This window comes from Vibrio sp. 10N.286.49.C3, assembly GCF_041469545.1.
Lineage (GTDB): Bacteria > Pseudomonadota > Gammaproteobacteria > Enterobacterales > Vibrionaceae > Vibrio > Vibrio tasmaniensis_A.
The window spans coordinates 1-45,895 of record NZ_JBFRKT010000043.1; the positions used below are offsets into that span (position 1 = coordinate 1).

Below are 45,895 nucleotides of genomic sequence, written 5' to 3' on the forward strand. Positions count from 1 at the left end.
GATTGGTTGTATTGCTTCCAGTTGGTTGTTTTGTAACGAGGTTTAGGCATAAGGCTACGAGAGAGAGTGGTGGTAGCTGATCAGATCGTAGGTTCTTGATTTAGTTCCACTGAATTACGCAACAAAGCCTACAATCTACACTTTACGCGTGTATGCTTGATGGTACTATATGCCCAGTTTTCATAAACATACATAAGAAAATGCAATTAAAAATAAATAAAATCTCAATTCAACGACTTTTTGGCTTCTTAAATTATGACCTTCAGTTTGCCGATTCAGAGCAACTAATCATTACTGGTCCAAACGGTTACGGTAAAACGATGATTCTTAAGCTGATTCATCATGCGATATCTAATAATTACTCAGAGTTAGCTAAGATAAAATTTGGTTCTTTTGATATTTTCACTAACTTGGGTCATATCCGTTACTTAAATAGTAATACTGGTCTTCAAGTTGAGTCGTTTCTAAATGAGACGAAGAAAATAATTACACATACCGAATGCCACATATCTCAAGAGACGATCTTTGATAGCACAAAAGCACATTCTATCCTTATTAACTCAATGCGTCTTAACAATGAGTCTGAATCCAACAAAATCATCACACAGCAATGTTCAGATCTAGCAACTAGAATGCAAGAGACGAAAAACAAAACACAAAAGCTAGATACACTTGTTGACGAGTTGTTTTCGTGTATAACGGGAAAACAAGCATCTACCCGTGAGCAACTGCCTGATATGCTTAAAGAGCGTATAGTTGGCTTACAAGAAAAACTAACCCCTTATGCAAAATTAGGCTTGCTATCAACTTCAAACAAATACCTCAAAATTGAACCACACGAGCTAAGTTGTTTACCTAGCTCTGCGGCAAGCTTGAATGAGAAGTTGAGTGATATATTCTACGAGGTATCATTAAGTGAAGACTTTATTGGCCGCCTAACATTATTCTCAGAGCTGATTGCATCGAAAAAATTTGCCTTTAAAACACTATTCATTAATCCTGAAGTTGGATTTGGGTTCTTTAATCACTCGAAAGATGACATCCCTCTTGAACTCTTATCTTCTGGTGAGAAGAATCAAGTTTCCATCTTCTTTGACCTCATATTCAATGCGGTAAATGGAACGCTGATATTGATCGATGAACCAGAGATCTCATTACATATAACATGGCAAAAAAGTCTTTTAGGCGAATTTGCAAAAATAGCTAGATTTAATAACTACTCACAACTTATTCTCGCGACACACTCTCCCGACATCATCAATGATGACTGGCATATATCCGTAGATCTATATGATAAACACGAGATTGACACAGGTACTAAGTAGTTATGACAAGCTTAATGAACGCCGCAAACTCTCGTGGTGAAAATACAAAGTTTGCTTCTCTCCTACTGCAAGTTCAGACAAGTAGTGTGGGCGATAAAGTGGTTTTTGTTGTAGAGGGTGATACTGATATAACATTATTTAATATGGTATTGAGAAACGATGAATTTTTCTACTGTACTCCTGCAAGTGGCAAAAACGAGGTAATAGCAGCAGTAACCAATTTGAAAACTCGAATCTCTAACGATGTCTATGGTGTGGTTGATGCAGATTTCGATCACCTACTTGATAATACCTATAACGATATTTTCATGACCGATAAACATGATTCTGAAATCATGATGCTTCATAACGAATTCATGACTGATTTCATTACCGAATATAGCAAGACCGACACATTATATCTTATGAATATAGACGCTATAGGTGATGCACTATTAGGCACTTTAATGGATGCTTGTCACAAAATTGGTCTAGTTAAATTTACATGCAAAACTCTCGGCTTAAATGCAAATTTTAAAGGGATGAATTATGCATCCACTGGGTCAGTTTCGATAAATGAATTCGATGTAACAGTGAACATTGACACTTTAATAGACTGCGTTATTAGTCGAAGTCAGCGAGTCGATACCAGCAATCGTGAAGACATTATCTCTAAATATCGAGAGCTATGTGACGTTGACCACTGCAAGTATCAAACAGCGAATGGTCATGACTTTTGTCAGTTGCTATCGAAAGTATTCAGTCAACCTTTTTCTTCGGACCAAAATGTAAATGCCAAGGCAGTTGAGAGGTATCTACGTAGTAAATACACAAGAGATCGCTTCGAACATACCTCGTTATACACACAGATGATATCTCTTGTCACGAGTGAATCAGAGGCTGATCAAGTCGCGTAAACGTCTCATATCAGCTCTATTCATTCGATCTTTTAGTAGTCGAACTTAAATAAGTGCGACTACTCCTATAAGTCGAGCAAGTACTACTTATCATATACACCAGTGCTAATATCTAGTGAACTGTGCCTGTAGATAACAAATGCAATACCTCATCACCAGTTTTAAAAGTACTTAGATTTTATACTCTTATTTTTATTTTCTTACTTCGCTTCATTTTGTAACTTTCCAATGCGCTTTCTAGCCAATTTGGCTGACTTAAACTCTTAGCAAACCACTCAATAAATACTTCAGAATAACGGTGCCTTCTGTCGATCTCGTAGTGGTGATTCGAGCGTTTTGAATTCTGAATTTTGTGCTTTTGAAGCACAGCTTGGAAAGAAAAGCTCGTAATTTTCAGGGACTGTCGAAGATTAATTTCAGCAATCGCTGTCTTTTGATGGTAAGGGTGCGTAATGTCTAAATCTTTTGTTTCTCGAATGATGATAGCGTTTTCGCCAGCATCACTAAGACACAACGACAAATCGCTATCAGACTCTTTCTTAGTCAACGCTAATTTGTAGTCAACATCAATCGAAAACTCATCTGAGTCACACTCACGAGCCATCTGAGTAAATTTACCAAGAAAAGTCTTAACCTGGCTTGCCGTCAAGTCACCATAGTTCTCTTTGATGACAGCCACTTCTGGTTCAACTCCATCAACAATTAAGCTTAATAAGCCGACACTTTGACCAGCCAAAGGACTGTTACCCATTATACGTTTATAACGTTTTTGATAATTCAAAACAGTAGATTGAAACAAACGTGAAAGTTGAGGTTGCAGTTCTGGAATAAGAAGGTGAATCGCTTGGTCTCGTAAGTCGATAAGCGTATCTAGATTTTTTGTGATGTTGTCATCCGACTTCATAAGCTTATTCATTGCGTCGCGAACGCTAATGCTAAAATTACTGTCTTTAAAGATTTCTTTCGCGCCTTTAGATTTTACTAGTTCAGACTTGAGCATAAGTTCCCAAGCATTAACCATCATAATAGTAAAAGCTTCAACTCTATTACCCAGAGTTGGACGATTATAGACTTCAAGGGCTAGCGTAAATGCATCATGACTTCTTTTAATTAATTGGTCTGAAAGTATTTCGTCTGACGATTTCTGTTTAGTATTTAAGCTTTGAGACATAAGACTTAAAAAACCTTCATTTGAAAGCTGACAGATACCTTGGCATTTCCACGTCGAACGTGTAATTTTCGCAAGGTACTCCCCTTTCAACTTTTCATTAAAATACTTATTTACTGAGTTAACGGTGTAACCTGTTGAATCAGCGGCCTCTTTAACACCGAATACTTGGCCTTTTTTATCTAGCTCACGAAGTACTTCTAATAGTTTAAGCTGTCTACTTTGTTTATCTACCACACTGACACCTCATTAAAGACAAAAACATCAATACCAAACACAATAAAGCCCCCTACAGAGCGCCTTATCAATAAATCGTCACACCAAACTCCAGACTAATTGCGCTTTACTTTTCTTGACCTCCTCAGTCCTCCTTCAGGATCGGATTGTGGTAGCTCATCGATTTCATTACTCAACTCTTCAATCATTTCTGAATCAGGGTTTGTCATTGGTGTGTTTTTTTGACGAGGTCCAATTGAGCTCTTAGGTTCCAGACATGCCGGTTGATCACAATAGTAGCAATCAGCTTGTAATTCACATCCACGGTCGCACGATGTTACCGGAGTCAATAATGCGGACAGTACTTTCTCTTTACAACTTGGGTTAGGGCATTCGTACTCATCGTCTCCTTCAGCACTTTTCCCTAAATAATTAAAATTTCTCATTCTTACCTTTCTTTGATTAGTTGATGTTTTTATTTAAAAACGGATTAACTGTCATTTCTTTCACAGTTACGCTGCCACAAGTTTGCAGTTCGCGTGACTTTTCAATATGAGCGTGATCTCGTGATACTTTTAAAATGGTAACCAAAATCATGACTAGCACGCCCATCGATACAATTATTGTCATTTCTATCAATCTCCAAGAACAAAAAAGGCGACCCTGAGGTCGCCTTTGCTTTTCTAAATCACCGCCTTCATGACGGTGGTAATAACTTTCCCGATTACCGCGAACTCGTCGAGTTTCTCCTCATTCACGATAAACGAATCATATTCTTCTTTGTTGTCTGAGATGACGTTATAGCCCTCAGCCATGATGTCGTATTTCAGGCGCTTTATGTAAACGTGCTTACCAATGCGAACAACATAAACACCATGCTTTACTGGGTGATCGAGTTCTCGGGTATCGACTAATACTTCATCTCCGTCGCTCAAAGTGTCTTCCATTGAGTCGCCGTGGCAAATGATGATACGAGCATCTTCTTCTGTCAGGCCGAAACGTTTTAACCATAAGCAAGGTAGGAATTCGGTTCTAAGTTGGTACTCGGTATCGTTTTGAGCACCAAACCCACAAGACGCATAAACGTTGTACACAGGTACAGCGCACATATCGCCTATTTTAGAAGTGGCTTTTACAGACTTAACATTCGAAATCTCTGTGACATCGTCACCGATGACGTGATGAGATTCACTTAACCAATTGTTTCTCATGGTTTTATCATTCCAACAGAAAATGGGCTTAGCAATAGCCTGTCTCCACAAACTCACAACCCAGTCTCCTTAAAGAGACTAAAGCGCACATTAAAGCGTATTACCCTAGTAACGAAGTCATCGCATAACAAACTATAGCCGCAGTTTAAGATCGGTATTGTATATGACTACCTGCGATAAACTGCAAACCGCTAAGAACTATAACACGCCATTACGGTGGTGGATATGATGCTAAGCCTTTGAATATTAGACATGTGTTAGACGCTGCGTTTAATTTTAAATATTTTAGCTCTCTAAGCAATATTTGAGAATTAAGCTCACAGCAATCACAGCCAGAATAAATGCCGCTAAAGTCACACTGAGCACTGTTTCGATTCGTAAAGAAACAGAAGCGAACAGAGTGGTAAACATCTTTCTAAAAATAGCCAGCCTCTGCTGGCTATTTTTTTACACGCTATTCAGAGATTTAAGGTAACATCCCCTCACTATTTCTATCTAAGACACCCTATCAATGGCTCTCAAACCAACAATCTTTAAGTTTCGCATCTCTTTAACCGATATGAATCGCGACTATTACGACTCTTTTAATCTAACGGTTGCACAACACCCTTCTGAAACAGAACAGCGCATGATGGCTCGTATCATTGCTTTCTGTATCAATGCATCTCCTGAACTTGAGTTCACTAAAGGGTTGTCTAGCATTGAAGAACCCGATTTATGGCAGAAGTCGTTAGATGACCAAATCTTAGAGTGGATTGATGTTGGCGAACCCGATCCAGAACGCGTTAAGAAGGCGACTCGCTTATCTAAGTCTGTGAGCGTGTTCAGCTTCAACACTAAGTCGAACGTTTGGTGGGAGCAGAACAAAGGTAAATTTGGTTACCTGAAAGCTCAGATCGTTCGTCTAGACAACGATGGTATTGAGCAGCTAGCAGCGATGACACAACGTACGATGGACCTATCAGTAATGCTGTCGGGTAACTCTGCGTTCGTAAACAGCGACACGCAATCTGCAGAAGTAACGTGGGAAGAGCTACAGAGTAATGACTGAGATCCAAACTCAGACTGAACCTCAGCGCCAAACTAAGCTCGAAGCGTGTTTGCAGCTCGCAGGTCTCGATTCAGTCAAAGCGCTGACGACTGGCTATGAAAAAGAGTTAAAGTCATTTATTGATGAAAACCATGCTCTGTTTAGACACGCTTGCGAGAACAAGCCGGACAACTCTGCACGTCAGACGTTGCTCGGCCTGTTAACCAAGGTACATATCGATGCAAGCTATCGCTTTGAAAGCAATAAAGAAGCGAATGAGGCAATGCAAAATGTATTCGATACTACAGTGGGCACTGAGCACAGCGACAAGTTTCAAAACTCTAACGCTCAGCAGTTACAGTTAATCACTCATTTGTGGTTGTTCGTTCAGGGACGACTAGGAATGGATTACAGCCTTGCTAATGATCACGCAGCAGTAGCCGCTTCGTTGCTATCTCGCGTATCAAAAAACACCGATGATGAGATTCGCGTAGAGTTCATGGCAAGTTTTTATGATGGTTTGAACCTCTATCAAGCTGAGAATAAGCCGTCCAGTTTTGTTCATTACTTTAAACGTTTGTTTAATCTTTCTTAAGCATTCCCACCAGCGACTGACTCTAGATACGCTCTATATTTTTATAGAGCGCACTTATTCTGCTTAGCCGCCAGAGATTCCCTATTACACTCGTTCCTCACTTTAGGGAATGACAAAAATTAACGAGTCTCTCATTCTGCAAGATCAGCAGCGTTTGCCTCTAAAAAGCTGTCGATAGAATACACACTGAACCCTCACACACCGTCATCCCCGAGAAGGAGGAACGACTGAATTGGGGATCTCATACCAAGTCAGAAACTACACAGGTAAACAGATTCCCTACTCGCTCATTCTTCACTCTAGGGAATGACGAAAGTGAATGAGTCGCTCATTCTTCACGCTAGGGAATGACGACATTCGCAGTCATTGCAGTGACTTCATTGCAAGCACAAAAAAGCCCCGCAGAGTGCGAGGCTTAGAATCTTGGTTGTCGATTTTCTAAGGCTAAATCGAGCTTATCAAATAACGAAACGTATTAACGCAGGCCGTGTAAGAACTCATGGCGCGTTGCTGGGTTTGATCTAAAAATACCCCCCAGAGCTGTTGTTGTTGTTTCGCTGGTTGCGTCCATTACACCACGAGATTTCACGCAGTAATGAACCGCATCCATGGTTACAGCAACATCATCCGTTTCTAGTAGCGTTTGCAATGCTACAAGGATTTGCTGTGTCATGCGCTCTTGAACTTGAGGACGTTGAGCAAAGAAACGAACGATTCTGTTGATCTTCGAAAGACCAATGATCTTACCTTGAGGAATGTAAGCGACTGCGGTTTTACCATCAATGGTGACTAAGTGATGCTCACATGTGCTGGTGACGGTAATGTCTTTTACACGAACCATTTCACGAACACCCATCTTGTTTTCGATCACGGTGATTTTAGGGAAATTGGCGTAATCCAAACCAGAGAAAATCTCATCCACATACATTTTTGCAATACGTTGCGGCGTTTCTTCCAGACTGTCATCTGCAAGATCAAGTTCAAGGAGAGTTAGAATCTCACGCATATGGTGTTCGATTCGTTCCTTTTTCTCTTCTCGGCTAACCTGGTTAGGACGCATTGGTGTCTCTAATCCGCGGCTTGCTAGCGCATCTTTAACCAACTTCGCTGATTCGCTAAGACCTGACATTGAACTTCCTCTTTTAATACCCCTTCTGGATGGCAAACAAGGATACTCGGAATTTTGATTAAATACACCCATATTTTAAGGGAGGTCATTATTTACGGGGCTTAAACTATGCTAAAGTGGCTGCAATTTCGTTGGCGAACATCTGTGATTTGATAATTATGGAGCCACTATTGCCAACCACTAAATCAAAATAATAACGACCAAAGGATTTCAATTATGGGCTGTTGCGACGCTCCGGGCTTAATGCCAATTGAAGAAGCACTAGATAAGCTGCTATCACCAATCAAACCAATCCAAACGACTTTATCTCTACCTCTTGCTGAAGCATTAGGTTATGTCCTTGCTGAAGATATTCTTTCCCCTATTTTCGTACCTCCTTTTGATAACTCAGCAATGGATGGCTATGCACTGCGCTTAGCAGACCTAGAGAACGGTAAAGTACTACCATTAGCAGGCAAATCTTTTGCAGGCCAACCGTTCGAAGGTGAATGGCCAAGCAACACCTGTATTCGCATTATGACTGGCGCAAAGATCCCTGAAGGTTGTGACGCCGTAATCATGCAAGAAAATACGGTTGAAACTGATACTGGCATTGAAATTCAACAAGACGACATCAAGCTGAACAATAATATTCGCCCTACTGGTGATGACATCAAACAAGGTGATATCGTTCTTAGCCGCGGTGAACGTTTAACACCTCGTGACATTCCAATGATTGCTTCGCTGGGTGTGAGCCACGTGACAGTGTTACAGAAGCCTAAAGTCGCGTTCTTTTCTACCGGCGATGAGCTAAAGCCACTAGGTCAACCTCTTGAAGACGGTCAGATCTACGACAGCAACCGCTACGGCATTAAACCACTAATTGAAGCGTTTGGTTGTGAAGCTATAGACCTAGGCATCATCCCAGATTGCACTGCAACGCTTAAAGAGACGTTCGAGAAAGCACAGCAAATAGCAGACGTGGTTGTGACTTCTGGCGGCGTAAGCGTTGGCGAAGCTGATTACACGAAAGACATTCTTGAAGAACTGGGGCAAATCGGTTTTTGGAAGCTAGCTATCAAACCCGGTAAACCGTTCGCATTTGGTGAGTTGGATAACGCGTGGTTCTGCGGCCTACCGGGTAACCCAGTATCGGCGATGATGACCATGTATGTTTTGGTTCAACCTATGCTTGCTAAATTGGCTGGTCACACAGCGTGGACAGCTCCGGAATCTATTCCTGCTATCAGCAAGTCTGCATTCAAAAAAGGCCCAGGCCGTACTGATTACCAGCGTGGCATTTACTCGATTGAAAACGGTCAATTTGTGGTAGAAACAACGGGTAACCAAAGCTCTGGCGCTTTCCGCTCAATGAGTTTAGCAAACTGCTTTGTGGTACTAGAGCGCGAACGCGGCCGTGTTGAAGTCGGTGAAACGGTTCAGATCCAACTGTTTAACTCGACGCTTTACTAACGAGGCTTACTGATGGAAATACTGTCTGACGCAGAGATGCTTCGCTACAACCGTCAAATCATTCTTAAGCAGTTTGATTTTGAAGGCCAAGAAGCGCTAAAGCAGAGCTCAATCTTAGTATTAGGGGCTGGAGGCTTAGGTTGTGCCTCTGCTCAATACCTTGCGACTGCGGGGATTGGTAAGCTGACACTGATCGATGATGATATTGTCGAGCTTTCTAACTTACAACGACAAGTCCTTCACACTGATGCTGACATTGGTAAGAAGAAAGTCGATTCTGCAGCTGAGTCGCTTCAGATATTGAACCCTCATCTAACGATTGAAACTGTCGACCACAGGCTTGATGACCAAGCACTTGGCAAGTTGATTGAAACTCACTCGCTTGTTCTCGACGCAAGTGACAACGTAGAAACACGTAATCAGTTGAACCGCTTGTGCTACGCATCGAAAACACCATTAGTTTCTGGTGCTGCTATTCGTATGGAAGGCCAGATCAGCGTATTCACTTATCAAGATACTGACGCGCCGTGTTATCAGTGCTTGAGTGCTCTATTCGGCAACGCTGCACTAAGCTGTGTTGAAGCCGGTGTGATGGCACCGGTAGTTGGCATGGTGGGCGCAGCTCAAGCTTTGGAAGCTATCAAGGTTATTGCTCAGTTTGGACAACCAAAGCAAGGCAAACTTTTAATTCTCGATGCCATGTCCCACAGCTGGCGTGAAATGAATTTAATGAAGATGCCTAATTGCTCGGTGTGTGGGTAGACTAAGTCATATCCCCCTCTAATCGACAACCTAAGCCTTGACTAAAAGTCAGGGCTTTTTTAGGTCTCAACATCAGCTTCTCAAATCGATTTATCAATTTGAAATGATCTATAAAAGATTAGTTTCATTTGAATTCTCATTTTGAGAATATATTGCACATCTCAGTAATTTAGAATATAAACAATAAAAATCAACAGCTTAAAAGTGGCACGTAACTTGTAAAAGTATCTAGACCTTCTATGACAAGGATGTAGATATGAGAATTACAACGTTAAGTTTGCTATTAAGTGCGCCTTTGGTCGCCAACGCAGCGCCATTCGATACCTGTCCGAGCCAGGCTTACCTATTCCAATCGACACCCGTACAAGTTTGGGGCGTGAACCTAGTGACAGGCTCAACCACCCTGTTAGAAGACGATACAGGCATGAATGCCAACATCAATGGTGTTGGTTTCGACTTTCAAGACAGATATATTTATGGCTATGACACTACCAACAAACGCTTGGTGCGCCTTGGACAGGATTTCCAAGCAGAAGTGATCAATACCAGTGGATTACCAACCGATCACACTTTCTATGTCGGCGATGTCTATGACCATGTGTATTACCTTTACCGTACAGGAAAAGGCTTGTTCACCGTTGATCTATCGCCGTTAGACGCCGACCCAAACGCGACTGTTACAGTTAACAAAATAGCTGGTAGCCCGGCAACCGTAAAACTGACTGATTTCGCTTTCCACCCAAGTGATGGTTCTTTATATGGTATCGATAATAACTCCGGAGGCTTATACAGCTTCAATCCTACAACCGGTGCCGAAACTTACATCGGTGATACTGGTGAGTTAGGTACATTCGGAGCGGGTTATTTTGATGTAAACGGCTATTACTACGTATCTCGAAATCAAGACGGGAAAATCTACCGAATCAACCTGTCTCCAGACAACGCGAGCAATATCGCAGCAGGAATTGTTCCAGCCGTTGAATTTGTATCGAACGGCCCTTCTTCTAATCAAAATGATGGCGCTCGTTGTGCGAATGCGCCAGTTGTGGATGAAGATTCCAACATCGACTTTGGTGATGCGCCAGACAGCTACCTAACCCTACTCGCCAGCAATGGTCCTCGACATGAACTTGATGGTGTGACTTGGTTAGGCACTGATGCACCCGATGCCGACCTTGATGGCTACGTAACTCCACAATCGGATGAAAGTGTTGGCATTGATGACGAGTGGGCAAACGGTGGTATCGGTTTTGTTACGGCGCTTGAAGCCGGGCTTGATTCAAAAGTGGTGATTGAAGCTTCAACAACCGGTTACCTTTCGGCGTGGATTGACTGGAACCAAGATGGCAGCTTCGATGGTGCTAACGAGCAAGTATTTACCGACTACCAACTGGATGCTGGTGAAAACGATCTGTTCCTAAATGTCGATATCAACGCACTAACGGGGACTACTTGGGCTCGCTTCAGATTCAGCCAACAAACCAACCTGAGCTACTTTGGTGGTTCGACATCTGGTGAGGTAGTTGATATTCAAGTTGATGTTCTTAACGACGGCGCTACAGCCCGTTACTTCCCAAGTGCTTCTGGTTACGCAACCTTGGCGTATGAAGATAACTGGCCTTATAAAGCTGATTACGACATGAATGATGCTGTGATTATGTATCGCATCACAGAGATCTTAAAAGACGGAAAAGTGGTTAAATCCACCATCGATGGACGTCTTGCTGCAATAGGTGCTTCGTACAGAAATGGTTTTGCGGTTCGACTTCCTAATCTAGACCCAAGCTTAGTGAGTAGCGGAAGTTCTTACATGAAGCACAATGGTGTGTTCACTGATTTAGACTTGGAGCAAGGACGTAGCGAGGCAATCTTTGTTATTGCTAACGACCTTACAGAGAAAATCAGTACTAGTTGTACCTTCTACCGCACCATCAGCTCTTGTAAAGAAGATGAGCAATTCGCTTTCCAAATCGGGATTACTTTAGCTGGCGATGGAGTGAGTACTGACAGTTGGACTGACATGCCTTACGACCCGTTCATCTTCGCAACGCCTGGGTATTATCATGGTGAAAACCTACCTCTACATCCAGGGCGCAGCTGGGAGGTGCATTTGCCAGACCAAGCTCCAACCGAGGCATTTGATACCGCTAATCTCTTTGAAACAGGACTAGGCGTTGATGACAGCAATCCATCAACAGGCAAATATTTCAAAACTGCAGACAACCACCCGTGGGCACTGCTGATTACTTCAGACGCGGAATGGCAATGGCCACTGGAATATGTAGATATCGTCACCGCCTATCCAAACTTTGCGAACTTTGCTGAATCCGGCGGTACTCAATCCACCGATTGGTTCCAAACACCTGCCGCTGACCAATGTTACTTGCCTTAGGAGAATGATTATGAATATGCCAATTAAACAGACAGTAACAAACGGTCGCCGGAACTTTAACAATGCTATCTTATCTAGTCTGTCGAATGCTGCACTTAAGAAAAATACGGCTCAGTCGCAGTCAATACGTATTCCATTACTAATCGCATCACTAACGTTGGTAGGGTGTGGTGGCGGAGGCGGCGATGGAGGAGCATCAACTCCTAACCCATCGCCTTCAACACCAGCGGTGACAGCACCAGTGACATCAACACCAGTGACGTCAACACCTGCGGTGACATCACCAGTGACGTCAACACCAGCGACGTCAACACCAGCGACGTCAACACCAGCGACACAAACACCAGCAGCGTCAGCACCTGTGGTATCAGCGCCCGTTACATCACCATCAGTGGCCTCAACACCAGTCAATGTCGCTATAAATCCTGCACCGACACCAGTTAATGCGGTTATCTCCAACGGCCCGCAAGCGTACAAAATGGATGAGCTCGTAATCCCTGATGGTTTCGATTACAACTCTGTAGATCAATTCGACCTCAGTATTGATATCAGTAACATCTCAACCGATCGTTCGTTTGTATCTGTATATAGCCGATTTACCACAAGAGCAGATTCAACCTACAAGCCGGATTATTCAAGTAAGGTCATTGGCGGCCCTTTAGACAACGGAACATTCACCTCCAACTTTGCGGCGCCTTTAAGCGAAGATACTCTGTTGATCGAAATCTGGTTTTATGACGGTCAAGCACCACTACAACAAGTCGTTGCAAGTGACGGATCACAAATCACTTGGTAAACGTAAAGGAATGAAAAGCGCTGAGTTCAATTTAACAATAGCTAAATTTAGTTGGAGTTAGGCAGCAGTCTCGAAGTCGAAAGTCGAAAGTCGAATAACAATGCATAAAGGTGAGCAATGAGGCTCACCTTTTTATTTGGGCGCAATTTCAATTTTCAGTACTGGTTATGTTCACTTTGTCGAAAGCCTGTCTTATCTTTTAAAGATGACTTTCAAAGGCTTACTTTATGAAACAGTTGAAAATAGGATTCGTTATATTATCGATTGGTATTGGGCTACTTTTATTTCTCACCTATTTCCCGATGACATCTTCTACCGGAGAACGCATTGAAGCCAGAGTCATCTCCAATACGCTCACTCAATCCCTAGACGGACATAGGCGCTACCTCACGGTTGAAACTCAAGACAACGAAATATTTCGCGTTTCCATTCCACCAACAACAGACTGCCCTCTTGATTCTGTGGTCGTGCTTGATACATTAAACAATCAAATAACCGGACAAAGCAGCTATCAGTTCATCCACTGCCGGGCTTCGCCTTAGTCGCCGATATAACAACAAGAATGGATATAAGAAGAATGAATCAGCCACTCATTTCACCAGAACAACTTCAACAACGTTTGCTAGAAGAAGACAACATTGTAATCCTCGACGCTAGCATCGAATTTCAGATCCCAAGTGAGTCAGAAAAGATCAAAGGACAAATGATACCTAGTGCTATTCGTTTCGACTACGACAAAGACTTTTGTAACAAGCACACTCTACTCCCTCACATGTTCCCGACCGAAAAACACTTCAATACACGCGCACAAGAAATTGGTATCAATCAAGACAGTACGATAGTGGTTTACGATAACTCAGGAACTTTTGCCTCGCCTCGCGCATGGTGGATGTTTATGGCAATGGGACATAACAACGTTTATATCTTAGATGGCGGTTTACCAGCATGGGTAGATGCCGGCTACACAACAGATAGCGACTACAAAAAAACAGCCCGAACCGGCAATTTTGACGGGCGCATTCAAGACAACTATTTTGTAAACGCTCAACAGATTGAAAGTTGCTCAACCGGCAAGAGCGCAAACATTGTAGATGCGCGTTCACAAGCTCGCTTCGATTCGGAAGTTCCTGAACCACGCGAAGGCCTGCGCAGCGGTCATATCCCCAATTCAGTTTGCTTACCGTTCGCTCACGTATTAGATGATGGAAAATTGAGAGCTCAAGAGGAATTAGTTGAGATATTTTCAACCTTAGATCTTACCCCTTCTCAACCTACGTTCTTCAGTTGTGGTTCTGGGGTAACAGCTTGCATCCTTTTATTAGCCGCTAAACTGGCTGGTTATTCAAGTGATATGGGCGTTTACGATGGCTCATGGACTGAATGGGGCGCAAATGAAAAACTACCTATTGCCGTAACTAAAAAGTAATTCAGCTTCGCTTAATGATACTGTTAGAATATACTGCGCATGCATACGGAGCTTACTAAAGGTTATGGCTAAAGCCCATGACACTTAAGCATCTTATTGCTCAATCAGCTAGGCACTGAATAACTCAACGTTGATGAATGTGAAGATTTAACTCAAGAATATCTGTTCATAGCCGTTACAGTATTTAATCCGTGATGTTTTGTCTTCGTTGCATGAATCACACTCGCGATATAAACGTTTGTCACTTGCAGTCTGTTAAAAGTAGTAACCAACAAAAGGCATCTCATGGCTCTATTTAAGAAAAATATCTGGTCGCTGTACGCTCTGATCGTACTGCTTACCCTGATACTTTTTAGCGTCTTTGGCATAAACAAGTGGCAATCAAACAGAGATGACTTTAGTAAACAGCAGCATATCCAAGTCGAAATATTCTCTAGCTCAGTAGATTCTCTTTTAACCAGTCAAGAAGCACTGCTTGAAGTGGTTGGGCATCAGCTTGCTCAACAGTCTGACTTTACTCGCACAGCTTCGATTCAAATTCGGCCAATCTTAGATAAACTGCTCGACACTCACCCTGCCATTGCTGCTTTCGGTTTGTTAAACCCTCAAGGAGATTACCTCTCAGTAAGTTCAAATCTAAAGCTGTCTCAGCTAGTTAACTTGCTGGACATCCCGTACACCAGGGACTCGTTTCTAGAGGCTGTGTCTAGTGATAAAATGGTTTTAGGACGCACTTATTTCCATGATTTTCTCAATAGCCTCGTGATCCCAATGAGAAAATCCATTTCTATCGATGGTAGAAGCGTTGATGCTGTCATGACAGCAGGCTTACGCTTAGACAGCTCTGTCTTATTTCAAAACAATGCGCACGCAGGTAGTTACAACACGTTAACTCTACTTAGAACAGACAACTATCGTCAGTTTTTTTCTAGCGACATCGAATCACTAGACGCTTATTTAAAGCCGGTAGAGAACGATGTAATGGCGTACATTACAGAAAGTTTTTCAGAACAAGTAAGTGTCAGCCTCACTGAAGCGAAAGCGGGAAAAGAAACGTACTCTTTCTGTATCGATGACGGTACAACCCCCTCACTCGTTAGCGCTAAGTACATCCCCGACTACAAACTTTGGGTTGTTGGGCAGACAGAGCTGGCATACGTTGATGGCATCTTCGCAAACGAATTTGGCGCTTTCTTCTTCGCCTTTGCTGTTCTTCAGTTTGGTTTTTACTTTTTAGTAAAGTCGATTGCCAAAAACGAGCAAAAAACCCGCAGCCAATTGATCTACCAAGCCAACCACGACCCATTAACCTCTCTGCCTAACCGTTTATATATGCGTAAAAACATTGGCAAGTGGCTCGAAGATCAATCAGAGCCATTCTCACTGCTGTTTATCGACATCGATAACTTCAAATGTGTTAATGATACCCATGGACATGACTTCGGAGACAAAGTACTCAAACAAATAGCATTGCGTTTGATGCGATTCCGCTCTCGAGTCAGCCTGTTGGTGCGAGAATCCAGTGATGAGTTCTTGTTTTTAACACCGCTGAGTAGTGAATCTGAAATTAAGCGACTGTCAGAACGAATTATTGAAGTACTCTCCCAGCCTTATGAAGTGGAAAACGCTCAATTTTTGTTGGGTTGTAGTATAGGTATTGCGCGCTTCCCTGAACACGGAAGTGATTTAGATAGCCTGTTACGCTCTGCCGACATTTCGATGTACAAAGCGAAACAGCAGCAAAACTCATACAGCATTTTCACAACAGAGATGCAAGACGCCCACCTCTACAAAATGAGAGTAGAACAAAGGCTTCGTATCGCTATCGATAAACAAACTTTGTTTATGGTTTTTCAACCATTAGTTCGTGCTGATGAAAGTACCCACAGTGTAGAAGCGCTGGTACGCTGGATAGACGAGGAGCTGGGCTTTGTCCCGCCAGATGTATTTATTCCTATTGCAGAAAGCACAGGTTTAATGCACAAGCTAGGCACCTTTATTATTGAATCCAGTATTATGCAAATCGCTCATTTACACCGGACGACGAACCAAAATATCGGATTGTCGATCAATATATCAGTTCGTCAGTTCTCGCATGCGTCATTCTCCGATCACTTGTTCGCGACGCTAGAAAAGCATCAATTTTCAGCCAGCAGCTTAACACTAGAGATCACCGAAAGCCTGTTTATTGAAGATGTAAACTTAGTGAAACCCATTTTTGAAGCCTTACACGAAAAGAGTATTAAAATATCTTTAGATGACTTCGGTACAGGCTACTCATCACTGAGCATGTTGAAGGCTCTCCCTATTGATGAGCTTAAAATTGATAAAAGCTTCATTGATAGCATTGCTGTCGACCAACAGTCACTCACTATGGTGCAAAACATCATCGCAATCGGTAAGAACTTTGGCATGGTAGTATTGGCTGAAGGCGTAGAAACAAACGAACACTTCGCGATTCTAAAGGCATGTGGATGTGACTTAATGCAGGGCTACTACTTCTCTCGCCCTATTCCTTACGATGAGTTGTACGAGTATCTAACACCAACTCAAGCTACTGCTACAGAACTTCCAGAACCAGCGTTGTAGGTGTTGGGTGCTTTATCTGCTTGACGCATGACGCTATAGATAAAACAAGGGAGCCTAAATTGGCTCCCTTGTTTTATACTCTGTTAGTCGTCTAACTCTGCATGCTTCATCTGCTCATCGAGGTTAAGTACTGTTAATGCGTTACTTACACTGGTTGCAATCACGTCCACCACGCCCGTTCTTAATGCACCTAACAAAGCGAGTGGCTTACTGTTCTCGGCCGCGATGGCGATTACTTCGGCGATTGGGCGAAACTCTTCCAAACCTAAGCCTATAACTCGATCACTCATTACTGTGTTTGCTGCTTTGCCGTGTACATCAAAAAAGTCATAACCCGCGAAGTCACCGACCACACCTTGTAATAAGCGAGACTGAACAACCTCACCCGCAGTAAACCAGCCTAGATCGACCATGTAGCTGTTTTCACTCATATCACCAATACCGACCAAAGCAACGTCGGCCTTTCTGGCTAGATCGAGCGTTTGCTTAACGGTACTGTTTTCCATGAACGCGGTTTTTTGTGCTTTGTTTTCTGCATAAGCGGGCGCGTACAAGGTCTCAGACGAGCCTCCGTACTTTTTGGCTAGCTGCCGACATATATGATCGGCATTAAACATTCCGCCTCTTGGGTGAATGCCGCCAATACCACACACGAATTTACAGTCACGTGGCGTGATTACACCGGTGTGGTGAGCAACAGACGATACGTTTCGCCCCTGCCCAACCGTTACCACCATGCCATTTTTCAATGTACTGGTAAGATAGTTAGACACCAAGCCTGCAACTTGAAGACGTTGCTGCTCTTCATTCGGCTGATCCAAAGCGACAAGCGCACGTTTCACACCAAAGCGTTCAATCAAGCGTTGTTCTATCTTGGCGCTGAATACCGGGTGGTACTTCACAGTGATCTCAACGATACCCTCATCTCGGGCTTGCTTGAGCATTCGACCAACCTTTGCACGGGAGATAGAGTACTTTTTAGAGATCTCTTCTTGCGTGGCACCATCTTGATAATAAGCAACCGCGACTTCAGTGAGGAGATCAGTGCTTTCTTCGGAAACATCTTGGATATTCTTACTCATATACCACGCAACCTATATTTAACAATTATCTTACCTGCTTTGAGAACAAATGCTCGATGCGTCAGCAAGTGATACACAAGTTTACACCGCGAACATATGTAACGGCAAGGTTCATTTGCTCACTACGGTAAACAAGGTTTTGATGTTGATTAATTCCCCTCCCGTTGCTCGTTAAACGTTTGCTTGGATAGCCCATGATTACTAGAGCGAAATATATTTGACTGAAGTCACCATACCGCACTATTTACCGTTGACTTTGATGCTAGATCGGATAAATATGGCTACATCATTTACTCATCGAGCGATCAAATGTTCTGTGCAAATGTTCGTTCGGAGAAAAATATAAATTAATGTAAGTTAAGCTCTCTGGTACAGCCACTGAGAACTTCATTAATTAGCTTGCAAATGCCCACACCTCTCATATTAAAGAGGTGTTATGCGATACATAGGATGATCAAAATGAGCAATAAATTAGAGCAACTTCGTAAACTAACAACTGTTGTAGCTGACACTGGCGATATCGAAGCTATCAGCAAGTACACTCCTGAAGATGCAACAACTAACCCATCTCTAATTCTTAAAGCCGCTCAAATTGCTGAGTACGCACCTCTAATCGATGCTTCTATCGAATACGCTAAAGCGCAAAGCGCAGACAAAGCACAGCAAGTTCAAGACACTTGTGACATGCTTAACGTAAACATCGGTAAAGAAATCCTGAAAGTTGTACCTGGCCGTATCTCTACTGAAGTAGATGCTCGTCTTTCTTACGATATGGAAGGCAGCGTTGCTAAAGCGCGTCAACTTATCAAAATGTACAACGACGCTGGCATCACTAACGACCGCATCCTTATCAAACTTGCTTCAACTTGGGAAGGCATCCGTGCTGCTGAAATCCTTGAGAAAGAAGGCATCAACTGTAACCTAACGCTTCTATTCTCTTTCGCTCAAGCTCGTGCTTGTGCTGAAGCTGGCGTTTTCCTTATCTCTCCTTTCGTTGGTCGCATCATGGACTGGTACAAAGCGAAAGAAGGTCGTGATTTCGAAGCTTCAGAAGATCCAGGCGTAATCTCAGTAACAGACATCTACAACTACTACAAAGAACACGGTTACAAGACTGTTGTTATGGGCGCAAGCTTTCGTAACATCGGCGAGATCCTTGAACTTGCTGGTTGTGACCGTCTAACTATCGCCCCTCAACTTCTAGCAGACTTAGAAGCGGCAGAAGGCGAAGTAGTAGAGAAGCTTATCGACTCGAACGGCACTAAAGAGCGTCCTGCTGCAATGACGCATGCTGAGTTCCTATGGGATCACAACCAAGACCCAATGGCTGTAGAGAAGCTAGCTGAAGGCATCCGCAACTTCGCCGTTGACCAAGGCAAACTAGAAGACATGATCGCAGCTAAGCTGTAATCACTACCGAATAAATAAGAGGAACGAATTTCGTTCCTCTTTTACATCTATCCACGAATTTTTAATTTCGAATCAATTTTGGAAGCAATTATGAACCGCAAACATCTAGCTAACGCGATCCGTGCTCTAAGCATGGACGGCGTACAACAAGCAAACTCTGGTCACCCTGGCGCACCTATGGGCATGGCTGACATCGCTGAAGTACTTTGGCGCTCTCACCTAAACCACAACCCGTCAAACCCTGAGTGGGCTGACCGCGACCGTTTTATCCTGTCTAACGGCCACGGCTCAATGCTGATTTACTCTCTGCTTCACCTAGCAGGTTACGAACTTTCAATTGAAGACCTTAAGAACTTCCGTCAACTGCACTCTAAGACTCCGGGTCACCCAGAATACGGTTACGCACCTGGTATCGAGACGACTACAGGTCCTCTAGGTCAAGGCATCACCAATGCTGTTGGTATGGCGATGGCTGAGAAAGCACTTGCGGCACAGTTCAACAAAGAAGGCCACGACATCGTAGACCACTACACTTATGCATTCATGGGTGATGGCTGTCTGATGGAAGGTATCTCTCACGAAGCATGTTCTCTAGCGGGTACGCTAGGTCTTGGTAAGTTGGTTGCTTTCTGGGATGACAACGGCATCTCTATCGATGGCGAAGTGGAAGGTTGGTTCTCTGACGATACTCCTAAGCGTTTTGAAGCTTACGGCTGGCACGTAATCCCAGCAGTTGATGGTCACGATGCTGACGCTATCAACGCGGCTATCGAAGCAGCTAAAGCGGATCCTCGTCCGACTCTAATCTGTACTAAAACTGTAATCGGCTTTGGTTCTCCAAACAAAGCAGGTACGCACGACTGTCACGGTGCACCACTAGGCGCTGAAGAAATTGCAGCAACTCGTAAACAACTAGGTTGGGAGCACGGTCCTTTTGAAATTCCGTCGGAAGTTTACTCAGAGTGGGATGCGAAAGAAGCAGGCGCAGCTAAGGAAGCAGCGTGGAACGAGAAACTTGCAGCTTATGAAGCAGCATACCCTGAGCTGGCAGCTGAATTCAAACGCCGCGTAAACGGTGATCTTCCTGCTGAATGGGAAGAGAAAGCATCGGCAATCATCGCTGATCTTCAAGCTAACCCAGCAAACATCGCATCACGTAAAGCATCTCAAAATGCTCTAGAAGCGTTCGGTGCTATGCTACCTGAATTCATGGGCGGCTCTGCTGACCTTGCGCCTTCTAACCTGACTATGTGGTCTGGTTCTAAGTCGCTTGAAGCAAATGACTTCTCTGGTAACTACATCCACTACGGTGTACGTGAATTCGGTATGACGGCTATCATGAACGGTATCGCTCTGCACGGTGGTTTCGTACCATACGGCGCAACGTTCCTAATGTTCATGGAATACGCTCGTAACGCAATGCGTATGGCTGCTCTGATGAAAACTCAGAACATCCAAGTTTACACGCACGATTCGATCGGCCTAGGCGAAGATGGTCCAACTCACCAACCAGTTGAGCAGATCGCTTCTCTACGTCTAACTCCAAACATGAGCACATGGCGTCCATGTGACCAAGTTGAGTCTGCTGTTGCTTGGAAACTGGCAATCGAACGTAAAGATGGTCCTTCTGCACTTATCTTCTCTCGTCAGAACCTTGCACAGCAAGACCGTGACGCTGAGCAAGTGGCAAACATCGCTAAGGGTGGTTACATCCTGAAAGATTGTGAAGGCAAACCAGAGCTTATCCTTATCGCAACTGGTTCTGAAGTTGAGCTAGCGGTTAGCGCTGCTGCTGAACTAACAGCTGAAGGCAAAAAAGTACGCGTAGTCTCTATGCCTGCTACTGACGCATTCGACAAGCAAGACGCAGAATACCGCGAGTCTGTACTTCCATCTGACGTTACAGCACGTATCGCAGTAGAAGCTGGTATCGCTGACTTCTGGTACAAATACGTTGGCTTCGGTGGCAAGATCATCGGCATGACAACGTTCGGCGAATCTGCACCAGCAGGCGAGCTATTCAAGATGTTCGGTTTCACTACTGAAAACGTAGTAAACACAGCGAAAGAGCTTCTTGCTTAGTCTTGATTAAATTGCCTCGCCCTTAATTGGGTTGATGCATTATTAGTTCTACAATACCAAACGTATACAGTGAAACTAAAAGGCCTGACTTCGATAGTCAGGCCTTGATTACCGCTTAACAGAAATGTCCAACGTTACAGGATCATTTCACATAGTGGCTTTTTGTTTACCAGAATCTTAACTCTCTACTTATCGCTCCATACTGCCATTTCATTACCACTTGGCTCTCTAAAATGGAAGCGTCGCCCGCCGGGAAAGCTGAATATCTCACGATTTACCTCGCCACCAGCATCAAGCACGTCACGCTCGGTTTGCTCAAGATCTTCGCTATAGAACACCATCAGCGCTGCGCCACTTTCAGCATTCGACGCCAGATCCGCTAAATAGAACCCACCCATTAAGCCTTTACCTTCAAAAGCAGAATACTCAGGACCACAGTCTTCGAAGGTCCAACCAAACACTTGGCTGAAAAACGCCTTAGTTGCGGCGATGTCTCGCGCAGCAAATTCAATGTAGTTAATAGAGCCGTGTTCCATAGCGGGTTCCTTCTGCTGTATACCTTTTTCCTAATGATAATAGCTTACGCCCTAATGAGCATAGAGAGCGTGCTTGAAGATCTAGTCTTAGACAATTACGCCAAGTGACATCACTTTTTACGAACGACAGGGTAATCAGAGCCATGCAGTTCTTGTACAAAACCAGAACCGTCGCCACTGTGCGTGATCCATACTTTCTCTTTCGCTCGCGTCATTGCCACGTAAAATAAACGACGCTCTTCCGCATAAGGGAACGCATCTGATGATTCGGTCAATGCGCCATCAATATGCAGTTGTTTTTTCTTGGTCGGGAACTGTCCTTCGTCAACACAAAGAATAATGACAAAGTCCGCCTCTTTACCTTTACTGCCGTGGCAAGTCATGAACTTGATGTCAATGGAGGTAAAGATCTTCTTCCAGTCTTCCAACAGCTCTGGTTTGTGGTAATGATTTCGCCCAAGCAACATAACTGATTTATTCGCTTTACCTTTTGCTTGCCTGTTTATCTGATCGAGGATCTTCTCAACTTCTTTGCTTGGCGCACTATAAACCGACTTCTGCTTCTGTTGTTTGAAGCTGTTGAGCTCTTTTGGTAGTTGAATCGGGTTTTCCTGCACAAAGCGATTGGCAACCGAACCTAACTGATTGTTAAATCGATAAGTCGTATCTAGATGATGAATTGTCGAGCTCTCAAAACGATCTTTAAAGCCCGTCGTTAGATCAACATCTGCACCCGCGAACTGGTAAATTGACTGCCAGTCATCACCTACGGCAAAAATAGAAGCTTGGTGCTGCGCTTTCGATTGATTGCACAAGGCTTCAACCAAGGCTAAACGATCTGGTGAGATATCTTGATATTCATCGATCATGATGAACTTCCAAGGCGAAATGAATTTCCCCTTCTCGACATACTGTGTCGCTCGGCTGATCATGATTGAGAAGTCGATATGATTCTGTTCTTTCAATTCCTTTTGCCAAGCGGTTACGCATGGCCAACACAGTGAAAGCTCGCTATTGAGGCGCGTATAGTCACGGTGATCAATCAGTTGTTGCTGTACTTCTTTTTTCGTTAAACCCGATGCATTCAACTGTTCAAGTTGCTTTTCAAGCCAACCAATCAATTTAAGATTTGAAACATGACTACCTAGCTCATCATCACCGGTTAAATAAGCAATTGGCCATTTAGACAAGTGCTTTTGCCAACGTTTAAAGTTGGTCGGCGTCATCCAGTGCTTCTTCAACCAATCAATGCACCATGCTTGGCGTTGGTTGTCATCGAGTGCGAGCGGAGAAATAACCACGCGTTCGGGTTCAACTTGATTCAGTATCTTTAGACCCAACTGGTGGAAAGTACTGACTTGCACCTTCTCGGCTGATATGCCAATTTTGCTGTTAAGGCGCTGTTTCATCTCTTCCGCGGCTTCACGACCAAAGGCGAGCAGTAACAACTCTTCAGCTTGAGCTTGGTGGCTTTGCAATAAATACGCGACGCGAGCTGTGAGAACACTGGTTTTACCTGAGCCTGCGCCCGCTAAAATAAGGTTGTGATCATCATTCATCAAGACCGCATATTGCTGCGATAAGTTCAGTGGTGACGATTCACATTGAGCAAACAATACTTCCCAGTTTTGTCTTTCTGTCTCTAACCACTGTTGATTCCTCTCGGCTTGCTTAATTTCCGTTTCAGACAACCATGGCTGCATTCGCGCGATTCGGTTTGGCATGCGCTGCGCTGCTTCCTCTAAAGTCATCGTCATATTTTCCAGACCTGCGTTGACCATGTCGACCCAAGTTTTCACTTTAGAATGCGGTAGGAAAGCAGGAAGTTGCTCAAGACGTGTCAATTCAGCTTCCCATTGAGGAACGTGCTCTGCCAACTGTTCACATTGTCTGTCATGCCACTTCTGATAAGCAGCAACCGATGCGCGCGCAAATTGACGGCATTGTTCCCATGGAAGGCCTTGGACTAACCAGCTTCGCTGTTTGCCATCTTGTTGACTAGCAAAAAACTGCAACGATCCCCAAAACAACCCGCGCTTTATCGCGATCTTGCCACTCCAAATAGTGAAAGGGATACGTTCTTCACTGCCTACTGAAGATAACAGCAGGCGTGAGCCATCAAGCTCAACCTGATGATATTCATTTTGAATAAAAAACTGTGCAGTCTTATTAGCGCTTAGCTGCATTGGAGCGTGCTCTTTAATTGGGAATATTGAATTTATATCATGATGCAGTGAGAATTAATAATGTCTCACTGCTTATCGACGCTTTCATGACCACCTAGGGGCAATTATGGATAAGTATCAAATTCTTGTGCTTGATTTCTGTTAGGATTATGGTTTTAGTGTGTCAAGTGAGCGACTGTGGACTTCTCAGCAAAACTACGCCTTTATTGGGCGAATAAAACCATAAATTACAGCGTATTAATTCTCATCACTCTGCTCGGTGTTGTAGTACCTGCTTGGTATTATGGTCAAAACACACTGATCACACCATTAATTTTAGGGGTTATTGCTGCGGCTCTTGCTGAAAGTGATGATAGCTTTACCGGACGTTTGAAAGCACTCACGCTAACCTTTATCTGTTTTGCCGTTGCAGCCTTCTCTATTGAGATTCTCTTCGATACGCCTTGGCTGTTCGCGATAGGGCTTTTCGTTTCAACCTTCTCTTTTATTATACTTGGGGCAATTGGCCCTAAATATGCCAGTATCGCATTTGGATCATTACTTGTGGCTATCTACGCCATGCTTGGGGCTCACGAGAGCACTAACCTTTGGTTTCAACCTCTACTATTGTTAACGGGCGCAGCTTGGTACTACTTCATGTCGATGATTTGGCAGATCGTATGGCCGATGCAACCAGTGCAGCAAAACCTAGCAACAGTATTCGATCAAATCGGCAATTACATCGGCTCTAAAGCAGAGCTCTTCTATCCAGTTTCAGATTTGATTCCCCAACCACATCGCATTATTGAAGCCAAACTCAATGCTAGCACTGTTAACGCGCTCAACATGTGCAAAGCGACGCTACTCAACCGCTCTAAGCGCGGACACATTGACGGACCGAGTGACCGATTCCTAAACACCTACTTCATCGCGCAAGATATTCATGAACGCGTGAGCTCCAGCCACTACCGTTATCAAGAACTGGCAAAACACTTTGAGCGATCAGACGTTTTATTTCGATTCAAGTACCTGCTCGAAGCCCAAGCTAAAGCTTGTAAAGAAGTGGCAAGCTCACTGAAGGTTGGCGCTGAATACCAACATGGCGAAAAATCTGTTCTGGCACTGGATGAACTGATGTCTTCACTTAATCACCTGCATCAACAGAACAAACCAGAATGGAAGTCATTGCTCAACCAATTAGATTACTTATTTAATAACCTAGCTACCGTAGAAAAACAGCTATCAAATATAAGTAACCCAGATGCAGAAAAACTAGAAGAAGGCGTACTGGACGATACCAACCCTCATACTTTGACGGCGATGTGGCATAAGATCAAAGCCAACTTGAACACCGACTCAATGCTATTTCGTCATGCAATTCGTATGGCGATCACTTTGACGATCGGTTACGGAATTATCCAAGGTTTTGAGATTGAAAGAGGTTATTGGATTTTGCTAACAACACTGTTTGTGTGCCAACCAAACTACAGTGCAACGCGACAAAAGCTGACGGCTCGTGTCATTGGCACCGTCGCAGGCTTGTTGATTGGAGTACCGTTGTTGACCTTTTTCCCATCTCAAGAGAGTCAGCTGGTATTCATTGTGGTCAGTGGCGTGATGTTCTTCGCTTTCCGTATCAATAACTACGGTTTCGCGACCGCCTTTATCACACTGCTTGTGCTCTTTTGCTTCAATCAATTAGGGGAAGGCTACGCAGTTGTATTGCCAAGACTAGCAGATACCTTCATTGGCAGCGCGCTCGCTGTTTTAGCGGTTAGCTATATTTTACCGGACTGGCAATCAAAACGACTTCACAAGGTGATGGCAGATGCGCTTGATTCCAATAAAGATTATCTCGCTCAGATCATTGGCCAATACCGTGTAGGCAAAAAAGACAGCCTTAGCTATCGTATTGCACGCCGCAGTGCACATAACAATGATGCAAATCTGACTGCCGCTGTTAGTAGCATGCTGGTTGAGCCGGGTAAGTATCGTACATCTGAAGATGAGAGCTTCCGATTCCTAACACTCAATCATGCACTACTCAGCTATATCTCTGCTCTGGGAGCTCATAGAACACGTATCGATGACGAAGCAACACACAAACTGGTACTGGACGCACACAGAGTAATACACGAGCATCTCGACGCTCTCAACGACCAGCTGTTTTGTCATCAAGAACAATGCGAAGTAAAAAACGCTTACGATCCTGAACTTGATAAGCGTTTAAGTGAATGGAGAGAAGAGGATGAGAGCTCTGTTAGAATGGTTCTACAACAGCTACATTTGATTTATCGAATGCTTCCAGAACTGCATACCTTAGCCACAAAATTTGCAGTTAAAGTTAAGATTGAAAAGCCGCTTGAAAAAGAAGTTTCAAGATGAAAAACAAAACAACAGTAAAAACAAAAAGATAACGAAACTGCTCATTTTTTTGAACACTCCGTATGTTTGTACATTGCTCTACCAAAAGGCTCATCTAGGTAGAGCAACCACTTGCCTACCCTTTATCTACAAGGGCCGTTCAAATCTTACACGCATGTAAACTTGCTGACTTTGATTGACTCATCCATAACTTTGCCTAACATTCCTCGGACAAAAAACAACCAAAGGGATCTATAGTTGTCTTAGTTTTAGGAAACTTCAAACTTCATTTAATATTCACTTAATCTTGTTTGATTTATTGAATCAGTAAGCTATGCTCTATTGAGCATATGGATTTGAACTAAGGTCTCATTATGAATACACAGCAATTTGAAGTATTTAAGCAGCAAATACAGCTTCTTAGCCCACAGCAATTGAAAGCACTTCAAGGTGAAATCGACGGCAACCTTGAAACAGACCAGCCTTCTCTGCTTACTGATGAAGAGTTAAACGCACTGAATGACCTGTTTAATTAATAGACAGACGTCACTATTTTAGCTTAAGTTCACCGTTTCACCGTAAATTTCACCTGTTCACCATTGCGCTCAAAATATCGTCCGCCTAGACTCATTCAATACGTCAATAAAAGGTTCTGCTATGTCGATATCTGGTATTCAATCTGGTTACGCCATTATTCAGCAGTCAACCAACATGGCTGAAGAAGCCGCAATCGAGCTCAACCAAGCCTCCAAACACTCTCTAGAATCCGATGACGCTTTCCAGACCAGCGATTTCAGCTTTAACCAAATAGAACCTGAACAATCCATTTCGTTTAAAGAAAAAGAACCGGAACCATCTTCATCCTCAACGGATGCACTCATCAAACTGACTCAAAGCGCAAGTTATAACCGTGTTGGTGCGAGTGTGGTTGATCGTCAAAACGAAGCCATTGGTAGCCTTCTCGATATCCATATCTGATTCGAGCTACTATTTATCGATTTGATGGTTACCCTCTTTTTGACTAACAAATGGCTCTAAATCCATACAAACTGTAACTCATTATATCAGGCACTTGTTTCTGGTTTATTACTCGGTAGAATCAGCGCAAATCAATTTTGCTGCACAAACTTTACTTCATACTATTTATGCCAAAACTAAATCTGCATCGCCGTGACTATGTTTCTATTTTAGGAGGCGACATCTCCGCAGACGAATTAGAAAAGAAGCTCCAGCCTCATTTTGATAAGCCAGTGAATAAACTGACTCCGAGCCCTTACCTGACTGAAAAAAACCTTACACGTCGCTGGGCGGCTCTCGATAATGCAGACTCGCAGCAAGAACTGCTCGACCCTCATACTCAAAGCCAGATTCAGGCTTATGAGAAAAACATAGAGCACTTTATTGGCACGGTAAAAGTCCCTGTTGGTATATCTGGCCCTTTAAGAGTCAATGGCCTGTTTGCTAAAGGCGACTACCTAGTCCCACTTGCAACCACTGAAGCGGCGCTTGTCGCGTCGTATAACCGTGGTTCAAAGCTGATCACAGCTTGTGGTGGTGCAAGTGCAATGTTGCTCAATGAAGGCGTAACACGCACTCCTGGTTTCGCATTCCAAGGATTAGTTGAAGCAGGACAGTTTGTGGCATGGGCAGTGACCCAGTATGACCAATTTAAAACCTTAGCTGAATCAACAACGTCGCACGGCAAACTTACCGACATCAATATCAACATCGAAGGTAACCATGTTTACTTGGTGTTTGAATTTCTAACCGGAGACGCTTCTGGTCAGAATATGGTAACTATCGCGACCAACGCTGTATTTGAGTACATCATAGAAAATACGCCGGTTAAGCCCGATCATGCTTTCCTTGATGGCAACTTATCAGGCGATAAGAAAGCCAATACACAAACCTTGCGCAGCGTTCGTGGTAAAAAAGTCACAGCCGAGGTCAATATCTCTGCTGAGCTTGTCGCTAAGTACCTCCACACCACACCAGAGAAGATGGTGCAGTTCGGACAAATGACCACAGTCGGTGGCGCTCTAAGCGGTACGATTGGTATCAATGCTCATTATGCCAATGCACTTGCTGCACTCTACATTGCTTGCGGTCAAGACGCGGCGTGTGTTGCTGAGTCTGCGATTGGTATGACTCGTATGGAGCTCAACAAAGAAGGTGGTTTGTACGCGAGTGTAACGCTGCCTAACTTGATGTTAGGAACAGTCGGTGGCGGTACTGGCCTACCAAGCCAAAAAGCGTGTCTCCATTTACTAGGGCTACACGGCAACGGTAAATCACAAGCCTTAGCTGAGGTTTGTGCGGCTTTATGTTTGGCGGGTGAGCTATCGATTGTAGGCGCATTCTGTGCGGGTCACTTTTCGCGCGCTCATCACAAGTTAGCGCGCTAGTTTCTGTTATAAAACCTTAAACCGACCGTTGTCACGTATTGAGTGAGTTATGTATGGATTACTTACATTTATCGCGAGTGAGCCTTAAACACCTCACTGCTCTTCATATTATGCTGAACACACACAGCGTCACTCAAACGTCAGAGCAACTCTTTGTCAGCCCTTCGAGTGTCAGTAAAACTCTGTCTCAGCTACGTGACATCCTTAACGACGAGCTTTTCTATCGGGACGGCACTAAGCTTATCCCGACTCCCTTTGCCCTAAAAATAGCGCCCACTGTTCACGCGATTCTTTCCAGCATGAACGGGTTACTTCACCAAAAGAGTTTTACTCCTCAAGAGTATCAAGGCAGCTTTTCACTTTCGATGCGTGAAAGTACCTTCGAAGTGTTTGCCTCGAAGATCAGCAAAATCACCACTGAACTTGCACCAAAAGCCAAACTTAATATCTATTCGAAACAGGAGCTTGGATTCGATGCTTTGCTCAGTGGTAAGGTCAACTTGATCCTGTTGCCACACGATATCTCACAACCCCCAACGGATAATAAAGAGCTGGTGTGGGAAACGATTCTTCCTGATGAAATGGTTTGTTTGATGGGCGCTCACCACCCTCTCGCTCAGCAAGAACTAACAGTTGAAGGCTATTTAGACTACAAACACATTGGGATCTTAGATAACGAACTGTCTAAGCCTTACTTTGAGCAAAACTTAGTGCAATGTCATAAGCCTAGAGAGATGGCGATATCGGTAGCGGACTTTGGCGCGGCGGCGGTGTTATGTCACCACACACCTTTCTTGTTCACTTGCTCAAAACAATGGGCTGAGCATGCCAAACAAGCACAAGGTTTGGTAAGTAAGCCGCTTCCTTTTGATTACGGAAAAGTAGCGTATAGTTTGGTATGGAACAAGCCAAACATGAATGATCAGGCGATCAAATGGTTGTGTGACTTGTTTTTAGAAGCCTAGACCTTTGTTAGAAGCAGATTGAACTAACAAGACTGGTTTTATAAAGACTGAAATTTGATAAGAGACTAAGTATATACCTCAGGGGTTTGCATTGCTCTTTGAACAATTGAGTAGAGCTTATCGTGAAAGCTCTGCATTTGTTGTTCGGTGCATTTAGGCCACTCTAAAGCTTCGCCAATTACCCCATGATGTTGAAACGCATTTAACCGAATTCGAACATCACTTGGCAAACCCTTCAAGTAATACCCGACCTGCTCTACCTCGATATCTAGGTCACTTTTATTAGGAATATGCAGTAACCGAACTTCATGTAATTTGCCTTTATCAGCTAAGTAGTTAATGGTTTCAAACACTCGATGGTTCCCTCTACCCACTAACCATTGATGCGTTTCAGATTGCCATGATTTTAGGTCGATCATCGCACCATCAAGGTAAGGTAATACCTTATCCCAACCTTGCTGTGTCAACGAGCCATTACTATCAATAAAGCACGTTAAGTGTACCAATTGCGGATCGCTTTTGATCGCCTGAAATAGCTCGACGATAAACGGCAATTGCATGGTCGCCTCGCCACCCGAAACGGTAATACCGCTCAGGAAGAATTGATTGTGCCTAACCAGTTCAAGCACATCTGATACCGTCATCGTGGTGATTTTGGGGCTAGACTTATGATCACAGATATCGACGCACTGATCGCAGTTGGTACACGCTAACGGATCCCACTTCACTTTGCCTTCAATAAGACTCAGAGCACTGCTCGGGCAGCCACTCACGCACTCTCCACAATGGTTACAGTGGTTGATGGTGTGTGGATTATGACAAGTGATGCAATCGAAATTACACCCCTGTAGGAACAGCACCAAGCGATTTCCTGGTCCATCAACACAAGAAAAGGTCAGCACACGGCTGACCTTCGCTTGTTTTTCTGTCTTATTATTTTTAACCCTAGCCATTTGAGTTGTTAGATCAGAAATTTTCATAATTCACATTGTTCGTATTCGAGAAACACATAACATGCGTACGTTAAAGCTATTCGTATGTCGGCGACATCTCTAAGCTCGCCACACGAGGCTTACGCTCTAGAATGCCCGTATTTTTTGCAGCTTCAGCACCAAGGAAAGTGGTATTGGTGCGTGAACCTTGCTCGTCATATTTGGCAATGTCAGACAGCTTAATCATATAACCTGTCACACGAACCAAATCGTTCGATGCTACGTTAGCGGTGAACTCACGGTAACCCGCTTGAATCGCCCCTTTACACAGGTTGAACATCGCTTCTGGATTGGACTTCACCGTTTCGTCGATGGTCAGAATGTCGCTGATACCCGACGTGTAGAACTTGTGGTGACCAGCCGTCGCACGTACGTAAGACACTGGATCCGGTTCTGTTCCATAAGGGATGCGTACACCCGGCGTCACATCTTCATCGAGGCTGATACCACCTTGAGCGTGTAACAGAGCCTTACCTTCCAGCCCATATTTCACTTCCGAGTTTTCAACAATCTCAGCCAGCTTTTCAGAAATACGATGGCCTAACTGATTTGCTTGTTCATCGTGACCATAGCGCCCTTCTTTGCCCTCTTTTTCCATTAAGATGTTAACCGCCTCAGCCATGCCATAAATACCAAACATTGGCGCAAAGCGATCTTCTTCAATTAAGCCTTCTTTGGTTAAGAAGCCTTCGAAGAAGTTAGACTCTTCATGTAAGAAGCGACTACGTGCATTCATCAATTCGATCATGATGCTGCTGTAGTTAGGTAGTACTTGCTGTAAGAAGTCTACGCTGTCTTCAGATTTCAGAGCCACTTGCTTGAGGTTCATACGTACTAGCGTGTTTGAACCACCCGCCAGAGGCAAAGAGTTGTAGCAACTCACGATGCCAAAACGCTTATCTCCGTACGCAGCGGCGTGTGCAGGATAATTGGCAATGTGCGGCTTGCTGCATTCACAGATATTGCTCGCAGCATGACGAAGCAGGTCATCAGATGTGACTGCAGGGTCGTACATAAAGGTTAAGTTAGGTGCGATCTGCTTGAGTTCAGCATCCACACGTAAAATAGTGCGACATACAATGTTGTCACTAGGGCCAATATTAACGTGCATGAAGGCATCTGGCAGCGTGCGATCCAGCATGATCCAGAACAGCTTCAGCTTTTGGTATACCTGCTCATCCGTCAAACCGCCAACAAAAGGCATCAACACATCGTCCAACTGGCCTAAGTAAACCGGAATTGAAGTCACTGATGGAACGTGATGATAAAGGATGGTGAGCATGTTCAATGCTTCGTCGAAATTAGTAGCCGCGCTAAGCTCTAAATACTTGGAGCCTTGATGTAAGTATTTAGAATAATCAGGAAGCACATAGCGCGGCTTAAATGGGGCGTGACCTTCAAACATGTCACACAGCACACCTTGTTGTAAGGCTTGCTCTACTTCATTGCTTACCGGCATATACGGCAGACTGGCTTCAGCTTCTAAGGCAAGATAGCTCGACTTCTGTTTTGGGGACAGGTTGGCATCTGAAATGATATTGCTAAAGCATTGTTGTTGTTCTGAAAGTGTTGAAGAAGTAGATGACGCAGATTGGTGGCTCATGATTAAACCCTTAATATTCTTATGGGCTTATTTTATATCTCACACTTACATTTCCACTAATGAAATGTATGCAAGCCTACATTTCCAAAATGGAAAACACCATTTGTAACTTAGTAATTTATGAATAGATAGCTTATAAATTTTGTGAATAGACAGTTTTTAAATTGGCCATTTGCCAATTAACGATGGTTGTTTATCGATGATTGTCGTTGGGGAAGGGAAAGAATGAGCAGAAGAGATTAGGCCGCTTAATTGAACCGTTTAGTTTAAAACGCAAGTGCGTATAAATAGAAAACCCACATAACGGATCCAAAGATCGTTGATGTGGGTTTAGTCAATTAAGCGTGAGTGCAGTTATCTGGAGTTATCTATACGTCAACTCCAGATACGTCAACTACAGACAAGTAACCTATAGGTGAGGAACCACTTGTTTACGGCCTACACCCATCAGAACCTTCAAAGTACCTTGTGGGGTGTCGATTGAAAACGGTGTTGAGACTTCAACAATCGAAAAACCTGCTGCGCTCAATACATTCTGGGAGCGCTGTTCGCTGACCCCAAAATCTTCGCTGTCGTTTTCTAAGTACCAATCCCAGTGTACAAAAACCCCATCGTTTTCTAACAGAGTATAAATAAGGCTGACCGTATCTTGTAGGTTCGGAATAAAGCCACATACCGAAGAGGCTACCACTAAGTCAAACTGATTTCTGAATGCTGGGTGTTGGGCTGCAAGTCCGCGCGATAAGATATCAACGACGGGCTCTACATTAGACAGCTCTTTTTTATCTAACTCTTCAATCATCCCTTCTGAGATATCGAGAGCGATGATCTCTTTTGCAAAAGGAGATATTTTCTGGCTGAGTAATCCTGTACCACAACCAAAATCAAGGACACGGGTTCCGTTCAAATCAACGAGCTGTGTTAACTGGTCAAATGCGGACTGTGCGAATACAGCAGTAGCGGGATCGTTATCCCAATCAGGTGCGTACTCGTCCCATTGTTTCGCCATCATGGCCTCCATCTTTACTTCTTGTAGGTTCGGAACGCCCCCAGAATAAACCAAATTAGTCAATTCGTCATAGAGTTATCATGCAAAGATGGACTATTTCTAAGATAGTCAGCACAATATTCAGATAATATGCACCGCCATCCGCTCAATATGGAAATGAAATGAACCTTTCTCAAGTCCAAGCCTTTTGTTCAGTTGCTGATTTAGGGTCCGTCTCTGAAGCTGCTCGACAGCTAGAATGCAACCGAACCAAACTGAGTATGTCGATCAAAGCCTTGGAAAAAGAGTTAGATGTCGAATTGTTCGTACGAAGCGGCAACCACGTTGAACTTTCTGAAGCGGGCAAAGCGATTTACAAAGATTGCGAAGGCATGTTAGTAACGGCAGCGCGTATTAAACAAACCTGCTTACATGTTTCAGGTGAATTCAACGCCGAGATTTGGATCGCACGCGACGATTCCCTACCCGATGAAATGTGGCAAAGTTTATCGCACGCCCTAAACAACAAATACCCTTCCACTTCTTTCAACTTCGTTCTCGCGTCTAGTGGCGACTTAGCTAATCTTGTCGAAACTCAACAAGTTGATTTTGCGTTTGGTGTCGATTACGAGCGTGTCGACGACCCAAGAATTATCTACAACCCACTCGGCAAGATCCGAATGATGTCGGTATGTAAGAAAGGGCATGATTTGAGTGCGATGCGAAGAGTATCGGATGAAGTACTAAGAAATTCGATGCAAGCGACCATGGTTTATCTCAATGAAAAAGATAACCCTGAGCTTGAGCCCTTCTCTCGCCGATACATTGGTTTTTCTAGCTTCGATTTTATGTTGGATACGATTCTACGAGAAGATGCATGGGGCGTAATGCCTGAGCCATTGATACGCCATTTATTGCGTGAACAGGAACTGGCGGTGATCAAGCACACTTATGGCCTAACTCAAGAAGACTACTGTATGTTTACTGCGGCAGGTATGGCGGAGCACCCAGGAATGAATTGGTTAGCGGATCAGATCAGCGATTACTTGTTTGATTTCTAAAGTGTCAGATAATGTTCTATCTCGACACTTAAAGTCATCTAGCAAATAAAAAGCCCTCTCTTTAGAAGACCATCACGTGATCCACTAAATAACGTCCGTCTTCTTCAACCAGTACCATTTCAGCCACAAACTCGCCTTTCGCAATGGTATACGCTTGCTTCCAAACAAAAGCGATAGAATCGGAGCGTCTGAATAGCGCCACAGGTTCACGTTCAGCAAAAAAGCCATTACTGTGCTGATAATGATGACACACCTTTTCCAGATACTCCGGCGTCACAATATCCTTCATGCGCTGCGTAAAATCTCGGCAGTGCTGAGCATGGTCAACCTTGGTCGAGCCGTCCATCAAATTATCCATGATCGGGTTAGCAATCACCCACAACTCACTATCACCAATATCGTCAAACTTCATATTTATCCATTCCTTTGAAACTGCAGCCAAATAACACAATTCGATAAAACGCTTGCAACCAATCTGTTTTATTAATCATAAGCGATCTTATTTTACTTGCACACCATCTCTAGAAAACAGTCATCGTCAACTTTACTGACACCAAAATTCACCACTAAGCCATTGAATAATAACTACTTGAATGTAAAACGGGTTACCGACATATAAACGTCATCAGATAAAGTTTGTAAAGCTAGCTCAATATTAGAACAATGAAGTTATCAAAAACATCTGGAAAATATTATGTGTGACAGGAAAAGCCAAAACGAAAACCGAGTACTCTTGTTCTCAGCCCTTTTAGCATCAGGCTTCGCAATTGGCGGATTGGTGTTGGGTCTTCTCGTTGGCTCTCTAGTCATAGTATTTGACGGTGTCTATTCTCTTATCAGTTTACTGTTAACTTTATTGTCACTAGCTGCTTCGAAATACATTAATCGCCCATCAGACAGGGAGTTTCCGTTCGGTCGAGCAATCATTGAGCCGATCGTAATCGCGATTAAAGCGATTGTGATTCTGCTTGTGGTCGGTTATTCGCTTTATTCTGCGATTGGTGCTCTGATGACAGGTGGTCGTGAAGTCGATGCTTCTATCGCAACTCTGTTTGGTATTTTCAACGTATTGGGTTGTGGTTACGCTTGGTGGTACATCGCTAACAAGAGCAAACGTATTTCTTCAGGTTTGATTCAAGCTGAGTCTAAACAGTGGCAAATGGATACGCTGTTGAGTGTGGCAGTTACGGCAGGTTTCGTTGTTGCTTGGTTGGTGGCTTACTCTCCGTTTGCTGAATACGCGGTATATGCCGATCCAATGATGATGTTGCTGATGTCTTTCTACTTTATCAAAATGCCGTTCGACATGTTACGTGAAGCAATGCGTGAACTGCTAATGATGTCGGCAACCAAAGATATTTGTGACGCGGTAGATAAGAATGTTGTCGCTGTGGACAAAGATGCGGAGCAAGATTTGGAGCTAATGGGTGTGACTAAGGTTGGCCCGGAACTAAGAGTCAATGTTGATATTCATACTAACGACCAAGATGCGATTACGGTTGATGATATTGAACGAACACGCCATCAATTAAAGCGACGCTTATCTAAAATGCCTTATGAGCTTCAATTGAATTTAAATATTACGGCTTAATGGCCTGGTCCCTAGTAACCTTTATACATCACTTTTATATTATAAGTTTTACTTTCAAATTTGTTCGCCCCTTCGTACAATACGAGATTATCTTATTTTAGTGATCGTGACATGACCCCTTCTAAGCACTTTAATTATTTTTTAAGTGAAAAAATAAACGACATAGTTGAAGCTCCTAATGAAGCAAGTATTCTTACGATTGAGGCTAAAATAAGAGAGTTTGCCTCTGAAAATGACCTACCAATCCCAAGCGCCGTTGATTATTTTTGTACAGGATCACGGTTATTAAAATTGGGGCAAGTACATCAAGCCTTTGAACATCTAACTGAAGCACTACATCGAAGTGAAATATCCAATATTCACGACATTAAATTCTGCATAGAATACTCTATTGGCGTTGCTCTCATACGATTAGGCTGTTATTCAAAAGCCATTATTTCTCTAACTAAAGCAAGTGCATCAAAAGCCGTTAACAATGAACGCCTCCTAACTCGAATATATAATAATTTAGGTTACATTTTTTTAGAAACCCAAGATTATTCAAAAGCTCAGTACTATTGCAAGCTCGCATGGGAAATAGAAAAAAATTCTCTTCAAGCTTCATCGAGATCAATATTAAGTAACCTTGCTATCATTGATTCAACGCTAGGTAATAAAGCCGAGGCCGAAAGAAAATTCACTTTATGTCGAGAACTACTCAATAAACACCCTAGTCTTATTGGTACTTACTTTTACCACAGTTGCTATGCAGAACACCTTCAATCTATCAACCAGATTGATGAAGCACTCTCTTCTTTTAAGACTGCAATTGAAATCTGTGAATTACTGGGCGACAATTTTTACTTAATCGAAACTTTAAAAAATTACTGTTCATGTGCAATAGAGCATGAAAGAAACGATATCCTTGAGCCATATTTAAGCCGTGCTATATCTTTAGGAAACAAATATGGCAACGCTACATCACTACAAAAACTCGCCTCATCACTATTTAATTTTAGTCGCCAAGAAGCAACGGAAGCCCAACAATCTAAGATAGTTGAGAAGGCCTTTGAACTTCAGTCAATAGCATTCCAGAACCTTTCCGAGAGTAATAACGAAGCCGTTTTTCAATTGTATCAACTGTACTCAGAACGCCCCGCATTAGAGAAAGCACACTCTTTCACAACAGATTTAGATTTAATTACTTCATTTGGTGAGTATTTAAGTTCACATTCAAACCTCACCGATATGATGCAACGCCTTCACGAAGATCTGAAAAAGGTGATGCCAGTTGAGTCTCTTGGGCTAGCTTTGTATAACGAAAATACACAACAACTGACCTATGAAATTTATTTAGACCTGGGTGTTACACTCGAACCTTTCACTGTCGACTGTACAAAACAAGCGACATTAAGTGCATATTGCATTAATAACAGAATACCTTTCTGTCATGGTGCATTTACAAAAGCAGCACTGAACAAACTATTAAATAAACCACTCGGTGAGCACGCTTTAACTGGTGTAACTAAAGAAGACTACTCGTCTGTTATCATGCTGCCGCTCATTCTTGAGGGTAAGCGCCTTGGTGTTCTTACCGTCCAATCCATTGAGCCCAACGCATACCAAGAACATCACTTATCTTTAATGAAACATTTGGGTTCTTATTTATCCATTGATCTTCAGAATAAGCAGCAAAAGAAACAACTTGAAGAACAAAAAATGACGCTCAAAACACTGATGAATTTAGATCCACTCAGTCAGTTATTTAACCGTTTAACCTTGGCAGAATCCATCACACAGTGGCGTGATACTGTAGAAATAGAACAACCCTACGCGTTACTATTAATTGATATTGACTACTATAAACAATTCAATGATTGCTACGGTCATGTGAAAGGGGATGAGGTTTTGGTTACCATATCAAAACAGCTTAAACATCATTTTTCAGCAGAATCTTTTAAGGTATTCCGATTTGGCGGTGACGAGTTTTTAGTTTTATGTACGGGTGAAACAAAAAACGCGTTGCTAGCAAAAACTTCTCAGCTCTTATCCGGTGTGCATGATTTAAATATCAGCCACAAGAAGTCTAAATGCAGTGATCGCTTAACTCTTTCGGTTGGTGGAGCGATATTCACACACTTTGATATTTTAAATCTAACCAATGAAGAGCTGATCCAAAAAACAGATAAAACACTCTACAAAGTAAAAGACCAAGGAAGAAATGGAATATTGATTGAAGATTAGGAAATTCCCGCACTGATATATAAGCGCAAATTAAGACTGAGAATGAACATTTTTAGAAGCCGACGCCTTAACCGTCGGCTTTTTTTCTCTGGTTACCCACCAGCAAGCCAGTGAACCAACAGTTACCATACATACGCCCTGCCAAAACGTCATGGTCAATGACAAGCCCAAAATCATCGAGGAAAGTAACGTCGCGAAGATTGGCGTAAAGTAAGACATGGTTGCCAAAAACACCATGTTGCCACCTAGAATCGCCGTGTTCCAAAGCGCGTAACCAGCGCCCATACAAGCCCCAGCAAGCACTAAGTCAATCGCAGCACTTGAAGTCATCACCATGCCGGTTTCATCACTCAATGCGTATTTGATCCACAGAGTGATCGCAGTAGCGATAAAGAAAAGCACAATCGCATTCTGCCCTTTAGCAACGCGTTGGGTGTAATTGCAATATACCGCCCAAATAATCGCGCCGAAGAATGCCATCGAATAGGTTTTAGGGTTGGTCGCAATATTAGCCGCGATTTGCTCGACAGAAAGCCCCTGATCGCCGCTGATACTCCAAGCCACGCCAAAAAACGCTAAGACGATACTTGGATAAACCAACCAGTTGATCTTTTTGTCACTCAACAGCACCGCAAACAACACCGTTAGTGCAGGCCATAGGTAGTTGATAACGGCCATTTCTAAGGCTTGATGTCGGCTATTTGCCATTCCTAAAGCCAGAGCCAAGAAGATTTCGTAGCAAACGAATAAGGCACCACCGATCATCAAATACGATTTAGAGAAGCGCGACAGCTTAGGTAACCCCATAACACAGACTAACAACAGTGAGCTCACTGTATAAAGACTGGCAGCACCACCAATTGGGCCCAGTTGTTCTGACACACTACGAGACAATGCAATTAAGCAGCTCCATAGTAAAATGGCAGCAATGCCGTAGCAGCTATGGCGATGAGATTTCAGCACGCCTCTTCCTTCTCTTTATTGTAATTAGGTAATCAAAGCGAGCTTAAGCAAAGGTAGGCTTAAACACCACTATCGATAAGTTGCAGTGAGTAAAAATAAGTAGCCGAGCACATAACTGTACTCGGCTATCAATCATTTACTCAAAATTCTAAAAGCAGTTAGCAATTAGCAATTAGCAATTATGCCAACAAAAGTGCTTGCAGGTCAGCCAGAGACTTGACCTGATAATGAGGGTTAATTCCTGCTGGCGTCGCTTTCTCTTGGCGGTTCAACCAACAGGTCTCAATACCAAAATCCAAGCCACCTAAAATATCAGAGTGTGGGTTGTCCCCGACCATCAATACTCTTTGCTTTGATGGCAATCCAATCAGCTTGTGCGCATGCTCAAAAATTTCCGCGTCTGGTTTAGCGACACCGACTTCCTCAGAAATGATCACATGGTCAAAGTAGTCTGTCATTCCTGTTCGTTCCAAACGGATTGACTGCAGCTCTGTGAAACCATTGGTGATGATGCCCATGTTCACTTTGCCTTTTAACGACTCCATCAACTCTTTTGCACCAGGAAGCAGAGAACAGATGTCTGCCATTGCGGCTAAAAACGCACTGTTTAGTGCTGCCGTGGTTGTCTCTAACTTTGTTGCCCAGCTTTCAAAACGCGCGTGCTTCAGTTGTGCAGCCGTAATACGGCCATCTTGGTAATCGACCCATAACGGCAAATTAACCTCTTGATAAACTGAATAATCCTGTTCGCTAAAGTCCACGCCAAAACGGGAGAACATCAGCTTCATTCCTTGAAAAGCATCAAAGTGGAACAAGGTTTCATCTGCATCAAAGAATATCCAATCGTACTTCATTTTATGTCCTATTATTCGCGCGGTTGAGCAGTGCTTGTATTTATTTTCTCGTTGCCTCAAAGGCCAGATGTGCATTCTACTGTCAATTTTGTGAGCCTGAATATAGTTCTAAGAATTTATAGAAAACAAGCAACAAGTCATGATGTATCGCAAATTTTGCCACATATTAAACCAATACCATACAAGAAATACACTTAAGTACCGGGAGGTACCATGAAGCACTTCTTACCGTCATCCGTCATGCTCACCCCATTCCTTGTTAAGTATTATGATGAACAACCAGAAGACACCTCTGACGCCTTAGATACCGATGAGTCTCAGCAACCTCAAATTGAAGCTAACGATGACTCACGCAAACCATCGACACAAACTGAACTTGAACCGACGTTGAGTGAATAGCCTTTACTTTCATGGTCATGGAACGCAATTCTGTTATTAAATCAATAGTTCGCTTTCCATTACTGACAAAGAACACAGCCAAAAACCATGAAAACGATTGCTATATGAGCCCTATCACAACGACCAACCACAAAGTGGTAGTTCGGAATCAAAGTTGTTCCAGATCAATGGTCGACCACTTGAATGCCGACAACATGTAGGAAATTAAAAATCATAATTAACGGAGTTTTCCAATGTCTACTGCATTTTACATCCCTACAATCAACTTCATGGGTACTGGCTGTCTGAAGGATGCTGCTGATAGCATTCAGTCTCAAGGCTTTAAAAAAGGTCTGATCGTTACTGATAAGATCCTGAACCAAATTGGCGTAGTTAAGCAGGTACAAGACCTTCTTAGCCAGCGTGGCGTAGACGCAGTTGTATTCGACGGCACTCAACCAAACCCAACCATCACTAACGTGAACGATGGTCTTGAGTTACTGACTGACAACGATTGTGATTTCGTTGTTTCACTAGGTGGCGGTTCGCCACATGACTGTGCAAAAGGTATCGCTCTGGTTGCCTCTAATGGCGGCAAAATTGCAGATTACGAAGGCGTAGACCAGTCTGAAAAGCCAATGATGCCATTGATTGCTATCAACACCACAGCAGGTACAGCTTCTGAAATGACGCGTTTCTGCATCATTACTGACGAAGCTCGTCACATTAAAATGGCTATTGTTGATAAGCACACAACACCACTTATCTCAGTAAACGATCCTGAGTTGATGCTTGCTAAACCTGCATCATTAACTGCTGCAACTGGCATGGATGCGTTGACACACGCAATCGAAGCTTACGTTTCTATCGCAGCAACGCCAATCACAGACGCAGTAGCGATTAAAGCAATTGAACTTGTGCAAGCACACCTAAGAACAGCCGTAGCGCACGGTGAAGACATTGAAGCTCGTGAGCAAATGGCTTACGCGCAGTTCATGGCTGGCATGGCATTCAACAACGCTTCTCTTGGCTATGTTCATGCAATGGCGCACCAACTGGGTGGTTTCTACGACCTTCCACACGGTGTATGTAACGCTATCTTGCTACCACACGTTCAACGCTACAACGCGCAAGTTTGTCCAGAGCGTCTACGTGATGTTGCAAAAGCAATGGGTGTGAATGTTGAAGGCATGACAGCAGAGCAAGGCGCAGAAGCAGCTATCAACGCGATTGTTCAACTAGCAAATGACGTGAACATCCCAACAGGTATTGCTCAACTTGGTGCTAAGCTAGAAGACATCCCGACTCTGTCTGACAACGCACTAAAAGACGCTTGTGGTTTCACTAACCCTAAACAAGCGACTCATGAAGAAATCTCAGCGATCTTCGAAGCGGCAATGTAATCTAGCGACAAGTTATTCGAGCTAGAAACATGCGGCTCTTGCTAAAAATAAACAGCTAACACAAACGGGCTCACCTTCTGAGCCCGTTTTTTTATCTGTCCGATACCTTTCAGATCTTTACCCTCATCACTAATCAGTAGTGACTAATCACTCACTGCTCACCACTAAAAAGTCGCATTGTTGCGATCGCTTGGTTATAGTTAAACTATTGATATATAGAATGACAAACAGGTTCCATTGAGTCGTTGGATAGTTAGCACCTCATTATTAGCTTCACTCGTTACCCACTCCGCTCAAGTAGAGGAACAAAATGAGTGCCACAGTCAGCCGCTAGAAGACGCCCCTGTCGAAAAAGCCTATCACTACCTAAACAGTAAATTTTGCCAACCCGCATTATGGTTTGACAGTTTCTTTGTCGATGACCGCATTACCGAAGATGCTCGAGCGGGCACTTCTGTCCGTTGGTACAACGATTTTATTTACTCAGAAGGTGGTGACGTCGACTACTCAACCAAGCTCAACGCACGTTTACATCTTCCCTTTGCGAGTAAGCGCCTAAAATTAATCTACGAATCTGTCAGCGATGAAGAGTTCTTTGATTTCTTTCCACAAGATTCAGAGGAATTAGAGAGCGCACTCGGCCTTCGTTACGATGCTTATGCGAAGGGTTACAGTAGCTTCAATATTAAAGCGACACTGCGTCCGCGTATTGAAGCTCGTTATCGCTTTACCTACCCTCTCACTACCGATGCCGTATTCAGGCTGACCCAACGTGTGTATCAAGAAAAGCAAGAAACTGGCGAGTTCACCGATATCGATTTTGATCTTTCTTTGAGTGATGACTTCTTAGCGCGATGGTCGAACTTTGCAGGTTATAACGACGACCTTAAAGGCTGGGAGTACGGTACGGGGCTAACTTTGTATCACTATCTTTCTCAAGACCAAGCTCTGCAATACAGCGCGACGATTGCAGCAACCAGCGTGCCGTATAACCACTACGAATACTCACAGGTGTCGATAACCTACCGAGAAAACGTTTGGAAAGAATGGCTGTTCTACGAATTGATTCCGCGCTACCAATGGGAACGAGAGCCCTATGAGAAACATACCGAAGAAGCCAACATCACCCTTAGGCTTGAAGTCTTGTTCAACAATGTCTAGTGGAACTAGTATCTAGTGAGTGTTTGTGAGATTGGGGCATCGTTAGATCGAAAACGAGGCACAAAAAAGCACATCATGTGATGTGCTTTTTCAGTTCTATATAAGGCTTAAGCTGTAGTCTTAACCCTTGTAGTTTCTTACTCGTGCCGCCTCTGCTTCACGCTTGTCGACGACCGTTTTACCGATTGGCGCCAATGAGATAACCGCAAGCTTAAGGTGCTGAATCGCAAACGGAATACCGATAATAGTAATGAAACACGCTACTGCTGACATGATGTGACCGATTGCTAGCCAGATTCCAGCAAATAAGAACCAAATGATGTTACCAATCAGACCTAGTGGGCTGGTACCGATGTCAGTTTCATTGGTCAATTCATCACGTGAAATCGCTTCTTGACCAAATGGGAAGAATGAGAAATTACCCATTACAAAACACGCTCTACCCCATGGAATACCAACGATGGTGAGGAATGCGAGCAGTCCGAAGAACCACCATGCCAATCCCATAAATACGCCACCAAACAGAAACCAAATGATGTTTCCTATTGTTCTCATGTTGTCTTCTCCAAATCTTTGAATACTGTTTATTTCATATGCCGAGTAAGGCAATACTTGTTCTAATAGGTTCATTATTATTGAGTCTTTATGAACCGCTTATGAATCGCCTACATTTCCTGTGATTGATACACACCACGAAACGCCAAATCCGCATAGGGATCATCGATTTTATTTGATACCATGTTCGTAGATTTTTAGTATCACAAAGCTAAACAGCTACAACAACTAATTTAAGGCCGAATTTATGAACAACACTGAGCAACCTAAAAAGAAAATGAAAAACTGGGTGCCAATCGTCTTCTTCGGACTTCTCAGCACAGTGCCTGTATTCATGTTTTTAGTCGACGTGTACATCAACCAATACATGTAACAAGACCCCGCCATCCTATCGGCGTAAAAATGAATACAGGAAACATGTCCTGTATTCATCTCAGTTAAATCACTTCTACTGTAATTAATTCAATTCTTCTGCGATCAAATCAACTCTTAGTTAATTAAATCAGCTCTTCGTTAATAAAGTCTAGAATGTCGATCAGCTCATGATCTGGCAAGTTTAGTAAGTTATCACCCACATACCATTCAATCTTACATTGGGTAGGCAGTTCGCTGATCGCTGGGTTTCCTATCCAAATCTTGTGCTTCTTCGCTATATTGTCGCGCAGGATAATGCCATCCTCAAAACCCACCGGTAAATAGAGGTGAAGCATGTTTACTTGGGGTTGCTGCGGGTTCACTTTGAACTGCGGGTAATCTTGTAAGATTTGATAGATTTGCTTGGTACGCTCATACAATGCAGGCATCAACTCAATCCGTTGATCAAACTGCATTGCTGCCGAAACCACGTAAGGCGTGCGATGATAAACATTTCCGCCCTGACGCTTCATCCATGCTGAAGCTTTTGCTACGAAAGCCTTGTCACCTAATAGGAGTGACCCACCAAGACCGTTTATCCCTTTGTAGAGCGAAACATAAGCCGTATCGAACCCTTTCGCGATCTCTCTATATGGCTTTTGATAATACGGGCCGCACTCCCACAAACGAGCACCATCCATATGCAGATGAATCGATTGTTCTTTGCAGTACTGCTTTATCGCTTCAAGCTCTTCCCACTCAGGCAGTTGACCACCAATCTCTCGCATCGGTAGTTCATACAATGCCGCGGCAATCTCATCAGGCCAAGCCTTTAAGTCGTCGACATTCCAAGTGCGAAATACATTACCAACCGGAAGTACATTGAAACGGTTCTGGAGCTGATACCCTTGGCGTTCATGGCGCATAATATGACTGGATTCGTGCATCGCCACCAAAGGATTTCTTTTTTCTTGGCAAGCAATCTCTAACGCTGTCGGTTGATTCATTGTGCCAGTAATCACAAACACGGCGGCTTCATAGCCGAGCAAATCAGCCACTTTGCTTTCAAAACTCTCAATAAAATCGCCATCACCGTAGGTGTCGTGCGCCACATCATGTGTTTCGCACCATTCAGCCATTTGCGCGAAGGTTTGTGCTGGTGTTGGATCGAAGTGACCAGAAAGCAGCAAATTACATTGTTGACGCAAGTCCGTGCTCATAGTTTTTCCTTTATTCATTGTCGTACTATGTAGGGTGATTGAATTATTTACGTTAGCCTTCAACGGTGACATAAAGTGCACCTATTCGCTTTTATTATTAGCGAATAATTAGTTTTACGCAGTCATCGGCTGCGTGTGCCGGAAATACTCAAATTGACGGGTGTTTTATAAAATCAAGTCCCTAAAAACACGCGCATCTAACTAGATAAGTATGGGCTAATTCGTTGTTGTTCAACCATTCTTCTATTATTGTATATCTATAATTCCAATAAATATTATTCGTTAATGGACAAAGAGGGCTATATGTCGAAAAATCGAGTCTTAGTGCTATTCGCCCACCCTTCTCAGCATCGCTCTGAAGCTAACAAACCCTTATTTGAGCAAGCCAAGCGTATTGAAGGCGTCACCTGTGTCGATCTTTATGGGCTTTGTTGCGTAATTCAGTGGAACTAAATCAAGAACCTACGATCTGATCAGCTACCACCACTCTCTCTCGTAGCCTTATGCCTAAACCTCGTTACAAAACAACCAACTGGAAGCAATACAACCAATC

Annotated in this window: 41 protein-coding genes and 1 pseudogene; 26 read left to right on the plus strand and 16 right to left on the minus strand. The window is 43.4% G+C overall.

Features of this window, described 5'->3' with window-relative positions:
* The first annotated feature begins 200 nt into the window (after window positions 1–200).
* Together AB4180_RS16730 and AB4180_RS16735 are read left to right on the plus strand one after the other, a co-directional pair.
* Window positions 201–1,325, plus strand: a complete 1,125-nt coding sequence (locus AB4180_RS16730) for an AAA family ATPase (RefSeq protein WP_157936326.1) — start codon at window positions 201–203, stop codon at window positions 1,323–1,325.
* Between the two features lie 14 nt (window positions 1,326–1,339).
* Window positions 1,340–2,221 (plus strand): DUF4435 domain-containing protein, encoded by an 882-nt coding sequence (locus AB4180_RS16735; RefSeq protein ID WP_157936325.1) that lies wholly within the window; start codon window positions 1,340–1,342, stop codon window positions 2,219–2,221.
* 178 nt (window positions 2,222–2,399) lie between these two features.
* On the opposite strand, the gene AB4180_RS16740 is transcribed toward AB4180_RS16735, so the two are convergent.
* The 4 genes from AB4180_RS16740 to AB4180_RS16755 all read right to left on the minus strand — a co-directional run bounded on the left by AB4180_RS16740 (window position 2,400) and on the right by AB4180_RS16755 (window position 4,873).
* On the minus strand, window positions 2,400–3,626 hold the full coding sequence (locus tag AB4180_RS16740; protein WP_102250433.1) for a DUF3644 domain-containing protein: 1,227 nt from the start codon (window positions 3,624–3,626) through the stop codon (window positions 2,400–2,402).
* A gap of 95 nt (window positions 3,627–3,721) precedes the next feature.
* On the minus strand, window positions 3,722–4,051 hold the full coding sequence (locus tag AB4180_RS16745) for a hypothetical protein (protein WP_102250432.1): 330 nt from the start codon (window positions 4,049–4,051) through the stop codon (window positions 3,722–3,724).
* 16 nt (window positions 4,052–4,067) lie between these two features.
* Window positions 4,068–4,235, minus strand: coding sequence for a hypothetical protein (locus AB4180_RS16750; protein ID WP_157935042.1), 168 nt, complete (start codon window positions 4,233–4,235; stop codon window positions 4,068–4,070).
* A 53-nt stretch (window positions 4,236–4,288) separates the two neighbouring features.
* Window positions 4,289–4,873, minus strand: coding sequence for a helix-turn-helix transcriptional regulator (locus tag AB4180_RS16755; RefSeq protein ID WP_408068885.1), 585 nt, complete (start codon window positions 4,871–4,873; stop codon window positions 4,289–4,291).
* 454 nt (window positions 4,874–5,327) lie between these two features.
* Here AB4180_RS16755 and AB4180_RS16760 point away from each other — a divergent pair, with 454 nt between their 5' ends.
* Entirely contained in the window at window positions 5,328–5,867 is a 540-nt protein-coding gene (locus AB4180_RS16760) for a YaeQ family protein (RefSeq protein ID WP_017101705.1), read from the plus strand.
* Window positions 5,860–6,441: a hypothetical protein gene (locus AB4180_RS16765; RefSeq protein WP_102250430.1), complete on the plus strand. Its 582-nt coding sequence runs from the start codon at window positions 5,860–5,862 to the stop codon at window positions 6,439–6,441. Before AB4180_RS16760 ends, AB4180_RS16765 begins: the two co-directional genes overlap by 8 nt.
* 475 nt (window positions 6,442–6,916) lie before the next feature.
* Here the strand turns inward: AB4180_RS16765 and folE are convergent, their stop codons facing one another.
* Entirely contained in the window at window positions 6,917–7,570 is a 654-nt protein-coding gene (gene folE / locus AB4180_RS16770) for a GTP cyclohydrolase I FolE (protein WP_004731548.1), read from the minus strand.
* A 216-nt stretch (window positions 7,571–7,786) separates the two neighbouring features.
* Between folE and moeA the strand changes: the two genes are divergently transcribed.
* The 7 genes from moeA to AB4180_RS16805 all read left to right on the plus strand — a co-directional run bounded on the left by moeA (window position 7,787) and on the right by AB4180_RS16805 (window position 16,987).
* Window positions 7,787–9,022: a molybdopterin molybdotransferase MoeA gene (moeA, locus tag AB4180_RS16775; RefSeq protein ID WP_102250429.1), complete on the plus strand. Its 1,236-nt coding sequence runs from the start codon at window positions 7,787–7,789 to the stop codon at window positions 9,020–9,022.
* 12 nt (window positions 9,023–9,034) lie between these two features.
* The gene (gene moeB / locus AB4180_RS16780; RefSeq protein ID WP_102250428.1) at window positions 9,035–9,784 is read left to right on the plus strand and encodes a molybdopterin-synthase adenylyltransferase MoeB; all 750 of its coding nucleotides are present in this window, start codon (window positions 9,035–9,037) and stop codon (window positions 9,782–9,784) included.
* 256 nt (window positions 9,785–10,040) lie between these two features.
* A complete protein-coding gene (locus AB4180_RS16785) occupies window positions 10,041–12,176 on the plus strand; it encodes an LruC domain-containing protein (RefSeq protein WP_102250427.1) in 2,136 nt (711 codons plus the stop codon).
* 10 nt (window positions 12,177–12,186) lie between these two features.
* Window positions 12,187–12,972, plus strand: a complete 786-nt coding sequence (locus tag AB4180_RS16790; RefSeq protein WP_241909289.1) for a hypothetical protein — start codon at window positions 12,187–12,189, stop codon at window positions 12,970–12,972.
* A 227-nt stretch (window positions 12,973–13,199) separates the two neighbouring features.
* Window positions 13,200–13,514, plus strand: a complete 315-nt coding sequence (locus tag AB4180_RS16795; protein WP_102250425.1) for a hypothetical protein — start codon at window positions 13,200–13,202, stop codon at window positions 13,512–13,514.
* 35 nt (window positions 13,515–13,549) lie between these two features.
* The gene (locus AB4180_RS16800; protein ID WP_102250424.1) at window positions 13,550–14,398 is read left to right on the plus strand and encodes a sulfurtransferase; all 849 of its coding nucleotides are present in this window, start codon (window positions 13,550–13,552) and stop codon (window positions 14,396–14,398) included.
* 285 nt (window positions 14,399–14,683) lie between these two features.
* Window positions 14,684–16,987, plus strand: a complete 2,304-nt coding sequence (locus AB4180_RS16805) for a bifunctional diguanylate cyclase/phosphodiesterase (RefSeq protein WP_102250423.1) — start codon at window positions 14,684–14,686, stop codon at window positions 16,985–16,987.
* 83 nt (window positions 16,988–17,070) lie between these two features.
* Here the strand turns inward: AB4180_RS16805 and AB4180_RS16810 are convergent, their stop codons facing one another.
* Window positions 17,071–18,069, minus strand: a complete 999-nt coding sequence (locus AB4180_RS16810; protein WP_102250422.1) for a sugar-binding transcriptional regulator — start codon at window positions 18,067–18,069, stop codon at window positions 17,071–17,073.
* A gap of 459 nt (window positions 18,070–18,528) precedes the next feature.
* Between AB4180_RS16810 and tal the strand changes: the two genes are divergently transcribed.
* Both tal and tkt read left to right on the plus strand, forming a co-directional pair.
* Window positions 18,529–19,479, plus strand: a complete 951-nt coding sequence (gene tal / locus AB4180_RS16815) for a transaldolase (protein ID WP_102250421.1) — start codon at window positions 18,529–18,531, stop codon at window positions 19,477–19,479.
* Window positions 19,480–19,569: 90 nt separating this feature from the next.
* On the plus strand, window positions 19,570–21,561 hold the full coding sequence (gene tkt / locus AB4180_RS16820) for a transketolase (RefSeq protein WP_102250420.1): 1,992 nt from the start codon (window positions 19,570–19,572) through the stop codon (window positions 21,559–21,561).
* Between the two features lie 185 nt (window positions 21,562–21,746).
* Here the strand turns inward: tkt and AB4180_RS16825 are convergent, their stop codons facing one another.
* Window positions 21,747–22,097: a VOC family protein gene (locus AB4180_RS16825; RefSeq protein ID WP_102250419.1), complete on the minus strand. Its 351-nt coding sequence runs from the start codon at window positions 22,095–22,097 to the stop codon at window positions 21,747–21,749.
* Window positions 22,098–22,207: 110 nt separating this feature from the next.
* Entirely contained in the window at window positions 22,208–24,283 is a 2,076-nt protein-coding gene (helD, locus tag AB4180_RS16830) for a DNA helicase IV (protein WP_102250418.1), read from the minus strand.
* Between the two features lie 177 nt (window positions 24,284–24,460).
* Between helD and yccS the strand changes: the two genes are divergently transcribed.
* The 5 genes from yccS (at window position 24,461) to AB4180_RS16855 (ending at window position 29,996) form a co-directional block, all read left to right on the plus strand.
* Window positions 24,461–26,647 carry a YccS family putative transporter gene (yccS, locus tag AB4180_RS16835; RefSeq protein ID WP_102250417.1) on the plus strand — a complete coding sequence of 729 codons (2,187 nt, stop codon included), beginning with the start codon at window positions 24,461–24,463 and terminating at the stop codon, window positions 26,645–26,647.
* Between the two features lie 353 nt (window positions 26,648–27,000).
* Window positions 27,001–27,162 carry a hypothetical protein gene (locus AB4180_RS16840; protein ID WP_198592277.1) on the plus strand — a complete coding sequence of 54 codons (162 nt, stop codon included), beginning with the start codon at window positions 27,001–27,003 and terminating at the stop codon, window positions 27,160–27,162.
* Window positions 27,163–27,283: 121 nt separating this feature from the next.
* Window positions 27,284–27,604, plus strand: coding sequence for a hypothetical protein (locus AB4180_RS16845; RefSeq protein ID WP_102250416.1), 321 nt, complete (start codon window positions 27,284–27,286; stop codon window positions 27,602–27,604).
* 167 nt (window positions 27,605–27,771) lie between these two features.
* Complete coding sequence (locus tag AB4180_RS16850; protein WP_102250415.1) at window positions 27,772–29,031, plus strand: hydroxymethylglutaryl-CoA reductase; 1,260 nt, start codon at window positions 27,772–27,774, stop codon at window positions 29,029–29,031.
* A gap of 53 nt (window positions 29,032–29,084) precedes the next feature.
* Window positions 29,085–29,996 carry a LysR family transcriptional regulator gene (locus tag AB4180_RS16855; protein WP_029224004.1) on the plus strand — a complete coding sequence of 304 codons (912 nt, stop codon included), beginning with the start codon at window positions 29,085–29,087 and terminating at the stop codon, window positions 29,994–29,996.
* Between the two features lie 65 nt (window positions 29,997–30,061).
* Here AB4180_RS16855 and AB4180_RS16860 read toward each other — a convergent pair whose 3' ends face one another.
* From AB4180_RS16860 to AB4180_RS16870, 3 genes are all read right to left on the minus strand, one after another.
* The gene (locus AB4180_RS16860; protein ID WP_102250414.1) at window positions 30,062–30,976 is read right to left on the minus strand and encodes a YjjW family glycine radical enzyme activase; all 915 of its coding nucleotides are present in this window, start codon (window positions 30,974–30,976) and stop codon (window positions 30,062–30,064) included.
* Window positions 30,977–31,025: 49 nt separating this feature from the next.
* Window positions 31,026–32,591 (minus strand): YjjI family glycine radical enzyme, encoded by a 1,566-nt coding sequence (locus tag AB4180_RS16865; protein ID WP_102250413.1) that lies wholly within the window; start codon window positions 32,589–32,591, stop codon window positions 31,026–31,028.
* Window positions 32,592–33,000: 409 nt separating this feature from the next.
* The gene (locus tag AB4180_RS16870) at window positions 33,001–33,600 is read right to left on the minus strand and encodes a class I SAM-dependent methyltransferase (RefSeq protein WP_009845582.1); all 600 of its coding nucleotides are present in this window, start codon (window positions 33,598–33,600) and stop codon (window positions 33,001–33,003) included.
* A 161-nt stretch (window positions 33,601–33,761) separates the two neighbouring features.
* On the opposite strand from AB4180_RS16870, the gene AB4180_RS16875 reads away from it, so the two are divergent.
* On the plus strand, window positions 33,762–34,640 hold the full coding sequence (locus AB4180_RS16875) for a LysR family transcriptional regulator (RefSeq protein WP_009845583.1): 879 nt from the start codon (window positions 33,762–33,764) through the stop codon (window positions 34,638–34,640).
* Window positions 34,641–34,701: 61 nt separating this feature from the next.
* Here the strand turns inward: AB4180_RS16875 and AB4180_RS16880 are convergent, their stop codons facing one another.
* Window positions 34,702–35,052 (minus strand): hypothetical protein, encoded by a 351-nt coding sequence (locus tag AB4180_RS16880; RefSeq protein WP_017103721.1) that lies wholly within the window; start codon window positions 35,050–35,052, stop codon window positions 34,702–34,704.
* 282 nt (window positions 35,053–35,334) lie between these two features.
* Here AB4180_RS16880 and AB4180_RS16885 point away from each other — a divergent pair, with 282 nt between their 5' ends.
* Together AB4180_RS16885 and AB4180_RS16890 are read left to right on the plus strand one after the other, a co-directional pair.
* Complete coding sequence (locus tag AB4180_RS16885) at window positions 35,335–36,231, plus strand: cation diffusion facilitator family transporter (RefSeq protein ID WP_102250412.1); 897 nt, start codon at window positions 35,335–35,337, stop codon at window positions 36,229–36,231.
* A 111-nt stretch (window positions 36,232–36,342) separates the two neighbouring features.
* Window positions 36,343–38,454, plus strand: a complete 2,112-nt coding sequence (locus tag AB4180_RS16890; RefSeq protein WP_102250411.1) for a sensor domain-containing diguanylate cyclase — start codon at window positions 36,343–36,345, stop codon at window positions 38,452–38,454.
* Window positions 38,455–38,484: 30 nt separating this feature from the next.
* Here the strand turns inward: AB4180_RS16890 and yddG are convergent, their stop codons facing one another.
* Window positions 38,485–39,417, minus strand: a complete 933-nt coding sequence (gene yddG / locus AB4180_RS16895) for an aromatic amino acid DMT transporter YddG (RefSeq protein WP_017103720.1) — start codon at window positions 39,415–39,417, stop codon at window positions 38,485–38,487.
* A 179-nt stretch (window positions 39,418–39,596) separates the two neighbouring features.
* Window positions 39,597–40,271, minus strand: a complete 675-nt coding sequence (yjjG, locus tag AB4180_RS16900) for a pyrimidine 5'-nucleotidase (RefSeq protein ID WP_017103719.1) — start codon at window positions 40,269–40,271, stop codon at window positions 39,597–39,599.
* A 213-nt stretch (window positions 40,272–40,484) separates the two neighbouring features.
* On the opposite strand from yjjG, the gene AB4180_RS16905 reads away from it, so the two are divergent.
* The 3 genes from AB4180_RS16905 to AB4180_RS16915 all read left to right on the plus strand — a co-directional run bounded on the left by AB4180_RS16905 (window position 40,485) and on the right by AB4180_RS16915 (window position 43,213).
* Entirely contained in the window at window positions 40,485–40,670 is a 186-nt protein-coding gene (locus AB4180_RS16905; protein ID WP_009845588.1) for a hypothetical protein, read from the plus strand.
* 233 nt (window positions 40,671–40,903) lie between these two features.
* Window positions 40,904–42,052 carry an L-threonine dehydrogenase gene (gene yiaY, locus AB4180_RS16910; protein ID WP_009845589.1) on the plus strand — a complete coding sequence of 383 codons (1,149 nt, stop codon included), beginning with the start codon at window positions 40,904–40,906 and terminating at the stop codon, window positions 42,050–42,052.
* A gap of 237 nt (window positions 42,053–42,289) precedes the next feature.
* Complete coding sequence (locus tag AB4180_RS16915) at window positions 42,290–43,213, plus strand: hypothetical protein (protein WP_102250410.1); 924 nt, start codon at window positions 42,290–42,292, stop codon at window positions 43,211–43,213.
* Window positions 43,214–43,333: 120 nt separating this feature from the next.
* On the opposite strand, the gene AB4180_RS16920 is transcribed toward AB4180_RS16915, so the two are convergent.
* Window positions 43,334–43,768: a YccF domain-containing protein gene (locus tag AB4180_RS16920; RefSeq protein ID WP_017111843.1), complete on the minus strand. Its 435-nt coding sequence runs from the start codon at window positions 43,766–43,768 to the stop codon at window positions 43,334–43,336.
* 247 nt (window positions 43,769–44,015) lie between these two features.
* Between AB4180_RS16920 and AB4180_RS16925 the strand changes: the two genes are divergently transcribed.
* Window positions 44,016–44,141, plus strand: a complete 126-nt coding sequence (locus AB4180_RS16925; RefSeq protein WP_017060906.1) for a hypothetical protein — start codon at window positions 44,016–44,018, stop codon at window positions 44,139–44,141.
* Between the two features lie 124 nt (window positions 44,142–44,265).
* Here the strand turns inward: AB4180_RS16925 and AB4180_RS16930 are convergent, their stop codons facing one another.
* On the minus strand, window positions 44,266–45,342 hold the full coding sequence (locus AB4180_RS16930) for a low specificity L-threonine aldolase (RefSeq protein ID WP_102250409.1): 1,077 nt from the start codon (window positions 45,340–45,342) through the stop codon (window positions 44,266–44,268).
* 303 nt (window positions 45,343–45,645) lie between these two features.
* Between AB4180_RS16930 and AB4180_RS16935 the strand changes: the two are divergent.
* Window positions 45,646–45,765, plus strand: a pseudogene (locus AB4180_RS16935) (flavodoxin family protein); the annotation flags it as partial.
* Between the last annotated feature and the right edge of the window lie 130 nt (window positions 45,766–45,895).

Bases quoted from the DNA above. Each gene is read 5' to 3' on its own strand.
- tkt (WP_102250420.1), top strand. From the start codon at position 19,570: ATGAACCGCAAACATCTAGCTAACGCGATCCGTGCTCTAAGCATGGAC.
- AB4180_RS16875 (WP_009845583.1), top strand. From the start codon at position 33,762: ATGAACCTTTCTCAAGTCCAAGCCTTTTGTTCAGTTGCTGATTTAGGG.
- AB4180_RS16800 (WP_102250424.1), top strand. From the start codon at position 13,550: ATGAATCAGCCACTCATTTCACCAGAACAACTTCAACAACGTTTGCTA.
- yjjG (WP_017103719.1), bottom strand. From the start codon at position 40,271: ATGAAGTACGATTGGATATTCTTTGATGCAGATGAAACCTTGTTCCAC.
- AB4180_RS16905 (WP_009845588.1), top strand. From the start codon at position 40,485: ATGAAGCACTTCTTACCGTCATCCGTCATGCTCACCCCATTCCTTGTT.
- AB4180_RS16810 (WP_102250422.1), bottom strand. From the start codon at position 18,069: ATGAGTAAGAATATCCAAGATGTTTCCGAAGAAAGCACTGATCTCCTC.
- AB4180_RS16890 (WP_102250411.1), top strand. From the start codon at position 36,343: ATGACCCCTTCTAAGCACTTTAATTATTTTTTAAGTGAAAAAATAAAC.
- AB4180_RS16860 (WP_102250414.1), bottom strand. From the start codon at position 30,976: ATGAAAATTTCTGATCTAACAACTCAAATGGCTAGGGTTAAAAATAAT.
- AB4180_RS16850 (WP_102250415.1), top strand. From the start codon at position 27,772: ATGCCAAAACTAAATCTGCATCGCCGTGACTATGTTTCTATTTTAGGA.
- AB4180_RS16880 (WP_017103721.1), bottom strand. From the start codon at position 35,052: ATGAAGTTTGACGATATTGGTGATAGTGAGTTGTGGGTGATTGCTAAC.
- AB4180_RS16925 (WP_017060906.1), top strand. From the start codon at position 44,016: ATGAACAACACTGAGCAACCTAAAAAGAAAATGAAAAACTGGGTGCCA.
- AB4180_RS16845 (WP_102250416.1), top strand. From the start codon at position 27,284: ATGTCGATATCTGGTATTCAATCTGGTTACGCCATTATTCAGCAGTCA.
- tal (WP_102250421.1), top strand. From the start codon at position 18,529: ATGAGCAATAAATTAGAGCAACTTCGTAAACTAACAACTGTTGTAGCT.
- AB4180_RS16795 (WP_102250425.1), top strand. From the start codon at position 13,200: ATGAAACAGTTGAAAATAGGATTCGTTATATTATCGATTGGTATTGGG.
- AB4180_RS16870 (WP_009845582.1), bottom strand. From the start codon at position 33,600: ATGGCGAAACAATGGGACGAGTACGCACCTGATTGGGATAACGATCCC.
- AB4180_RS16730 (WP_157936326.1), top strand. From the start codon at position 201: ATGCAATTAAAAATAAATAAAATCTCAATTCAACGACTTTTTGGCTTC.
- AB4180_RS16825 (WP_102250419.1), bottom strand. From the start codon at position 22,097: ATGGAACACGGCTCTATTAACTACATTGAATTTGCTGCGCGAGACATC.
- AB4180_RS16865 (WP_102250413.1), bottom strand. From the start codon at position 32,591: ATGAGCCACCAATCTGCGTCATCTACTTCTTCAACACTTTCAGAACAA.
- AB4180_RS16750 (WP_157935042.1), bottom strand. From the start codon at position 4,235: ATGACAATAATTGTATCGATGGGCGTGCTAGTCATGATTTTGGTTACC.
- AB4180_RS16790 (WP_241909289.1), top strand. From the start codon at position 12,187: ATGAATATGCCAATTAAACAGACAGTAACAAACGGTCGCCGGAACTTT.
- AB4180_RS16920 (WP_017111843.1), bottom strand. From the start codon at position 43,768: ATGAGAACAATAGGAAACATCATTTGGTTTCTGTTTGGTGGCGTATTT.
- AB4180_RS16840 (WP_198592277.1), top strand. From the start codon at position 27,001: ATGAATACACAGCAATTTGAAGTATTTAAGCAGCAAATACAGCTTCTT.
- yiaY (WP_009845589.1), top strand. From the start codon at position 40,904: ATGTCTACTGCATTTTACATCCCTACAATCAACTTCATGGGTACTGGC.
- AB4180_RS16745 (WP_102250432.1), bottom strand. From the start codon at position 4,051: ATGAGAAATTTTAATTATTTAGGGAAAAGTGCTGAAGGAGACGATGAG.
- moeA (WP_102250429.1), top strand. From the start codon at position 7,787: ATGGGCTGTTGCGACGCTCCGGGCTTAATGCCAATTGAAGAAGCACTA.
- helD (WP_102250418.1), bottom strand. From the start codon at position 24,283: ATGCAGCTAAGCGCTAATAAGACTGCACAGTTTTTTATTCAAAATGAA.
- AB4180_RS16930 (WP_102250409.1), bottom strand. From the start codon at position 45,342: ATGAGCACGGACTTGCGTCAACAATGTAATTTGCTGCTTTCTGGTCAC.
- AB4180_RS16805 (WP_102250423.1), top strand. From the start codon at position 14,684: ATGGCTCTATTTAAGAAAAATATCTGGTCGCTGTACGCTCTGATCGTA.
- AB4180_RS16765 (WP_102250430.1), top strand. From the start codon at position 5,860: ATGACTGAGATCCAAACTCAGACTGAACCTCAGCGCCAAACTAAGCTC.
- AB4180_RS16885 (WP_102250412.1), top strand. From the start codon at position 35,335: ATGTGTGACAGGAAAAGCCAAAACGAAAACCGAGTACTCTTGTTCTCA.
- AB4180_RS16855 (WP_029224004.1), top strand. From the start codon at position 29,085: ATGGATTACTTACATTTATCGCGAGTGAGCCTTAAACACCTCACTGCT.
- AB4180_RS16760 (WP_017101705.1), top strand. From the start codon at position 5,328: ATGGCTCTCAAACCAACAATCTTTAAGTTTCGCATCTCTTTAACCGAT.
- moeB (WP_102250428.1), top strand. From the start codon at position 9,035: ATGGAAATACTGTCTGACGCAGAGATGCTTCGCTACAACCGTCAAATC.
- AB4180_RS16785 (WP_102250427.1), top strand. From the start codon at position 10,041: ATGAGAATTACAACGTTAAGTTTGCTATTAAGTGCGCCTTTGGTCGCC.
- AB4180_RS16735 (WP_157936325.1), top strand. From the start codon at position 1,340: ATGAACGCCGCAAACTCTCGTGGTGAAAATACAAAGTTTGCTTCTCTC.
- folE (WP_004731548.1), bottom strand. From the start codon at position 7,570: ATGTCAGGTCTTAGCGAATCAGCGAAGTTGGTTAAAGATGCGCTAGCA.